Source organism: Microcoleus sp. Aus8_D2 (genome assembly GCF_036702665.1).
Taxonomy (GTDB): domain Bacteria; phylum Cyanobacteriota; class Cyanobacteriia; order Cyanobacteriales; family Microcoleaceae; genus Microcoleus.
The window spans coordinates 1-48,645 of record NZ_JAUBUN010000019.1 but is presented as its reverse complement, the minus strand read 5'-3'; the positions used below and the strand labels follow the sequence as shown (position 1 = coordinate 48,645).

The following is a 48,645-nucleotide window of genomic DNA, read 5'->3' as shown; positions in this document are numbered from 1 at the left end:
GGGTTTATGAATCCTGCGAAAAGATGACGGAAATTTCGGCGAACCCGCCCCTACAAAATCGCGGTAGATCGGTCGATCGCACATGATATCTCGGCTGGGGCGGGTTTACGAGATATCTCATTTTTATTACAGATCTTGGCGAACCCGACCCGACAACAATTACGCACGATCGATCGCACGATATCACATCTTCCGCTGAAATTCCTCAAGCACATCCATCAACTGAACTTGACACTGCATCGGAATCAAATCTGCCAGCGGCACTTCCCGTTTACCGCCGCCCAATTTAACTGAAATACCTTGCAAAACTTGTCCAACTTTGTCATCATCTACATTGCCATCTACCAGCATCGGGTAAAGTTGTTGGGCAACAACGGTATGCAGGTGGGCATCACGGAGATACAAATGCCACTTGGCAATGTCAATGTAGACATTTTCGCCGATTTCAGCGGCTAAGGATTCGATCGCCAGCGTAGTATTAGCCATATAAAAAAACAGAAAGTTATTTGTTATCAATCAAAAGAGTTAACAAATCGCCGACAACTCCCTTCAGCCAGAATCTTTGGTGAGGGGCGAATAATCGGCGATCGCAAAAATGAAAATCGCGTGGGCCAAAACTACTAGAGCCCATACACCCGTTACTGTAACTGCCCAAGGCCAATCAGCCTTTTGCAAATTTTGAACAAACCACAAACCAGAATTGGTAGCAGAAAAAAGACCGACGTGGATCGCAAAATTCATGCGGTCATCTAATTGACGGTACTCTGGGTCTTTGCGATCGGGTTTGCGGGGCCAACGAGGAGGCATAGTTTTTCACTTGATGTTAGTAGTTCTCTGCCTATTTTAATCATAAGTGCCACTTTTTGAATTCTGCCTCCCTCTCAAGACAGGAAATTTACGCCTCTAAATTTTCATAATCTCCTGACTTACCGCCGCTTTTGCTGACTAGGCGAATCGATTCAATGGCGATCGACTTTTCCAGGGCTTTCGCCATATCGTACAGAGTCAGCGCCGCCACCGAAACCGCCGTCAGCGCCTCCATTTCCACCCCAGTTTCCCCCTTAATTTTCACCGTCGCCCGAATTTGATACCCCGGCAACCCAGCATCCGGTATCACCTGCACTTCCACGCTGCTAATGGGCAGAGGATGACACAGAGGAATCAGATTAGCCGTCTGCTTGGCCGCCATAATTCCAGCCAGCCTTGCAGTGCCCAACACATCCCCTTTCGGTGCATTCCCCGCTTCAATCGCTGCAAACGTCTCCGGCAGCATCCGCACCCGCGCCTGGGCCACAGCTTGCCGCACAGTTGCCACTTTCGCCGAAACGTCCACCATTTGGGCTTCCCCGCTGTTGTCGAGGTGAGTTAGCTGCGCGCGATCGGGCAATTTAGAAAAAGTTTCGGAAAGCTCTTGCATTATTTTGAGAATGGTGTTAGTATTAGATTCTGTGCGGGACAGAGATTGTTCAATCTTAGATTAAATCTAAAATGATTAAATCTAAAATTTAAACTCTTAAGGTAACAGGAAAAACAACAGGGGCTTGTAGCTTAGTTGGATAGAGTGCATGGCTACGAACCATGAGGTCGGGGGTTCGAATCCCTCCAAGCCCATTATCAAAAACAACGCATCCTACAATATTTTGTAGGATGTGTTGTTGTTTAAAATTGCCAATCTTCTGGTGGGATGGGCATCTTGCCCGTCCCCAAAATCTGTTTTTCTGGTGGGATGGGCATCTTGCCCGTCCCCAAAATCGATTTTTCTGGTGGAATGGGCATCTTGCCCGTCTCCAAAATCTGTTTTTCTGGTGGGATGGGCATCTTGCCCGTCCCCAGACTCTTACTCATTCAAAGCATAAACATCTTTGCCGCGCCCGATCGCAAATTTCATCGAATGAGACAAACCCTTGCTAGACAAAGTAACAAAAATCAGCAAAGCCAAACCAGCGAGTCCAGCAGCCAAACCAAACATATTTCTGTAGCCGACTTGTTCCGCAACAAAACCTAAAGTCGGGCCAGCAATCGCAATTCCCAAATCAAACCCCCCAATACAAAGCGAAAACAATCTGCCCCTTTCTTGAGGTTCGCACCTATCCGACATCAGCGTTACCATCATCGGCAAAACAGTACCGCCTGCCGTACCTTCAAACAAAGCCGCGATCAAAAAAGCACCGCTGTTGTTAGCAAAATACAACAATAACATAGACACGGCGTAACAGATTAAGCCACCCGAAATAAACAAGCCGCGGCCGTATTTATCCGAAGCCCGTCCCGTAACCAACCGCAAACCGAAACTGGCGATCGCCGCCGTAGAATAAAACAATCCCGGATTCAAATCAACCTTAGTTTCTTGGATAAACAAAGGCATAAAAGTGCTCAAAGTTCCGAATACTAAACCAACCAGCAATAACACCAAAGCCGGAATCCGCACCCTGGGACTCCACAGCATTTGCCAGTATTTTTGACTATTTTTGTCCTCAGATAGCGAGTCAGACTTTGTTAACTCGGCAAAATTTGGGTCCGCAATTTTCCACGTAAAAAATAAAGCCATTGTGGCAAAAGCCGCCGACATCGCAAACAAAGCAGGATAACCAACTCCAGCTTGTACAAATCCGCCAATCGCCGGGCCAAATGCCAAACCGATAGGACTTACCAAACTCATGTAACCGATTAATTCGCCCCGCTTTCCTGGCGGCGACAAATCTGTGACCAAAGCACTGTAAGCTGTAGTAAAAGCGGCGATGCTAATGCCGTGAAAAGCGCGCAGAACTAACAGTAAGGGGATGGATTGAGCGCACAGGTAGCCGATAGGGGCAAGTACGGCCACTGACACCCCTAGCAGCAAAACTTGTTTTCGCCCCCGGCTGTCGGCTATTTTACCCAACTGCGGCCTCGATAGCAAAAGCCCGATCGCAAATGCACCCATCACAAAGCCAATTTGTTGCTTTGTACCGCCCACAGATTGAACGTACAGTGGCAAAGTTGGCAGCAGCGAAGCCAAACTACACCAGAATAACAGGCCTGCGGTAAATAAAATCAGCAAGCTGCGTTTAGGTTGGGGTTCGATGTCCCTAAAAATCTTCAAGATGCAAATTCCCTTTAAATTTTATGATTATCAATTACCAATTCCCAATTCCCCAATTCCCATTACCAATTACCAATTCACGAAGTTGAGAATTGCCACATTTGTTTCTGTAAAATGTCAACCCTTCGACAAACTCAGGACAAGCTATTAACTATCAACTATCAACTGCTTTCGGAGTCAACTGCTTTCGGAGTCAACTGCTTTCGGAGTCAACTGTCAACTGTCAACTGTCAACTGTCAACTGCTTTCCTGTCAGTCTCACCAATCAACCTCGGCCCTTTCCTCCACCACCCGCTGATAAACCCATTCAGTTTCCATCGCCAACTTCGGCCAACTAAATCGACGTTCCAAATCCTCATAAGCATTGTCAACCAACCACCGCCCGTAAGCCGGATTTTTCAACACCTCCAAAATCCCCCAGGCCAAAGAATCGCGATTATTTGCCTCAGTAACAACGCCAGTTTTCGTATGCTGCACTACCTCCGGTAAGCCGCCCGCATTCGACACCACCACAGGTACTCTTGCAGCAAAGCTTTCTAAGGCCACAATCCCAAAAGGTTCGTAAAGACTGGGGAAAACCGCGCAGTCAGCCACCGTCTGGAATTTGTCGAGATGTTCCTCAAACATGAAGCCAGTAAAATAACACTTATTCCAAATTCCTAAATTCCAAGCCAAATGTTTGAGATGGTCTGTATTGCCGCCGCCAACAATTACAATTTTCGCTTTTCCCCCCATTTCCCTAATGACTTGAGGTGCCGCATTGAGAAATACAGCAATGCCTTTTTCGTAGCTAATTCTGCCTACATAATAGACTATTTTTTCGTCATCTGCTGCAAATAGGCGGCGGAAATCCATCGCATCAAATTCGTCCCTGCGCGGCTTTTTTTCCGGTCTAATTCCGTTATAGATTACCTCTATTTTGTTCCACGGAGTCGATAGTACAAGTTCGGCTTCCCGCCGCATATAGTCGCTGCAAACAATGACGCGCCAAGCGTTATAAGCGAGGTCGTTTTCCTTGGCGTTAATGTAGCGCTGCCCGTCATTGTGGAGGCCGTTGAAGCGCCCGTATTCGGTGGCGTGGATGGTGGCAATTAGCGGTACTTTAAAGGTATGCTTGAGGGCGATCGCCGCATCTCCCACTAACCAATCGTGAGCGTGGATCAAATCAAAGGGGCCTTCTTCTAGCATCAGTTTGCCACCTTGGTGCCCCATGCTTTGGTTGAGGTTCGCCACCCAGTGAAAAAAGTCCTTGGCGTGCCCGACTACTACGCGATGCACCTCTATTCCTTCAACCACTTCGTACATCGGCGCGTGGCCGAACTCTACTGTAATTAAGTGAATCGAGTGGCCTAGCTTCACCAATTCTGGATACAGTTCCGATACGTGGCGGGCGATACCGCCGACTATTCTGGGAGGAAACTCCCAGGCCAATACCAAAATTTTCATCTTTCTCCCCTCCTAAGAATTTATATATCTTAATGTTTATTGTTGACTACTTTATTGTATAATGCACACCCTTAAATGTTGAGCGATCGCAAATCTATGCCCGAGGGCTGATTTTTGGCAGCAACAAGGACGGAAAATTATGCAGAAACCGGGTATTTGTAGCAATTGCTCTCTGGCCCGGTTTCTGGAATATTTGGGCTGCACCCACAATTTCGGGCGATCGCGCGTACCCGATTACCCTTGCTTCAAAATCGGTTCCAACTCGTGGCGAAAACGGGTCCAAGCCGCCGCCGATGCAGAGTTTGACACAGCACCTTTCCGCATCAAAATCGCGCCGTCTTCAAAGCCAACAATCCCGTACTCTCCAGACTTGGACATTCGATCGATCGCCGGCACGATTTCCTGCAACTGTCCCCGTTCCCGCCTAAACGCTGCCTGATACTGCTGCAACTGCCACATATCGGCAACTACATATTCCATCTTCACCGCTTGCCCCGCATCATTCCGCAGTTCAAACATTGGAAACCGGAGAATTTCCCGGCGGCTTGACAAAATCGGCACAATAGTATTCGTTGCAGCCACGCTAGCACTAGGAGGAATTTGAGCCAACAGCGGGCGCACTTGAGACACGTGCTGCCACTGTCTGACGAGAGGAACCTGCACCCAAGGAGCGATCGCATCAGGCAAAATAAACGAAAAAGTCCGATTTGGGTTAGACGTGAAGGTAAAAAATAGCGACAAGCAGATGCAAAAGCCCCAAAAGCGGCGAAACCGTGAAGACGAAGGGAAAGGAAATATCGCAGAAGGAAAACGCAAAATAGTTTGTTCTCCCCTCCTAATTCTATCTTCTTCCTGTTGACGGGCAGCCCACCACAGGATTGCCCCGTAAAACAGCCCCGGAACCACAGTCATCGCATAGCGAATATTAATCGCCAACACCGACTCTCCTTTAGCTAAAAATAGCTTCAGCAAGGGGAAGCCTGCGATCGTCCAAGATGCGGGCGCTACGGCAGGAACCAAGGCTAACGGCAACCACTGACCCAGTAGGTATCTAATCTTACCAAAAAGTGGCGTAAATAGCTCAGTTACCAACCGCCCGGGATTGCTAACCATTCCCCAAAGAATTTCCAGCGTCGAAGCTTCATCTCCATCGGCATATTGACCGAAGCGTTCCATCATAAACCGCTGGGAGATATCGGCAGAAAACAAAGGCATAATCAAATTAGTCAGGACGATCGTGTAACCAAAACTGAGAATGCAGACAGCCAAACCAGTCCGAGGGTAGCGCCGGCTCAAAATCATGTAAGCCCCCACCCCAAACAAAACAATTCCCGAATCTTCTCGCACGGCCAAAATTACAGTGGCGAGCATCCCAAACATCGGCCACCAGCGCTTCTCCATCGCCAGCAGCAAGCCGAAGACATAAAGCGGAATTTGACAAACATCGTGAAAATTGCCCAAAGTGGGGCCGATAACGGCGTTAGCTGCGTAATAGCTCACGACAATTGTCGCCGACAGTCGCGGTTCTAGATAGTGTCTGGCGAGAGCGTACAGAACTAAACCAGCCGCCGTAATTAAAGTCACCTGCAACACCGTCAAAGTGACAGGCGAGGGGAACAGCGAGTAAATTGGCAGCCACAGCATCAGCGCCGGGGTGAAATGCTGCCCCAACCGATAGTAAGATACAGATGGGAGCTGATTTTGGTGAACCACGTTAGTGGACAAAGCCGAAGACAGGGAACTCTCAAACAAGTGACCCCGAGTGCCGTTCCAAAAAAGTTGATTGAAAATGCCTTGGTCGTATGTAGCGTAAAAGCTGTAGTAGCGGTGCAGTGTCAGCAATAGGCACAGCACAAAAAAGGCGATCGCCACTTTCACCACCACCTGTAGCGACTCATTTTTCTTCCATCTCAAAAATGTCATGGGCCCGCCGTAATGAAATCATCGGACAATAGCATAAATCTAAAGTAAGTATTAAATTAAAGTAGAAGTGAAATAACTCGGCTCGACAATGGTCAATTATTTTCACCCGATCGAAAAGCTCAACAGCGTCCATCCAACATCCGGCACTAGCGACACCGACTGTTCTCCCGAACAGCCGGCAAATTCCGCACCGCTGTTACAGCTTTTGCTGTTCATAGACAAGCGTCCCTCTTCCAGGGAACAGAACAGACACATCCGCAAGTCCCTACAGGATTTGAAGGCAGAGTGCGACTTTGATCTTCAAGTCATCGACGTAGGAGAACAGCCAGATTTAGCCGAACACTTTAAACTTGTAGCCACTCCCTCCCTGCTCAAAATTCATCCCGAGCCCAGACAAACTCTCGCCGGCAGCAATTTGATCGCCCAACTCGAACACTCGTGGCCCCGCTGGCAGCGTTCTGTAGAAGAATACGCAGCTCAGCAACAGTCGCCCGCGGTTCTAACGGCAGCAGCTTTGGCAGACCCAAAACCGATCTATTCTGTTGCTTGCGCCACTGAACTGGTGCAACTTGCCGATGAAGTTTTTCGCCTCAAACAGGAAAAAGAACACCTGCAAGAGCAGTTGCAGTTGAAAGACAGGATTATTGCGATGCTGGCTCACGACTTACGCAATCCCTTGACAGCCGCATCTTTGGCTTTGGAGACTTTGGAGTCAAATCAAAAGGTGAAGGAGGGGCAAAAGTCCCGTTTGACACCGACTCTGGCGGCTCATTTGATGAAACAAGCCCGCCGCCAAATTAGAATTGTCGATCGGATGATTACAGATATCCTGCAAGCAGCCCGAGGTACAAACGCTCAACTCCACATTGAACCAAAAAAAATCGAACTGAGGGCGATTTGTCAAGATGTGATCCTGCAATTTCAAGACAAGTTTCAGGCTAAAAGTCTGAATTTAGAAACGGACATTCCCGCAGATTTGCCCTTGGTTTATGCCGATCCCGATCGCATCAAACAAGTCATAGTCAACCTGTTGGACAACGCCAGCAAGTACACGCCAGAGCAAGGAACTGTTAATCTTTCCATTCTCCACCGCACCGCTTACAAAGTTCAAGTCAGCATCTGCAACAGCGGCCCTGGAATTCCCGAAGAAAATTGCGCTCGTATTTTTGAAGACAGCTATCGCTTGCAGCGAGATAAATCTACCGACGGTTACGGCATTGGACTATCTCTGTGTCAAGGCATCATCCGCGCCCACTACGGTCAAATTTGGGTAGACTCTGTACCCGATCGAGGCAGTTGTTTTCACTTTACTCTGCCCGTCGGGCGGTGAAAAATCGATCTAAACTCTCGAAGAGCATAACTATTGATTAGACCGACTTGATTAACTTAAAGGGCGATCGGAGAATGTTGCGGGCGATCGAGTTTCACCTGTCAGGAAAAAATGTAACGTTGCCGATCGCCCGCCGCAGATAGTATTTGCATCATAACTGAGATGTTGCACCATTCTCAAGAACCGACCCGAACCCTTGATTTTCCGTTGATGCGATCGCCAAAAACCTAGCTGTTAGAGGCTTAATGACATTGGTGCAAGATATCAGCATAACCGATCGACTCTCGACGGTCGGTGTGCATGGGTGTTGTTATGCTGCCACTATGAAATTAAGTCAGTGAAAGTGGCATAAGGTTTGGCGCAAGCTCTGGGTTGGGTAAAGTAGGCAAAGGTTCTTGAGATATTGGCAGATCCAGATGTTGCGTGTAAATTACTTGGTAGAGTTGAGGTTCTGCTTTAATAACCAGTCCCTGAAGACGCTTTAGGTGGTCAGCAAACTCAGGGCTGTTTCGCATGGCAATATAATTTTCAACGGATACAAAATGAGCGTAGTTTGCAGCTCTGGTGCGATCGAGGCTAATGTGCAGATTGGCTGTATAGCTGCCGGGAAATTGACCGTTTAATCGCTTGTACTCGGCAACTTGTGTAGAAACAAACTGCTCGGCTTTGTCCGGGTCGAGTGTAAATATGTTGATCAGAACAATTCCATCACCGACTCGAATAGGATTAACCGGAAATCCGTTTTCTACTTGCAGGTTATTCATGAATCCACTCCTTTAATTTGAATTAGGTGATTTTTGGTCTTAGTGTCTTGGCGCAGAAGGATACAGCCATCGCTTAAATATTCGCGTTACTTGAGGCATGACGATCCAAGTCATCAACGGCATCATGATAGCAATACTCACGAGTGTCGCTAGCCAAGCTGGTAGTCCATTCGTGATTGGTTTCAACAGAATCGGCATCAGAGAAATGACTGGGTAGATACCGATCGCACTGACAATTGAAGTTTTCCATTTTGGGGGTGGCTGGGCATTCGGCACTTCAGGTAGAGCGAACCAAGCTTCTAAGCTATTGACCCGTAAAACTTTTGGATCGCCAACAGTCAGTGCATCTGCACGAGCAATCCAACCCTGGCAGATGGGAGATTCTTCCCATTCTTTCAAATGACCAAGAGTTTCAAAGCGCAGAATGAGTTGCCATTCACCACGCTGCGTCGTGGGATATAGAACTTCACCTCCTGCATAGCCCGGAAAGGTACTAGCAGCAAGAATAACACCTCGAACGGTTCCTTCAAATACAGCTTCATATCCTGGCTTAACATACCGAATAATTGACACAACTCCAGCGGGAACCTGCATAATTATCTCTTAAACATCCTCAATATTCTGATGAAAGCCATCACATAAAAGTCCACAGCTACACAAGTGATATGTTCCGCTTTATAGGGCGAGCGCCGTCGGTTTTTTGTCAACAAGTTTGGCTTGAGACATTGCGTTTTCTCCTAAATAAAATTGACTTACAGGATGCCACCATTTACTTGAATCGTTTGACCATTGACCCAGCGAGCGTCATCAGAGGACAGAAACGCTACGACATCTGCAATATCGGCGGGTTGTCCGAGACGACCGAGTGGAGTTGACTGAATCAAATGGTTTAAAGCGTCAACAGGCATAATTAACCCATCGGTTTCAGTCACTCCAGGTGCAACCAGATTCACAGTTATACCTCGGTGTCCCAGTTCTTTAGACAAAGCAAAACTAAACTGTTCGATTGCGGCTTTACTGGCAGCATACACCCCACCCATTGGAATGCTTTGCTTTGTTGCACCGCTGGATAAGCTAATGATGCGTCCGCCATCGCTGAGATGTTTGGCCGCTTCTTGCAGGGCGAAAAATGTTCCTTTAGCGTTGGTGTTGAAGACGCGATCGAAGTCAGATTCGGTCATATCAACTGTTGGTTTGTAAACAGACACGCCAACATTATTAACTACAATATCAAGCTGACCAAAGGTGTTGAGAACTTGTCCAAATAGATTGCGGGTCTCTTCAATATTGCTGATATCCGATTGAATTGCAATTGCCTGCACCCCTTTACTCTGAATGGTTGTGACTACTGCTTCTGCCTTATCTCGATTTCCTGCGTAGGTAATGGCAACAGTTACCCCATCACGCCCCAAGCGTTCGGCGATCGCTCGTCCAATTCCCCGCGATCCACCCGTAACTAGCGCTACTTTTCTTTTCAATGACGACATGATCTTGCTTTATTAGTTTAAAACGATCAACCTTGACCAACAACACTCTATACTGTGACTTACCTTTTGGGAATTACTTACTTTTTTGTAAGTATCTAGCAGAGCGCCGGGACTTGATTTTCATGCAATCAGAACCACCAACCGATGGTACACAGTTCGTAAAAGCTACTTTGAGAGTCTTAGGGGGCAAATGGAAACTCTTAATCCTATGGCATTTGAAGGATGCAGCAAAGCGATACAGCGAATTGAAGCGGTTAATTCCTGAAATTACCGAAAAAATGCTGATCCAGCAATTACGCGAACTAGAGCGTGAGGACATTGTTGGTCGCAAAATTCTCGCAGAGATGCCTCCAAAAGTTGAGTATGCTTTCACAGACTATGGCAGAACGCTTATACCCGTCTTTAAACCACTGTGTGAGTGGGGACAGGAACATCTGAAACGCACGAACACTGATGGAATAGATTGATTTCGTGGGAATTGTCGTAAAAGCGATAAGTAAAAACGCGACTTATATGGTTAAGATCGATTCTCAAGCAAGGTGGCAATAATCTGTTCGTTCGCCTTGGGAAAAGTAAATTGGTCAATTTCGTCCAGTGTCACCCAGCGAATTTCATCGCACTCGATCGTTTGCGGTTCCCCGCTGACGTGACGGCAGTGGTGCACGTAAAGCCTAACTGTAAATTTAGTATAGTCGTGGTCAATTGTCATCAGGCGATCGCCCACTTCTACAACAATCCCCAACTCCTCCATAATTTCCCGTTTTATGCAAGCTTCGATGGTTTCCCCAGGCTCTACTTTACCGCCAGGAAACTCCCAAAAACCGCCATGCAGTCCGTGTTGTCGGCGCTTGTCAATCAAAATTTGTTGTCTGTCGTTCCAGATCGCAGCAACACCGATAACTTTGTGGGTCACAGGAGTAAGAGACATATTAATGGGGAATTGGGAATGGGGCATCGGGCATCGGGCATCGGGCATCGGGCATGGAGCAGGGTAATTGGGAATGGGGGATTGGGGATTGGGGAATTGGGAATTGGTAATTGATAATTGGTCGCTCGTAGACCCACTGCAAATTTCGTATTTACCAAGTTTTTGTTGCACAACTGCCGGCTGTAACGAATTATTGTTTTGACAAACCTGGTGGATAGCCACCCGTGCGTTCCTATTTCCAATTAGTAATTAATAATTTAATCATGTTATCAATTTTTTCAGCAAACAACAAGTGACAACTAATACCATTTGATAAAAGTCTGGCTGCAAGCTTTCGTGTTGGGTTTCATGCCACCAATCTAAAATCTTCAATCTAATAAAATCTTCAATCCAAAATCTAAAATCTAAAGCCCCCATCTTCCGAAGGGGGCTTGACACTTGTACGACTTAAATGTTAATAATCAACTAATCTTCCGAGCCGTGTCTCTCACTAGCTTGGATGGACTTTTCAAAAGTCATTCGCTGTTCGGCATTTTTGAGAAAATAGCCGCTAATCATAGCCGAGGCTAGCAATCTACCCAAATGTTCGCGACTGGTAGTCACTGTCACCCCGAAATGTTCCGAAGGTAAATTCCCCAAAAGCCCGACAATATTTCGCTCCATTACTTGAAACACTTCGTGAGAAGTCGGCTTAGACAACTGAGAAACAGTGTCGGGAGCCATTGACTGCACGTATTGCCATAATAAATTAGCATTTTCTCCGTCTTCTTCAAAGAATTCAGGGGATTTGTTAGATGAGTTGCTCACGAGTACCTCCGTTTCAGAGACAGCTTTTTATTTTAGACGCGGGCGGTTAAATTAAATAACCCTTATCCGATCGCTGCTGATGTTTATTACTAAGTAATTACCAATGTAGCAGGACAGTCCTAGCAACCAAGTGGGCACAACCGAATTAAAGGCGGCGGTTTTTACGATTTTAGATTGGGGAATGGCGATCGGGTGTGTCCCGATCGCACAATCTCCAATTGGGCTAGCTGGCGAGATAATCGTTGATATCTTGCTTGCGCTTGCGGAGTTTGGTTAAAGCTTCCCGTTCAATTTGTCGCACCCGTTCCCGACTGATGTTGAGACGATCGCCTATTTTTGCCAAAGTTAAGGTTTGCCCGTCTTCTAAACCGAACCGCAAGGCGAGGACTTCTCGCTGTTGCTGAGTCAGTTCCGCCATCAGTTGGTCTAAGTCAGTCCGCAGGGAAGATTGCAAGGCAAAATCTTCCGGAGTAGTACCCGTATCTTCCAACAAATCGCCCAACTCAGTATCTTGATTGTCTCCCACGCGCAAGTCCAGGGAAAGTGGTAGGCGCGCGCGATCGAGATATTCGCGAATTTGCTTGGGAGTCAAATCTAACTCTGACGCCAACTCAGCAGCAGTAGCCGCGCGGCCGAGCTGTTGAGCTAGCTGGCGTTGAGCCTTTTTTATTTTGTTGAGTTTTTCGGTAATGTGGATCGGTAAACGGATGGTGCGGCCTTTTTCGGCGATCGCCCGGGTAATTGCCTGACGAATCCACCAATAAGCATAAGTTGAAAATCTGTAGCCCTTAGTCGGGTCAAATTTTTCTACTCCGCGCTGCATCCCGATCGTACCTTCCTGAATTAGGTCGAGTAAATCTACATTGCGCTTGATATATTTTTTAGCAACAGACACTACCAGGCGGAGGTTAGCTTCCACCATTTGGCGCTTTGCCCTTTCCCCGTGGTCGATCGTCCGCTGTAACTCAGCCTCAGACAGCCCGACTGTCTGTGCCCATTCAGCCGCTGTCGGGTCGCGGCCTAACTCTTCGGCTAAAATATTTTTTTCTTGGTGCAGTGCGGCTGAGCGCTGTACCTGTTTCCCGTAGAGTATTTCTTGCTCATGGGTCAACAGCGGAACGCGACCGATTTCCCGCAAGTAAGCGCGAACAGAATCTGTATCTGAGGACTTAAGAGTTTTCATGAGCTTTTCCCGCTGAGGATCTGTGCCTCTAAAGGTTTGCGGCGTAGCAAACCCCTAGCTTTAGCTGGGAAGGAAAGCGGGCGGGGACTTGCGCTTTCCTTCCATTTTAAAGAGGCTTAGTTTTATCGTAGCTAGCTGCTACTCCCAGTCAGCACCCTCTCAAGTTAGGTTTTGGTTGGGCCTGCACAATGCTAGTTATGTTAAGAATCTTAACATTTGTGAGAGCAGTTGGCTACATTTCTTCACATTTATTTCAGGGAAGCCTGCACTGTTGGTGCGAGAGTACCCGCTTTCCTAGCTTTGCAGTTGCATCATCCTAAACAAAATCGGCAAAATCTCAGAGGGGGAGATAGTCCGATGGGGATCGGGGGAGATGGGGATCGGGGGAGATGGGGAGTTTAAACCAGAGCGGTTTCTGGAACGGCAATTTTCCCATACCAGTATTTTCCCTTTGGTGGCGACAACCGGCGCTGTATTGGCATGGCATTTGCTCAGTGCTGTCACATTGGCAAATGGCTCTGGCTGATAGCAAACCAGTGCAGCTAGTCCGTCAGGGGGGGGAGCATCTCAGTTTTGCCCCGTCAGGTAAATCCATCTTTTAGATTTTAGATTTTAGATTTTCGATTGGGGAATTGGGGAATTGGGGGATATAGACGGGAGCACCGGCACAGGCGGGAACAGTTGAAGTGCACTCGCTTCAATAAAAAATGCTTTTTGCAACAATCAGATGCTACCGTCAGGGGTTGCTGCTGGCACCCGCAGATGGTGTGCAGATGGTGGCGACGGGAATAGTAAACACTAAACACTAAACACTAAACAGTAAACAGTAATCAGTAATCAGTGACAAATTTTCTGACTGTTTACCTAAAACAAAATGGGAGACTGAAAGCCGCTGTGATTGATCCAGCGGATGAAAGACGACTCAAGCGGTTTTAACCGTAGGCTACGCCCACAGTTCAGAGTTGGGTTAGTTCACTCTCAGAACGAATCTCAATCAAAAGCCTTGACTAATGCTGTTTTTAAGTCTTGTTTACCATAAATTTCGACAGATGCTATAGTTGATTCTTAAAATAAATAATTTTAAACGCCATCAAAAAAATGCCCCTATCTAATCAACTGCCTGAAGGTCCTCAAGCGTCACCATTAATACAGACATTCCAGTGGATGACTAAGCCCCTGGAATATATGGAAGCCTGTTCCCAAAGCTATGGGGATATTTTCACCCTCCGCATTGGTCCTGTTTTTACGCCTCAAGTATTCGTGAGCAACCCCCAGGCGATTCAGGAGATTTTTAGCACCGATCCCAAGCAATTAGACTCTGGGGAATCGGCGGGTATTAAATCGCCTTTGTTGGGACAGCAATCAATGCTTGCTCTTGCGGGAGAACCCCACCAACGCCAGCGCAAGCTGTTGACTCCTCCCTTGCATGGAGAACGGATGCGGGCTTATGGTGAGTTAATTGCTGACATCACTCAGCAAGTGACGGCGCAATGGGCGATCGGCGCACCTTTTTCAGTCCTTCCTTCCATGCAAGAAATCTCCTTTCAGGTGATTTTAAAAGCTGTATTTGGTCTGGAGGAAGGGCTACGTTATGAAAAACTCAAACAACTTCTGATCGAAATCCTGAATCCAAAGCAACCTTTTGTGATGGGATTAATGCTACTTTTCCCGTCATTACAAAAGGATTTAGGCGCGTGGAGTCCTTGGGGAAATTTCCTAGTGTTAAGGCAGCAAATTGACGCTCTAATCTATGCTGAAATTCAGGAACGCAAAACACAACCAGATCCCTCTCGCACTGATATTTTGTCTTTGATGATGGCGGCTCGTGATGAAGCTGGTGAAGCGATGACCAATGTGGAATTACGCGATGAGTTGATTACCCTCTTAGCTGCGGGTCACGAAACTACAGCGACTTCTTTGGCATGGGCATTATACTGGATTCACCATCTGCCAGAAGTCCGCGAAAAACTGCTCCAAGAATTGGATGCCCTCGGTGCAAACCCCGATCCTAACGCCATTTTAAAGCTGCCCTATTTGAATGCTGTTTGCCAAGAAACACAGCGTCTTTACCCGGTAGTAATGTTGGCATTAAATCGAGTTGTGAAATCACCTTTAAAAATCATGGGGTATTGTTTAGAACCTGGTACTTTGGTAATTCCTTGTATTTATCTCACCCATCATCGGGAAGATTTATATCCTGAGCCAAAACAGTTTAAACCTGAACGTTTTTTAGAGCGTCAATTTGCCACATCTGAGTATTTTCCCTTTGGCGGCGGCAATCGGCGCTGTATAGGCATGGCATTTGCCCAATTTGAAATGAAAGTGGTGCTGGCGAAAGTTTTGTCTAGTTGGCAGATGGAACTTGCAGATACTAAGCCTGTGCAGCCAGTTCGTGGGGGCTTCCTATTAAGACCGTCAGAAGGTGTTACAATGGTGGCCAAGGGGATGCGTTCTCAAAATCAAGAAATTCTTCAGACTAGCTCTATTTCAGATTGAATAGGAAGAGATTGTGCTGAGATGGCTTGTGGGGAGTTATGATCAATTAGTTGAGCGACAGGGCAATTACAGATTAAAAGCAAAAATCTGTACCTTGTAATGTTTCTAAATTACTATTATCCCCGAATTTCTTCTAAATTATTGATTCACACAGAGGCATTCAGAATGAAAGAGGTTGTAAGTAATGAAGTTACCATTTCCTTCAAGTCCTAAGCTGAAACGACTACTAGGATATGAGTTTAAATCAGATATTTTTAAAGATGTTAAAAGAATCCGTGAGGAATGGTGTAATTAGATTCAAAGGCTAATCAAGTTATTTTATGGTTTGATTCCGATATACAAGCTTTTTCAACAGTGTCTATAAAAAAATCTGCTAACAATTGTGCAGTCTTAGCACTTACTAAAGGGACTACATGGGCAAAACTACAAAATAGCTGTTCATGGAAAGTTACTACACCTAACCAAAAAGAACCACCAAGCCAATGCTGTCCTGTAGCAAAGTATAACTCTTTCAGTTTTAATTCCCCATATTTGTCTGCTAAATTAAATTGACCAAGATTTGATATCTCTATTGTATTTTTTCGTCCCATATTCTGATGAGAAAGTTGGATAATCATATCCTCATTTACATATTGCAAACTTTCATTACAAAAACGAGCTATCGGAATTCCTAGACTAATGGACTTACTGATTTTTGATTTACATTCCCTTGCCAAATCCCAAAAGGTAGTATTTTCTTCTAAGGTGTGAATTTCTTCCACGATAGAGATAAAGCAACCAATAGATTCAGGAGTTATTTCAGGCTGACAAGACTTTCTTAAACTTACATTTGAGCCGCAGGATAAACTCAGAGATGTATCCTTAAAAGCAATTTTTGCTGTTCCCAATAACATTGCTGCACATAAAGCACCATGTATGGTAGTTTGTTCTTGTTTACAACGTTCTTTCAGTCTTAGAGTCATCTCTTTACTGAAAATTCGAGTCACAAGATTTGTGCGTCGCTGACTTGGAGGTGCTTCGGTTTCAATAATTAACTGAGGTTTGGGAAATTCTTGAAGTGGTTTTTGTTCAGCTTCCTCAAGGTTATTTGGACTGATGAGATTCCTGTTTAGCATCTCTTCTAGTGGCGGTAGAAGTTTCATCGTAGGGATTTCAGATATATTTTCTGCCTCGGTAATTTTGTGAGAATAGGACAATAGTTCATTGAGGAAATTCATGCAAGACATACCATCAGTAATAGCGTGATGAAATGTGGCAATGATTTCACTGATATCGTTACTTTTAGCATTACGAAGAAATGTCACTCTACACAGAGGATTTGTGCCACAAGGGAATTTTTTGTGCAATTCTTCTTCAGCAATCTCAATCCATTGATTCTCAGATTGCTTATCTATAACCTGCAAAGGAATTTTCGGTGTTCCTTCCGATTGAAAATAATTGCCATCTTCTGCATTAACGATATGAACTTGCAACATCGGATGACGCTTCTGTATCAAATCGAGAGCATGTTGCAGGATATCAGGTGTAAGTTCACCTTCGATTATGGCAACATTTACATCGATCATTCCACCCAAATCGTGGATAATTTCAAATAGATTTTCGAGCAGACCAAGTTTTCTATTTAGGATGTTCATAGTAGTGGAATGGGAGAATGTCAAAGATTTTTTTTCAGGACTTACAGCGATCAAGCGCATAATACAAATGCCTGATGACTAAGGGTGAAAAATTCCTGTTTTTCTATTTTTGAGTTAAAACAGGTTTTCCTGTCGATATCACCTGTTCCACAATATCAGCGGCGCGACTCACTCCACCTGCCCCACGAATAGCTGCTTGTAACCTGGAAGCATTCTTTTTATAAGTATCTTCCATCAGCACCCGCTTAACAGCAGTTCGCAATCTAGAAACGTTCAACTTAGCAAGGGGAACAACCTCACCCGCACCCGCCCCAGCCACACGCGCTGCTATTCCTGGCTGGTCGTTAGCAATCGGAATTGCTACCATCGGTACACCATTAGTTAAAGATTCTAGGGTAGTATTCATGCCACAATGGGTAATAGTAAGCGTCGCTGTTTGGAGCAATTCCAATTGCGGTGCATATTCTACAACCAGTGGCGAACCAGGAAGATTTGGCAGAGATTCGGGAGTGGATGAACCGCCCAAAGAAATTACTAATTGAGCATCTAAACCTACACAAGCCTCAGCAATATTATAAAAAGTTCCCAATAGGCGATTTTGGATAGTCCCCATTGAAGCATAAATCAACGGTTGCCCAGTCAACTTTTCAAACGGGAAATCGGCAATTTGCCGACCTGTTGAGCTATGATAAGGACCTGTAAAATGAAACCACTGGGGCAAATGCTGGCGGGGAAATTCCAATTCAGCAGGCTGTTGAGTAATTTGAGCCAGTTGCGAATAACCTTGATTGGGGTGTGAGTGCAGAGGCAACTTCCACTGTCTGCGATATTCATCTATTACATCTTGAACTGGTTGTGCTATGCGATCGAAAAAAGAATAAGCTGCTCGATTCCGCAATATTGACCACAAAGCCGTACTATAGCCCCAAGTTGTGAAAAAGGGCGGAACTGTTTCTTCTTCATTCACAACTACGGCACTGCAAATGGTAATAAAGGGAATGCCCAGAAAATCTGCCACAGTTGCCGCGCCTGGTGAAACTTGATCGATCAGCAATCCCTCTACACCCGCTGCTTTCAATGCTGGTGGAAGTTCTCGCAGAAACAAAACCGCCGTCTTCTCTATCCAGCTCATGGTAGATCGCAATGCTGTCATGCCACTGAGTTTTCCTAGCTGGGTAAGCACTTGCGCTACTGCTCCAAGGGGATATTCAGATTCACCAATCGCCTGAAATTCCAATCCTGCGGCTAGTGTCTTGGCTTGAGCATCGAGTATCCCGAATAGGGTGACGCGATGACCTCGCCGTTGCAGTTCTTTCCCCAAGGGCAACATAGTGTTGAGATGACCAGTTGAGGACGGACAAATCAGACCAAAATGAGTCATAAAGAAATAGCGAGATGCCAGAAAATCAGTGGCTTTAGCCCTGAGAGGAAAGCAAATGAGCGGTTTTAACCGCAGTGAGTATTGATTTACTACAGGGGGGTTACTTTTTTCAGTGCGCTTTTATCATACACTTTCAACGGGACAATTACCGCGTTAAACATTTCGCCCTGTACGTATAGTATTTTTTTGGCTTCCGCCGCTCTTTTTGAGGGGAGTAATGTTAGCTTCGCCACTGTTTTTTGAGCTGGCGCCAGTCAGCCGCACTTGGTTAGTTCAATGTGCCAGATTCCTGACGGCGAGTAAATCTCACATCGACTGACTTCTTTGCCGTTGAGCTTCGTACAAGATCAGGGCTCCGGCGATCGACACATTTAATGATTCTACACCGCGACTGAGGGGGATTTGGATTTGTCGATCGGCTAAACTTCTCAATTCTGGCGACAATCCAGAACCTTCGTTGCCCAAAACGATCAGAGTCGGCACTCGCAAATCAACTTCCCAATAAGTTAAACTGGCGTCGGCGACGGTTGCTAATATTTGCATCCCGCGATTTTTATACCTGGAGACTTCGGCGGTTAAATCTGGAGTGACTGCTATTGGCAGCTTAAACCAAGCTCCTGCGGAGGCGCGCAGCACCTTGGGATGGTCTAAATCGGCGCTGTCGGCACTCAGCAGTAAACCGTCGGCATTAGCAGCCGCAGCCGTGCGGACGATCGCCCCTAAGTTGCCGGGATCTTGGATGGTTTCTAAGGCTATTCCTAAAGTTGAGATTTCTGCGGGGGCTGTGGCGGTGCGGGGTGCGGTGGCGATAATGCCGTCGGGTTGGACTGTGGTGGCGATCGACTCTAACACTTTTGCACTTACTAATTCTGTGCGATCGGCTAAACTACCAATTTGCTCCCACAATTTCCCGTGGCGCTCCAGCCATTCGGGAGTGCAGCAAACTGTTGCTAAGGGGTATTTGGCCGCGCAAGCTTCTTCGAGCAAATGCGTCCCTTCTAGTAAAAATAATTGTTGTTCCCTGCGTCCCTTCGAGCTGTGCAGCTTGCGGATTTCTTTGACTAGGGGGTTTTGAATACTTGTCAGCATTTTCTTAATTCAGCAGAGGGAATGGGGTTATTGCCTGTATCGGGTTAACCCCAAACTTTTTTCTGCCTTGGGAATGCGGAACCCGGGACTTGAACCCGGAAGGCTTGCACCACATGAACCTGAATCATGCGCGTCTACCAATTCCGCCAGTTCCGCATCGGTCACGAATTAATACTGTGCACTATCTCCGCGAATCTGTCAAGTGTTTTTTGCAATTAAATTTTAATTCGCCTCTCGCGCCCGGAATAATTTGCACAAATTACTCTACTTGCCTAATTTTAAAATTTGTATGAGTCAAACTTTTTTGCTAGCGTTACAAAACTTCAAAAAAGGCAGTTTATTGACTTTATTCTCAATTACTTGACGATTCTATTGGGTTTGGCTAATATCTTGCTATATGCTACTTTCGGCTTGTTATGACCATTTGAAATTTAGAGCCTGAAAGCCTAATATTGCCGTTACATCTGTTGCTATTTTTAGTCATTTTTTCGCAAAAAGCCATAATTGTTGATACTGCGAAAACAAATAAATTTACACAACTTAATGGCTTTTTAGGGGGTCTTGACAGAGGGGTCGATGTATGATATGTGACTGTAGGGGAGATGGGGAGAGGGGAATTCGGGGATTTGGGGATTTGGGGAGATGGGAATGGAAATATACAATTTAAATGTGGAAAAGCTTGCAGCTTATTAGCTCAATCCAAAATCTAAAATTTAAAATCTAAAATCGATTGGGTCTGGTGCGTCGGAAGAGCGTCCTACGATTAATCATCGAGAAACTACGAGCTGACGCACCCTACGAGATTTATGTTTAATCAGCCAAATCTGGGAAAACTTCGCGTACAGCCGGATGCACCAATTGGTGATTCTGCACGTTCAATCCCTTCGCCAAACTCGAATTCATTTCCAAAGCTTTAATTCCGTGATTGGCCAACTGCAAAACATAAGGTAAAGTGCTGTTATTCAAAGCTTGAGTCGCAGTCCAAGGCACGGCACCGGGCATATTTGGCACGCCGTAATGCACAACTCCTTCATCAACATAGGTAGGATGGGTGTGAGAAGTTACTCGCAAAGTTTCCACGCAGCCGCCTTGATCGACGGCTACGTCAACAATCACAGAACCGGGCTGCATTTTGGCAACAAATGCGCGAGAAACTAGCACCGGAGCTTTTTTGCCCAACACTAAAACTGCGCCAATTAACAAATCGGCATCCGGGATAACGGTTTCAATTTGCAAAGGACTGCTGTAGAGATATTCTACTCTGGAACCGAACAGAGTTTCTAGATAAGCGAGCCGATCGACATTTACGTCTAAAATCTGGACTCTAGCGCCCATTCCTACAGCAATGCGGGCTGCTTCTGTGCCGACGATTCCGCCGCCCAAAATCACAACTTTGCCCGGTCTTACCCCCGGTACGCCTCCCAAAAGCACACCTCTGCCGCCTTGCTGTCGTTCCAGAAACCGAGCACCGAATTGCACGGCCAAACGCCCCGCAATAATGCTCATGGGGGTTAGCAGCGGCAATTTCCTGTCGGGGAGTTCGACGGTTTCGTAGGCGATGGCTTGGACTCCGCTGCTGATTAAGTGCTCGGTTAATGTGCGATCGGCTGCCAAGTGCAAATATGTAAATAGCAACTGCTCTTTTTGAATCAGCGGATACTCAGCAGGTAAGGGTTCCTTGACTTTAACAATTAGTTGCCGGTTCCAGACATCTGAGGCCTTGGAGACAATCTTCGCCCCGGCTTCAATGTAGTCCTCATCGGTGAAACCAGCTCCAGCCCCAGCATTCGTTTCGACAAAAACTGCGTGGCCTTTGTCCGAACAAGCCCGGACACTGGTGGGACCCAGGCCGACTCGGAACTCCAAATCCTTGATTTCCTTGGGGACGCCTATTTCCATCTATACCTCTAATCTCAGGCTTATGTCGATCGAAATTTAACCTAAAAACCATCCCCGCTGGGATAATACCATTGTAGATTGTAGATTTGGGAATCAGACTCAGCTAGGCAAACAATTTTTTGATTTTCAGCCAGTGCGATCGCAATTTACCAAATTTGTCATTTTCCATAAAGTCGATCGATCTTTTAGCCTGCTCCAACTCTAACTCAAGCTGTTGCATCCGATCTGGCGAACTCTGCAATTCCGACTTAGCTTCCTGCAACTGAATGCGCACCTCCTTTTCCCCGGTATTTTTCTTGATCGCAATATCGTGATAGCCTAGAGAATGAAGCGCCAGAAATACTATTTCCCAGTTATTCGCAATACAAAACTCATTAACTGCTTTCGCCACACCGTAAGGCATGATCTCGCATACAGACCAATTCGTATAATCGTTAAAAACCATCATGCCGTCGGGTTTGACTTTGGTATAACCTTGCTGAATATCTTTGCATACACCTTCATAAGCGTGGTCTGCATCGATATAAATCCAGTCAAAATACTCGTCAGCAAAGCTCTTTAAACTTGTCGAATAATCCCCTTCGTGAAGCTCGATAGTTCCCTTTTATATCCCCTCTTGAAAGATATTTTTTATGTTTGACTTACCTCTTCTTTAAACAAGTCAAAACTATAATCTATGAGGTGCAGTTTTTTGGGTTTGGTAACAGAATAAATTTTCTCAGCAAAGCGCCCGTATTGAGTACCCACCTCAGCCACCACACTATCTTTAGGTAGATATTCCAGCAGTTTCGCCCGACTTTCAACTAAGCGACAATTCTTGACGTGACAATCTTGAAGAATTGGGGAAGAAATCACGAATGGATTATGATTCAGATTGCTCCATTTCTCGTTGTCCCAGCCCTCAGTAGCGTTTAAAAAATTTTGTTTGTGTCTGATAAAGTCAAACATATTTATCTGATAATAAGTGAACTCGGAGCATTGCCAAAAAAATAAAAACTGGTTTGATCGTTCGGACTTCAGTCCTTTCTTACCAACTCAGCAGCAAGGACTAAAGTCCTGACTACAAACTTTTGACAGTTTGGCAAACTTATCTGCTAACAAAATGGTAAAAATCTCAACAAACAGCCCGTAACCGTATAAAGTAGATTGTGGTTGAATAGATTTGGTTAAAAAAAAAGTAACTTATAGAGAGTCTGGTGTCAAGATATAGCCTTTCTCAAAAAGGTGAGGTATGTCGGGCATAGGGCTATGGGCATAGGGCATAGGGCATAGGGCATAGGGCATAGGGCATAGGGCATAGGGCATAGGGCATACCTCATGTTTTTGAGAACCGCTATATTTTATCTATCCCTTATAATTTAACAGGCATAACTCGCCCCCAATCTCAAAAAATGCCACGCATACCTACATTAACATTCGATCGCGGAACGCTCCTACTGCACCCGCCGCCCAGAGGCCGAGACTGGGCGGACTTTGCCACGTGGGACGATCGCGTGGAAAAATTCCGCATTCGAGCAATTCACTACCGCCCGCTGGTAGAATCTCTCCAAGCCGATTGTACTCACTTCACCGACGAAGCCCGGGCATACGAACTACTCGAACTCGTGCCCAGCGTCGAAATGCAGCCTTACCCGCATCAACAAGAAGCCCTAGCAGCTTGGCAAGAAGCAGGAAGCCAAGGAGTAGTAGTCCTCCCCACAGCTTCCGGCAAAACTTATCTGGCACAATTAGCGATGCAAGTCACGGGTCGCAGTACATTAGTAGTAGTACCAACTCTCGATTTAATGCACCAGTGGTACGCTAATTTGAAAGCAGCTTTTCCCGACATCGAAATTGGATTGTTGGGCGGAGGTTCGCGGGACAAAACGCCAATTTTAGTAGCAACCTACGACAGCGCCAGCATTCACGCCGAAACCTTGGGAAATAAATACGGCTTGCTGGTGTTTGACGAATGCCACCATTTACCAACGGACTTTTATCGAGTAATATCCGAATATGCGATCGCGCCTTTTCGACTCGGACTGACAGCAACACCCGATCGCACAGACGGCCGCCACAGCGACTTACACTTCCTCATCGGCCCGACAGTATATACCAAAAGACCCGAAGATTTAGCAGGCGATGCCTTAGCCGACCACAAAATAGTTCAAATCATGGTCAAACTGTCAAAAGAAGAAACCGAGCGCTATGCCGAATCCATGAACATTCGCAACGACTTCTTAAAACAGTCTAACATCAAAATATCCAGCCTCGAAGGATGGAAACAGTTTATCATGGCCAGCGCGCGATCGCCCTTAGGAAGACGCGCCATGATCGCCCACCGCCAAGCCAAAGAAATCGCCCTTTGTACAGAAGGGAAACTGCGAATCTTAGCCCAAATCCTAGCCGAACACTCTCCCCAGCGCACCTTAATCTTCACCGGAGATAACGCCACAGTCTACCGAATTTCCCAAGAATTTCTCATCCCCACAATTACCCACCAAACCCCAGTCAAAGAACGCCACGAAATCCTAGATAAATTTCGCAGCGGTGAATACAAAACCCTCGTCGCCTCCCACGTCCTCAACGAAGGAGTGGACGTACCCGATGCCAGAATTGCTATTATACTGTCAGGCACCGGCAGCGAACGCGAATACATCCAGCGATTGGGTAGAGTTCTCCGCAAAAGCAGCGATGTAAACAAGTTAGCGATTCTCTACGAAGTCGTCACCGAAAACACCAGCGAAGAAAGAACATCCCAGCGCCGCCGAGGCGGAATGCAGCCTCACAAACCCCAACCAAAAACACAAATAGAACCACCGCAGCCAGAATATCCGAAATTAGAAACAGTCCAACCAACACCCATTTATGGAGTCAACCGCCAGACGACCCAGCGCGCGGCTGAGTCGCATCAAAAATGGGGAGAAAATAATGATGAAGAAAATAAAGATTAAGTATTGCCTACTTATTGTACAGTTTAACAATACCACAGCCGGGTTCGTTACCTCCCCTTGATGAAGGAGGCGAAGGAGGCGGTTGAAACCTTTTGACCTCAAACCACACGAAGTCTGACGGAGTTTATCCTAGAACGTCGTCAAGGAGAGACAAGCGAGATCGAGAGGGTATTTCAGCCGCATTTGGGATAAACGACGAATTCCCAGCTCTAACTAATTCACAGCTATTGCTGGTTGGATTTTTCATGCTTTCGTACATTCATCTTTAAAAGTTCATACAGTAATGGCGTCCAATAACTTTTTTGATTTGACAAACGGTGTCGATATTTTTACGATCGATACCAAAGTTCCGGCCGGTTTTGGCATTCGAGCGCTTGCAGGAGCAGATTTCATTGTCGGCTCCGATCGCCCCGATTTGGTTTATGGGAACGACGGAGCGGACTCGATCGCCGGTGGACTCGGGAACGACAGCCTACAAGGCGGACGCGGTGCCGATCTGCTATTGGGCGATGCCGGAGATGATTATCTCCTTGGAGAACGCGGTAATGATGTTCTCTATGGCGGTCAAGATAACGACACATTAATGGGTCAAGAGGGAGACGATTTCCTAGCCGGAGGTGCTGGAGTTGATAGTCTCATTGGCGGCCAAGGTTCCGATGCTTTTGTCTTGAATGTTGCTGATGCTGTAACCAATCCGGCACTCGCCGATACGATCGCCGACTTCAGCAATGAACAGGGCGATGTCATTGCTCTGACGGATGGAGCAGGCGATGCCCTCACCGAAGCCGACGTAACGCTGGAAGCCAATGGCACCGATACATTCATTCGGCTGAAAGCCACTGGTGGGATCTTGGCGCGGGTGCAGGGAGTCAGTCCCGCTAGCCTGACAGGCTTATTCAGTACCGCCAAAGCGACACTGGACAATACGGAACCGGGAGCTACAGTGCTGGCTTCAATACCGGGGGGAGCTACCCTGCAGGGAGCAGTGGGTGATGACGATTACGCTGACTTTTTCCAATTCCAAGTAACGACAACGAGCATTGTTAACTTTGGCTTGAGCGGCTTGAGCGCAGATGCGGATCTGGCACTCTATAAGGATCTGAACAACGATGGGGAATTGGGGGGGGATGAAATTATCTCCGCCTCCGAGCGATCGGGCACTGCGAATGAAAGCATCGAGAACGTTACCTTAGATCCGGGTAAATATTTCCTATCGGTGGAGGCATATGAGGGGAACACCAACTATACTCTGAGCGTGTCTGGGGTTGCCGGGACTGTAGCCCGAGATTTGGCGGGCGATCGACCCAGCACGGCACGGGCACTGCCACCAGACGGTGAAGTGGAATTGCACGATTATGTCGGCGGGGCTGACGCAGTGGATACTTATCGTCTTGATGTGCTCAACGCGGGGTATCTGGATCTGTTCGCCGACAACCGGAAGGCGGATCTAAATGTAACCCTGTGGAGCGATCGCAATGGCAACAACCAGTTGGATGCGGATGAGATTGTTGCCCAAGGGACAAATGAAATCCAGCAGGATAACATCGACCCCGGTACTTATTACGTCAATGTGACTGCCCCTGGTGCTGCAACGCCCTACAAAATTTCTGCCGAATCCGACCTGGGTAGCCGGGTGGACATTGAAAGCTATGACCCGCTTTTCCCTGGCATCCCCACGACCGGCACCCTGACTCAAAACGATAACTTCGATCCCAACGATGAGGAAAACTACGCCGATCCCTATGTCCTGTCGGAACAGGGCGCTGGGTTAACGGTGACTGTGACTCAAGAATCACAGGATTTCGATGCTTATCTCAGGGTGGTGGATCTGCTCACCGGCGAAGTGGTGGCTGAAAACAATGACATTAACCGTCAGGGCGGAGACTTCAATGCTCGGGTGAGTTTCACCACACAGCCGGGAGTTCAATATGTGGTCTATGCCTCCAGTGTCGATGCTCCGGGCTTGGGTGACTATACTCTGAATACCACGGTGACGGGAACGCCGGTGCCAAACGCGGTACGCAGTGCGAGTGCTGACACTTTGTTGCCACCACCGAGCTTTACTTACAAGGGCACTACTAACAATTTTACCTACGCCCCTTTAACAGGCGGCCTAGCCAAGCCAATTAAAATCTCTGGGCTGAACCAAAATGGATTCGGCAACTGTGCCTTTATGGCAGCCCTAGGAGCCACATTCGGCACGATCGACAAAAACCTTACGGATGCTAACGTCAAGGAGAGTGAAATTCTCAAAGTCACTGAAAACGATGGTAACTACACCCTCACGTTCTACAGCTCCTCAACAGGCGCAGCGAAGGATGTCACCGTTGACAACCAGGTGGTGACCAAGACAAACGGTTACTTGTTCGGGGCGAAATGGCCGAGCCAGTTTGCCGTCAAGCCAGAACAAGCGAAGGATAAACCCATCTGGGGTTCCATTTTTGAACGCGCTTATGCCAAGTTCCGGGGTGAGGAGACCGGTAAAAATGGCTATGATGTGACAGGGAATGGCGATTGGCCGGGGGATGCCCTCAAACGGTTGACGGGCAAAGTGGTCACAACTACTTATTTGCAACCGAGCCAGGTTAAGCAGGGGAATAATTCTTCTACTCAGTCTCTCACTGATAAATCTAAGGATGTTTTTAATAGCATTAAAACTGCGTTAGACCAAAAACGCTACGTCGCTACATGGACAATCGGCGGCGGGAATGACACAAAGGCGTTGTATAACGGGGTACTATACCAAAGTCATGCCTACAGCATCCACAATGCCTATGAAGAAGATGGGCAAAAACTGATATTGCTGCGAAACCCCCACGGCGTCGATAATAGTAACAACGTGCAGGCAGAAGAAGATCCGAGTAACGATCTTAAGGATGGGTTTATAACCATCACATTTGATGCGTTTGTGAAGAACTTTTCTGGGGTGGCTATTTCCCAAGCCTAGTTTCTAGAGGATCGGTTAATTATCCGATCGGTTCTTCAAAACCTAACCGTTAAACTGGAACAGATATAGGTTGGGTCTCATTTCGTGAGACCCAATCTAGTAAATGGCTGTTCGGTTTCCTACCCTCAACCCCAACGAAATAGGTTCCAACTCGTACCGACACCCAATTTTTGGCTGCGCTGCGATTAGAGGTCTTTGAGTAATATCCTCTTCTCTGATTTGGGCTACAGTAAAATTAGAGGAAGCTCGAATAAAATCTCACAAACCCAAACCACAAACAATAACAACTATTGATAATTTTTCAAATATAGCACAAAGCAAGGGGCAGTCTCATAGCTGTTGAAACCATAAATATCATCAGTTATAATTAGGACTTACGCAAAACCTCTGTATGTAGGGTGCGCCGTGCGCGTTACCGCAAGACACTAACCACAGAAGTTGGATCTCGTTCGATCGTTTTTCAGGTATGGGACAAAGCAACTGGCATTCTGAGGGCTGTATAAACCATCAATCTCGTCAGTTGCAATCGGCGAATTCGGACTACCAAAACCTTGACAGAAGAGGGAAGAATCAGCGGAGTTATGGTGATTTTTGAACAAAAAATTGAGTAAAGATTTTCACTACTTATGCTACCAACCGACTTACTAAGCCACCGCCAAAATGGCGAATCAATTATTCCCCTACGCCTCAAGATAGATGCTAAAAACATAGAAGCAGCCACAGAAATGATAAACTGCTTCCAAGAGTCGATCGGCAAAACCCAAGGCGAACTAGACGGACGCTTGCTAGAATTAGAAGGCGACAGCCCCGACTATCGGCTGAAACGGGGATTAGCGCACCTGCTAAAAGGCGGTTTCTGCACCTTAGAAGTCGTCAGCCCCCTAGAACCATTGGAGTTGAGACAGCGGGTATTTGCCTTGTCAGCGCGATCCGTACCCAGCACTAATTCCACCCAATCAACCCTCGAACAACTAGCATTAGAACTAAGTCAAAACTTAAATAGAGAAGTTTTACCCAGCGAAATCAGTACAGGTTTATACGCAGATTTAAACGAAAACAAAATCTTCACCCAATTCGACGCACCCACACCAGAAGCACTATTGCATCGCTACAACCTTTCTCAAGTCCAAGGCATATTTTACCGCGCCAGTCAAGTGCAATTAAACGCCCACCGCAACGATCCGGGAGAATACAAACTCTTATTTCGCTATCTGAAACTATTTCAATTAATGACATACATAGAAGGCGATGCCGAACACGGTTTTACCCTCACCATCGACGGGCCGACAAGCTTGTTCAAACCCAGCACCCGCTACGGCTTAGCCCTAGCAAAAATGCTGCCCGCACTGCTGCACGTCACCAAATGGAGTATGCACTCGACACTGCAAACCAAAGATGCTTTTAGCGGCGTTTTGAAAACAGGTAAATTCAGCCTCAATTCCGATTGCGATTTAGTCAGCCACTATCCACCGGGGAAACCTTATGATAGTATGTTAGAAGCAGCATTTGCCGAGAGATGGAGTTCCACAAAAACCGAGTGGCAACTCGAACGAGAAGTCGATCTAATTCCGATTCCAGGAAGCGTCATGATTCCCGACTTTCGATTAGTGCATCCAGACGGGCGAGTGTTCTTATTAGAAATAGTCGGTTATTGGCGGCCAGAGTATTTGCAAAAGAAATTTGCCCAAGTGCACAAGTCAGATTGCGATCATCTGATTTTAGCTATTTCGGAACGGCTGAATTTAGAAAAAGCCGGAGTAAAGGTAAAAGACGTACCCGCAAAAGTCATCTGGTTTAAAGATAAATTGTTGCCAAAATCAGTCCTGGAAGTCCTCGAATAATATGCCCATCCGCTTCTTTCTTTCTCTCTCTGCGCCCTCTGCGCCCTCTGCGGTAAAAAAAAATCCTCTTATCTAAATGACATTATCCTCAAAAAACATCGCACATTCCACGCTATACTAAAATCAGCCCGATCGCCAAATCCCCTCTCACCCTAAAACCGATCGCACAATGGCAGATACAAGCATCGTCGAGAAAATCAAAAAGCTGCTAGCCCTCGCCACTTCATCCAATGAAAACGAATCGACTGCGGCGGCCGAAAAAGCTTCACTTTTGCTAGCACAGTACAACCTCAGCCTCGCCGACTTAGGCCCCAACCAACAGGAAGAAATTAGCGAAAGCGGCGTCGAAACTACCCCCCGCTACGTCAATTGGAAGATGATTTTGCTGTCGGGAATTGGTGAAGCTAACGGTTGCAATGCGATGCGCAACACTTATACTGGTACGATGTTTTTGGTGGGAACTTCTACCAACTTGATTGTGTGCACGCATCTTTACGAGTATTTGAGTTCTGCGATCGAAAAAAGAGCCAAATACCGCAAAGGAAGCGGCAGGGGACTGGCTTATCTTAATGCTTTTCGGGTTGGCTGCGCGACGAGGTTGAGACAGAGATTGCTGGAACAAAAACAGGAGATGGAAGAGTCGGGGATTCCGGGTACGGCTGATACGGCGGCTACTCCTGCTATTGTAGTGCGATCGATGTTTGAGAAGAGCCAACGGGCGATCGCCGATTATTTAGAGAATTTAGGTGCTAAAGTTAAAACCAGAACCGGTTCTCAAATCAGCAGTGAAGCTGGTTTTAATTCCGGGTATGAAGTGGGCGACAAAATTAGTTTGCACAAGCAAGTACAGTCGCAAGGGGAGTTTAAACAACTCAATGAGTCTTTGTAGTTTTAGTATAGTTAGTATTAAAAGGGAATTTCTTCCTCAAGCTCGGGAAATTTGGCCGCCAGTTTATCCCAGGCTTCACTTGTCGCTTGTTTTACCCAATAATCGCTATCCCGCAAAGCATCAATTAGAGAGTCTACTGCTTTTAAATCTCCGATTTCTCCTAATGGCCAAACAGCCATCTGTCGAACTTCATCCTTGTTATCTTGTAAAGCTTCAATGAGAGGGTAAGTTGCTTGTTCATCTTTGAGCTGACCCAGAGCCTTTGCTGCGCTGACTTTAGTTTGGTAATCCCAATTATTATGACAATCGTCTTTGAGAGCGGCAATTAGAACAGGCACAGCTCTAGTATCGCCTAACTCTCCCAAAATTCTGGCTACCTCTTCTTTGGGCTCGTAATAGAGAAATGGATCGTTATTCTGCTGGTTCAATCGCTCTACATTCTGATGATTGAGTAATTCCAACCCTTGGATTAGAGGCTCCACAGTTCTTGGGTCTTTAAATTCGATTAGGTCGTTGGAGAAATATGTAAAAAACCGACCACACAAAGAGCCTTGCTGAATAGCTTGTAGAGCAAATTCTATAATCTGGAAATTATATTTACGCCAAATTTGATATTCTTTTTCAGGGTGGCGATAAATATAATCCCCTATGAAGTAAGCTCCTGCTTCATAACATTCTGCGATGGTTAGCATCATACTGGTTAAACTTGTATACTTTTCAAGTAAAGTTAACTCTCCTTCTTCAAGTCGCTGAAAAATTATCGGACACAAATTTAGTATGTTATTAATTAACACGCACCCATTATCTTCCCATAAAATCTGATAAAAAATATTTAAATAATTACAATTTTTCCAATAATGTTTAATTATATCTACATCGGCTATGTTATCTGTTTGGATAGTTTGATGTGTGAAGATATCCCGGTGCAGCCCTGCAACGACCTCTTGTAGAGGTCTAAAAGTCCAACTATGAAATATCCAAGCTGTTTCCTTCCACTCATCTCCTTCTACTGCACCATTTCTCCACTGATAGAGTTCATAGAGTTCAGGAGGAAATTCGATTGGTAAATCTCTTACTAAGTCATCTATCTCATCCTTTGATAAGCCAGAGTATAGATACTCAGTCCACGAGGGCTCGTGTCGCTCTATCCAGCTTAAGATTCGGTTTAAGGCGTCGGTTAATTCTGAAGTCATAACTTTCTTTAAAATGGAACCCACCGCCGCGAGTTAAAGTTTTCCCGCTGTCACGCACCCTACGACGGATATCTTGCATTGAATTTAATCAATCAACTCTGCTTCTTCAAAAATCTGTCGAGTTGTCAACTCCAAACCGGGCAGCAACTCATCTATAATTAATGTATTATCCGTATAAATTTGACTAGAACCATCGGTCAAAAAGCTTCTAATTAAAATAGCCTCTGGATCGATTACCCAAACTCGCGTCACACCCGCAGCCAAATAATCTTTCGCCTTCTCTTCAAATTCCTGCATCGTTTGATCCGGCGATATAATCTCAATCACCAATTCAGGAATTGCCGGACAAGCTTCATTCCGCCGCCAATTTTTCGGCAGACGCCCATAAGAAATGTATGTTAAATCGGGAACAGGTGCCCAATCTTTACCCTGACGCTTTAACAAAATTGCCCATTCTGGAAGCACTCGCCCGCTTCCTTTACACCATCCACGAATCAGGCGACACAAAGCAAACTGTAAAGTCGAATGAAAAAACTTGGGAGACACTTTAGGAACTGCTTGACCATCTACAAACTCATAATATACGTCTCCGTCGGGCAAAGCTAGAAATTCTGCTAAAGTGAGTTTGGTTCCGATACCTACCATGACTCCCAGCCCTCTCGCTCATTAGTTCAAATATCAATTATACAAAATTTCCCAACATTCCTAAAAAAAAGACCCGGCGGTTGAAACCGCGGCTATACAAACAAAACCCACTCCAAGCGGGTTGAAGAATAGGCGGTGAAAATTACTTTTTACATTATTCTCTTGAGTCCGCGTCGGCGGACTATGTTTGTGTAGACGCGGTTTCAACCGCCGTCCGATCTCTCCAAAAATTCGTCAACCCTTCACTTCACCCAAGCCGGATGAGCCATCAAAGCCGCAAACGGCTGCACACCTCGCAACTGATTCGACAGCGGCAAATGACCCCTCGGCGCGCTTAAATCCCAAATAAACTCTTGCGGATACCGCGTCCAATTATTCCCCTTCTTCCAGCCAATTAACGGCCACAACTTATCCCAATTCTTGCCCGAACTCAGCCAAATTTCCCGCTGTACCGAAAAGCCAAATTTGCCTTCGGAATGAACTTTCCACAGCGTATTAATTGTTTGTAAATCTGCCACAGGCAAACTTTCAACTTCTGTAAAATACAGCCACTTTCTCGCCGAAGCTGTCTCGCCCGCCAACCCACAAAGTTTGTTTAAAGTCAATAGATCGGCTTCTTGAAATTCCTGTAACGCCAATAATTGTTGCAGCGGAGTGTAGTCAATGTTAGAGTCCGATCGCAGCGGCACAACTCCAGTCGGAAAATTCGCCTGCAAAAACTCCCTCGCTCTGGCAGAATCGGCACTATAAAGAATTTGGTAAGCCTTACCCATTACCGCCGTCGGTTCCTCCGACTTGCGCTCTAATAAAAATTCCATCAATACGTCCCAGCCTGCATCTGCTATGTGTTGTTGCAGCAGTTGCAGTTGAGTTTTCTCTGAACCAGACCTCAACTGTGAGCGGAGTTCGGCTGTATCGGCGGCCGAGTCTAATGGAGAAGTAGAAATCGAGTCAGTCATGGGAAACTATCAGCTATCAGCTATCAGCTATCAGCAATTAGCTGAAGCCCTGGTTTTCCCCCATTGTACAATGCTACTGACTCCGATTTACTTCTGTGTACCCCGATGGTTGTGCGCTGCACGACGAGCTAACCGGGCAGATCGCACATTCCTCGTCAATGGGAGCGATCGCCAATAGCTTTACCCTCAGATTTTGGCGATCGCTCCCATGTAAAAGAGTTATTTTTGAATCTAGTCGTCCACGATGGAAACCCATGCAGAGAACGAAGGCGGAAAAAAGTTGATGTCATATTCCGAGTCTTCCCACTCTTTCACCCACAGCGGTACAACGCCCGGGCGAGGAGTTTCCGCAAAGATCCGTTGCTTGGACTCGATCGTATGAAATAGCTGTTTCAAAGTATCTCCCCGATCCAAAGCGGAGCTGAGGATGTCATCTAAGTCAGGATCGACCCGTTTGACGCGGTTTTTGTCCTCGTCGAGCCACAGAAGTTTCAAAGACTTCAGATCCCTCGGACTGAGAATGCTCTTGTAGTAGACACGCTTGAGGGTCGCTACGGGCTCCAACGAGCGTTCGATCCGGCGAATTTGCTGAACTCGCAGGTAGTGCCATTCGGCTAAACGCTTGCGTTCCGAAGGCGCGAGAGTTTCCTTTCCCGCTGCGTGTTTGTAGTCATAGTTAATCAAACTGCAAGCCATATTGGCCAGCAGGTGAATTAACTGTTTTTCTTTGGGTGTCGCCTGACGCCGTTCCTGGGTTCTTGTCAATACGCGCTGTCTGCGGGTAGTTTCGAGAGTATTTTCCATTGGGTTTTTACGAGATGAAATACGATTGTGCCAGATCCGAATCCCGAACATCAGAAGATAAGGCAGTTGATAGGCGGGGAAACTCCACCGACAGACTCGCCTTACCTATTTATTTTCCCATTCACCGTTCTGACTTCAACCCCTCGGACTAGGTAGACTGAATGTTCCGAGCGAGTTTTCACCCCCTTGAGCCAAGGTGGTGGCGACAACAAACACACCACAACCACAAATACAATCACCACCGCAGCGCCGGCGAACCACTGAGAGATCCAATTATTTCTTGCCTTTGCCTGTTTTTACTTCTTCTTGCTCACCATCTTCATTCGTTCCAGTGTAGTTAAAGTCAGGACGGCTCTCCCAAGCCGTCAAACTGCTGGCGGATGAAGATTGTGGGACGATCGCAGAAGCGCTGGCTTTGCCTGTATGAAAAAGGCCGATGCCACCGGAGGCAATTACTGCTAATACTAAGATGCTGTTTTTCATGTTCGATGACCCTGATTTAACGTAGATAGACACCTTTTGGCTAACCCGATCTGTCAGAAGTGGGTTGATGCAATAGCCCACTTGTCTTCTGATAAATCTGCCTGCCATAATCAATTCAGACAGGCACACCCGCTTGCGATCGGAAACGCCGGAAGTGACGTGTTACTTTATGTCCACGATCATCCACCAACCAGATTTTTTTGGGTAGTGGGGCTAAAGCCATCAGGGCGTCGATCCATCAGGGAGTTATGCCATCAGGGTGCTCATCTATCGGGTAGTTAATTCATCAGGGCGCATCTTCTACAATTAGCCACAAACTTAACTTTAATCGTTGAGCCAGTGGCTAGCAGCGCACTGACAGCGCTTTTAAGAATTAAACTTTTTGTGGATTAATCCCGAAAAGTTTGTCCTTAATCATCCCCGCGCTTGCGGAAGTCCGGGGATTGTCAGCAGCATGGAATTCCATGCAATCTAAGTCAACTAAAAAAAACGCAGATTAACGATATCTCCCACTCAAGCAGTCCTCAGCAAAACGCTGGGGTTTTTTATTGGCAGCCATTGCTGGGCCTTGACAGGACGGCATTCGGTAGCCGGCTCTGAAGGCACAAGGTTGACGGCGCTGCGGTTATGAGTTTCCCTGGCAACATCATACCACCGGGTCAATTTTAAAGTATTATTGTAAAAAAATGTGAACCAACTGGGGTTTTGGCGTTCTCCATCCGGTTGAGTGAAAATTCTGATGATTATGTGAACGAGTATAAATAAAAAGGTGCCGGGGTACGATCGCCCTCCTCGCATGATTGAGGGTTGGTTGCAAAGATACGGTAAAGATTCACATGGAGAAAGGTGAGTTAGTAGACAATAGAGAAAGAGGCACAAAAATTTTCCACCAGAGCAAGCAGGCAATAATAATAATTGCAATTTGTAACCTTTCGATCGCACAGCACAGGGGCGCAGCATCTTGATGAATTCGCAGATGACAGCATACGTCAACTCAACCAATCAATATCAAGTCGGAGGATATTTGCCTGCCGGTGCGCCCACCTATGTCAGGCGATCGGCAGACAGCGAACTCTACGAAGGACTAAAAGCCGGACACTTCTGCTACGTGTTGAGTTCGCCACAAATGGGAAAGTCCAGCCTGCTAGTGCAAACGGCCAAAAGGTTGCAAGCAGAAGGTACAGCTTTTGTAGCCATCAACTTGAGAAGCATTAGCAGCCCAGAAATTTCCCTCGAAAAATGGTACGGCGCGATCGTCTACCGCATCGCCAGCAGCTTGCGCCTCACAAACAGGTTTGATGCCCTCAAGTGGTGGAACGATCGCGAAGTGCTATCGCCGGTGCAGCGGTTGGAGATATTTATCGAAAAAGTTTTGCTCAAGTCTCTTCGGCAAAATTTAGTCATTTTGATAGATGACATTGACAGCACCAACAGCCTAAATTTCAGTACCAGCGATTTTTTTGCCTCGATCCGAGGTTGTTATTCCAAGCGAGCAGAACAACCAGAATACGATCGCCTGAATTTTGCGGTTTTCGGAGTAGCAGCCCCGTCACAATTGATCCGAGATCCAAGCTGCAACCCTTTTAATATTGGGCGGCCGATTAATTTAACTCGATTCCAACTGCACGAAAGTTTGCCCCTAGCAAAAGGATTGGCACTCAAAGCTTTTCGCCCGCAAAAAGTACTCCAAGAAATATTAGCTTGGACGGGCGGCCAACCATTTTTGACTCAAAAGCTTTGCCACTTGGTACTTGAATGCGGGTCTTTTATTGGCAGAAATTCCGAAGCCCAGGAAGTGGAAAAACTGCTCAACCACAGACTTATTAAAAATTGGGAAGAATGGGACGAGCCCCAACATTTGACAGTAATTCGCGATCGCCTTGAACACAGCCGCTGCGACATCACCAAGCTGTTAACGCTGTACCAGCAAATTTTGCAACCGCCCGATCCCAAAAAACCGGAGGAAGCGCCGGGAGTTGCTGCCAATTATTCTCCCGAACAAATCGAATTGCAACTGTCAGGATTGGTGGTTAAATCCCAGGGTAAATTAATAACTGCCAACCTAATTTATCAATCTGTTTTCAATCAGTTCTGGGTGGAAAAAGAACTGGGAAATCTGGCTCCGTACCGCGAAGCGCTAGCAGCATGGCTGGCTTCGGATCGCGAAGATGACTCGCAGTTATTGACGGGGGAAAGTTTGCAGTCAGCTTTGGATTGGGCAGCAAACAAACAATTAAGCCAAGAACACTATTGGTTCTTGAATCCTGGAATTGTTCAGAAAAAACCGACAGTCGCTGTCGCACAAGTTGTAGAAAGCAGTCCAGACACCGATACAGAGAGGATTCTCACCCCGCCCTCAGATACTCTTCTATCGGGCAGCAACGAACAGATATTGTACGATCACATCGTCTCCTGCGTGGAAAGAGAATCCCCCGCACAGATAATCGATCGGTTCCGCAAACTATTTATCGACGGTATGGGCTATCCCGATCGCGAAATTGAAGCAACTTTGTACAATATAATCTCCGTCAAGCGATCGGATCGGGAGTTTAAGTATATTATCCACCGCTGCTGTTACATCCCGATCAACCGCTGGCAATTGCACTCACAGAATAAATTGAGTATTGCAAATCTGGTTGCTTTATTTAAACAGACTTCTCCCCGATTTGGGATGGAATTTTACATAGTCAAGCGCTTGCAAGAACAAATAGAATTTTTTACTAAAAGTGAAGAATTCCAGACCTTGGAGCGCTTAGTAAAAGCAGTAGAGCAAGAGCCACAACTGCATAAAGAAGATAGTCATGCTCCCTTGGGCGAATTGATTTGTCGGTATCCTTATTTGTACGGGCATTCTTTGCTGAGCAAGGACAGCATTGAGGAAGACCAGCGAACCATCAAAAAGCTGGAAATACAAAGACAGCGACAATTTGAAAAAAACTTGTCTCAATATTTGAATTATTTGGTTGAGCCGAGGAATACAGAAATAGGAATTGTGCAGCCTGCGCCAAATCCCACACTGTTGAATGATGCGGAACTCCACTTGGCTGTTAGGGAATTTGCCGGGAAAGTAGCAGACGATCGCAGTCACAAAGAATCGGCTCAATTTTTTTTGAGAGATGCCAGGAAAACCCCATCTTACAAATCATTTAAAGTCGATCTATATGAATATTTGATATCATCTGTAGAGCCAGAATATGGTGGTCGTCAATTTAATGACAAGTTGTACAAGTACATTAAAAATACATTCCCAGAAAACGACTCGGCGAAATTAAATAATATATTGTTAGCTCGGACTTGCAACCAATTGTTCAACTTTTTAGTAGTGGAAAATTCCCAACATCCCAGCCACTACGTTTTTTATGACTTGGTATACAACCTCGGCCCCAGCCGGACAATGGGTTTGTTGCTGAAAATATTACTGCTTTCTGGCAAAGTTAAGCCTGAGTTGGAAAAGCGATTTTCTATTTTGTTCAATCACTATGAAGGTAAAAATTCTGATGAAATTATGTGGTTTATAAAATCATTGGAAAATTTGAATGTGGCCTTAGTGGTAAATTTTGGGAAGACGGATTTGTCTTTTGTCAAACAGCATCTGATTTTAAATTGAAAAATCAGCAGAGCGATACAGAAGTATAGTAATATGCAGTAGACCTCTTGCACTCGCAAGTTTGTCTATCTTCAAATTATCTGCGTTAATCTGCGTCGATCTGCCTGACATCTGCGGTCGATCGATCTATTTAATCTAAAGTTTATGCAATAAGTCTAGTCAAAAACAATATGATCGGCTATCTCAAAGGCACAGTCGCCAATATCACCAAAGGCAGCAACCGGGTTATCCTGACTCTCGAAGTTAATGGAATTGGCTATGAAATCCAAATTTTACCGCGGGTGACTGGTCAATTACCAGCATCCGGCGAAGTCGCCCAAATTTTTACTCACCAGCAAGTTAAGGAAGACCAAGTTGTATTGTACGGTTTTGGCAGCACGGCGGAACGAGATTTGTTTCGACAGTTGACGAGTGTTAGCGGTGTGGGTGCTCAACTGGCGATCGCCCTTTTGGACACTTTAGGAATGCAAGATTTAGTTCAGGCGATCGTCGGCGGTAACACCCGCATCCTCGCCAAAACCCCCGGCGTGGGCACAAAAACCGCCGAACGCCTCGCCCTGGAACTCAAAAGCAAACTCTCGGAATGGAGACAGGAAGCAGGTTTGACAACTTCAGTCGCCGCCGGAGTCCCCGCAGCTATTCAAGAAGAAGTCGAGATGATCCTGCTGGCGATGGGATACACTGGGGCGGAAGTCTTGCAAGCGCTGCAAACCCTCAGTCAAGACAGCAACTTGTCAAACAAAGGTAACGCCGATGATTGGATACGCGAGGCGATCGGCTATTTGAGCCGATAGCAACTCTGGAGACGGCAATGCCGTTTCCCTACTTGAAACAAGCTTCTGTTGATGTATAGAGACTTTGAGTCGATCGCAAGTCGCAATTCACTTTTCCCCGCAAGGGGATTGAAACTATTTTTAAATTATTGAATTTTAAAAACGGACTAAGACTGTCGCAATTCACTTTTCCCCGCAAGGGAATTGAAACATGAAAATACAAGTAGTCTTTGACTTACATCTAGAGTCGCCATTCACTTTTTCCCGCAAGGGGATTGAAACTCTTTAATAGAAGTGAAGGAAGGGGGCGTGGCTGATTATTGCGCGGGGCGCTTAAAGCTCACGACAAAACTTCTCCCTCCGCTCTTGTCTTTGCCTCTTGGCAGTACGCAGTGTTGCCAACTCCAGCGGATTGGACCAGCGATTAAATAGGCGTCTCCTGCATGTTGTTCGAGTTCAAAGACGGGGCTATTGGCATCTTTGCGAAAGCCAATGACGCGGTTGTTGGAGAGGCTGATGGCGATGATTCTCTCTCCGTGTCGGTGGTTGTCGATGTGCCATTTGAACTGGGCACTGAGGCTGCCGAACCAATCCGTGACGCGGTATTGATTGGGCATCTCATCGAAGAACCCACGGTCTTGTAAGGTCTTCCCCCAAGCGAGCATCCAGGGGCTTGGTGGCGGGGTCTCTTTGCCGGGGGCTCCGCGACGGATGGGCGCGTCGGCCTTTGGGGGTGTGGTTGGCTCGGGGGTGTTGTGTCCGAAGTCTCCGTAGTAGCGAAAGAGTACATCGCCTGGGTTCTTGGTGTACTCGTCATTTGCCACAATGAGGTCTACCTCTTTTTGAGACAGTAACTTGGGGAAGGTCTTTAGACCGGGTGGCTTTGGCATTTTGTTCCGGGGTTTTTCTTATGGTGCGTTTGCTGTGTCGATCGAGCAAGCGGCCACCCACCACAGCGGCCAGAATTTTATTACGTTTGGTGGGTGCCATAAAAAGCATTTATGCAGGGCACTGGGCTTTTATTCACCAACCATCATAGAAATAGCTTTCGACATTATTACATTATTAGAGCGGTCATCGCAACTCTCGGGGTTGTTTGCGGGGGCCAGACATAGAGAGTGCGCGCCGTTGCTGGCGCTAAAGAATGTGGTACTGTTGGCGCTCGCTGGTTTCAATGTCGCAATTTACTCTTCCCCGCAAGGGGATTGAAACTCTCAGTAATATCTTTAGGGCAATTAATCAGCTTTAAGAATTGTCGCAATTCACTTTTCCCCGCAAGGGATTAAAACTCGCCATGCGAACTCTTGCAGCAAAAATTTCATCTCGCACCCTCCACCCTTGTTCATTGGCTGTGGTATAATTGCAGATCGTGACATCGTACAAAAAAAACTAAACTCAATTCATGGCTCTTACACAACAGCGCAAACAAGAAATCATGGGCGATTTTCAAACCCATGAAACCGACACAGGTTCAGCAGATGTCCAAATCGCCATGCTGAGCGATCGCATCAGCAAACTTAGCGCCCACCTGAAAATCAACCAAAAAGACTTCGCCTCCCGGCGCGGTTTGATGATGATGATCAGCCGCCGCAAGCGCCTGCTGGCCTACCTGCAAAAGGAAAATGTCGATCGCTACAAAGCATTAATTGCCCGTTTAGGCATTCGCGGCTAAACAGCAAAGCGAAAATTTGCGACAATATTCAAGAATCTTGGACAAACGCCAGCAGGATTTACGCACTGATAACCGATCCATGTCATACCGTTGATTAACCATCAGAGTTGCGTAAACCCTCGCCAAGATTTATTGAATAATTGTTCGAGATTTCAGGTTAAACAAAAAATATGTCCTCCGAACCACCCACCCAGCGCTTACCCTTTGAACCGGCCTCTAATCGGAAAAAAACAGCTAAAAAGCCCCCAGAAACCGAAGCAAACCCAGTCACAGAAGAAGCAAAACCAGACAAGCAGCCCAAAGCCACAAAAAAAACTGGCCCCCAGGCGCAATCCATCCCAGAAGCAGTTAGCAAACGCATGATCTCCCGCATCGCGGTATTTTGTGGCGCACCAACTCTCCTGGGAATTTCCACATTTTTTATCAGTTATTTGATAGTCAGCAAAGGCTGGTTTGACTTACCCAACACAGCAGTATTGTTGGTAAGCATGGGCTGTTTTGGTCTAGGCGTACTGGGATTAAGCTACGGAGTTCTCTCGGCTTCTTGGGATGAAGACAATTCAGGAAGCACTCTGGGATGGGAAGAATTTAATACCAATTTTGGACGGATGCGAGAAGCGTGGCGCGCCGCTAAACCAAAAAGTTAGAAGTCATTAGTCATCAGTCATTGGTCATTAGTCAATAGTCATTAGTCATTAGTCATTAGTCATTAGTCATTAGTCAGCAGTCAGCAGTCAGCAGTCAGCAGTCAGCAGTCAGCAGTCAGCAGTCAGCAGTCAGCAGTCAGCAGTCAGCAGTCATTAGTGAATTGCTAGACGCACCGAGGACTAAAGAAACCGGGTTTTTTACCGAATATAGTGGCTGCGACGCAGAGTTTTCGTGAAAAAACCCGGTTTCTAACCACGCTTACGTTCAAGACTATAAATAGATGGACGATCGCACGCCATCTATTTTTCTCACTACATCCATGTCATAATGCGTGTCTTAGCGCAACAGACCAAGGGAAAAAAATATGATTATTGTCATGAAAGCCGGCACTCCAGCAGCCGAGATCGATCGACTAGACGAAGAACTCCGCACTAGCTGGGGTTTGACACCAGAAAAAATCGTCGGGCGTTACAAAGTCGTCATGGGTTTAGTAGGCGATACCGTCGAGCTCGAACCGATGCAACTGCGCGAAATGAGCACCTGGATTGAGGAAGTCCTGCGCGTTGAAAAACCCTACAAACGCGCTTCTCTGGAATACCGCCAAGGTGAACCCACCGAAGTACCGGTAGCTACTCCATTAGGAACTGTGACGATTGGTCTAAATCATCCGATCGCAGTCGTAGCAGGCCCTTGCTCGGTCGAAAACGAAGAAATGATTGTTGAAACCGCAATGCGTGTCAAAGCTGCTGGCGCTCAATTTTTGCGCGGTGGAGCCTACAAACCGAGAACCTCTCCCTACGCTTTCCAAGGACACGGCGAGAGTGCTTTGGGACTGTTGGCGGCGGCGCGGGAAGCTAGCGGTTTGGGAATTATTACCGAAGTTATGGATGCGGCGGACTTAAGTGCGATCGTAGAAGTAGCCGACGTAATCCAAGTCGGAGCGCGAAATATGCAGAATTTCTCGCTGTTGAAAAAAGTCGGAGCTCAAGACAAACCGATTTTGCTGAAGCGCGGCATTTCCGCCACCATTGAAGAATGGTTGATGGCAGCCGAGTATATCATGGCTGCGGGCAATCCCAACGTGATTTTGTGCGAGCGGGGAATTCGCGGCTATGACAGGCAGTATACGCGGAATACGCTCGATTTGTCGGCGGTTCCAGTGCTGCGCACTCTGACTCACTTACCAATTATGGTTGACCCCAGTCACGGGACTGGTTGGGCGCAGTTTGTACCTTCAATGGCCTTTGCGTCGATCGCCTCCGGTACAGATTCGCTGATGATAGAAGTGCACCCGAATCCGAAAAAAGCCTTGTCTGACGGGCCGCAATCGTTAACACCGGATCAGTTCGACAAGTTGATGGAAGAATTGGCAGTAATTGGTAAAGTCATGAAACGTTGGCCGCAACCAGTGCCAGTTTTGGTGTAGAAACACCAGTAAGTAGGCGATACTCCAAAAAACCGTAGTATCTACAAAATACTACGGTTTTTTGTGCTTACCATTTACTCATTGAGTTATATCCTGTTCGTAGTGCGGACTTCAGTCCGCTCCCTCTTGCGGACTGAAGTCCGCACTACGAACGAACCGTTTTTATTACGAGTAATCGACAGGATATGATATTAGCGATCGCTTCGATCTAAGATTGTTTCAATTTGACTCTGTACTTGTTCAAGTTCCCGGCGTTTGTCAGCCAGCCAAACCTTTTCGGCTTCGCATTCTGCTTGATTTTGCCGATCGCGCATTTCCTGCTGTTCTAACAAATTCTCCCACAGGGCGATCGCTTTTGACATCACATCGCTATTCGCGTTAGTGCGATCGTCAAATACTGCAATAACTCTTTCTTGTACCTTCTCAAAAATAGACTCTGCCGATTCGTCAAATTTCTCAAAGCCTAATTCACAAACTTTTTCCTTAATCTGAGCTTTAACAGCATCGCCATCTAAAAAACTCCAGCCCAAACCGCCACCAGCACCAGCCGCTAAGCCACCCAAAATAACTCCTATAAAACCAAGTCCTGTAAAAAATAGCAACGCAGCACCAACTGCTGCACCAATTCCCAAACCCCCAAAAAATCCACCATCCTCAATCTCGCCAATTGATGAAGCTATTCTGCTTCCACTGCTGCCAATTCCACCTAAGCTACCTGCTGTTGCTAAGTTATTGAATTGAGCGACAAGGCTAGTGCTGAGTTGCTGGTCAAACTGTTGAAATTCTTGCCGTATTGCATAAATATCTTCACCGATTTTGCTGTCTAGCACTCCCATATTTTGTTTTAAAATAGACTGTACTTTTTGATTGCCCCAGTCATCAATTTCTTTGGTGATGTCTCGTACAAATTGGTCGGCATAATCTTTAGTCAACTTGTCTTGACTCATGATGTGTCCGTGTTCGGAAGTCCAGCGATGACTTTTTGCCATCAGGCGTTGTCCCAATCCTTCCACCCATTCATTCCAAGATTCAAGAGCTTCTTCTAAAGACTGCTCCATCAATTCATTAGCTAAAAGTCTAATCTTAACATCGCGGCCGCTTACTTCCGCTATTTGTTCAAAAATCTTCGCCTTATCTCCTTCAGAAACTGTCAACTTTCCTTCTAGCATTTCCCTATATTGAGTCAATTCATCGCAGCCAGTATTAATAATTTGCTTAATTGCCGCTGCTGATTGCCGAAGTGCGATCGCCCCCCGTTCAACTGTCAGAAACTTCTCAACAGAATCAGTAAAACCCTGAAAAGCTTTTAGATAATCATCATTTTCATTCCCTGCTAAAATCGCATCCAATGCAGATTGAGCAGAAATAAAATGAATCCGGTTTTCACCAGCAATCAAATTTTGATCCTTAACAATCCTTTCCACCCTTTTTCGTACCTGCTGGCGACTCTCTTCGCGCCGCAGCAAATCGAAAAAATTAACTACCATAAAAATATTACTCGCGCCTTCGTTATTACCATAATTTAGTTCTTTTTTCAAGTACAAAAGCAGTTCCCGCTCATTCTCCGTTAAAGCATTTTGAGCATGAGTTAAGAAAATAACCGCATCAGTTGTTTTGAGAACTTGTTGGGTGACTAACGTGCGTTCGGCTTGTTCGTTCAATCCGGGAGAATCAATAATTTCTACCCCATTGCGACACAACTCTAATTCTGGATGTTCAAAAACAATTTCGGCAACTTCCGACTTGGCAATTTCATCGGCATAAGAACCATAAGCCGCTTCTTCCGAAATCGAAGCTTTCTCTTGATATTGTGCAGGTGAAATTTCTTCTTCTCGTCCATTTTTGTAGCGACAAATAACCCGGCGCTGCGAACCATATTTCAAAATCGTCACATTTCCGCTACAGGGAATATCGCGCACTGGTTGGATTTCTTCGCCGAGTAAAGCATTGAGTAAAGTTGATTTGCCTTTACTAAACTCACCGACAACAGCAACGCGAAAACATGGAGATTGCAATCTCTGAGATACTTTGGTTATTTCTTCTGCTAAAGTAGGAGATAGCACGTTGCGATCGCTTCCATCTTGCAGAGTTAAACCTAATTTTCCACAAACAGCATTCAGTTGTTGCCGGTACTCCTGAAACTTTTTCAACTCCTGATAGGACGAAACTGATTTGTTTTGAGTTGTTTTGTGTTTCGGTTTTGCTGGTAAATGTCCGATAATGTGACTGGCAGCACGAACAAACATAGAATCGAGAGATTGAAATTGTGCTGGATCGAGTAAAGCGTGCACTTCTGCTAAAGCTGCTGTATCTGCGATCGCCCTACTGCTAAAACTCGCCTCCAAAACACTTAAATATCGCGCATCAACTCCGAGTCGATCGGCAATAAGTTTCAAATACTGTTTTTCGCGATCGTCCATCGATCCATCTGCGGCCGACATCTGATAGCCAAAACTAATTAGCAGCAGTCTTTCCTCCTCAGAAAAACAGGCTGTCAGCGCCAGCAACACCGGCAATTTACTGTAAATTTTATGTTTGTGCACATTATTAGCCACCGGCATTGCTAATTGTCGCAAACTGTTGTCAGCGGGGATAAGTTCCCTCAAAGTTGCAGCAAGTCGCTGCTTTTCCTCAACACTCACCGTACCGTCGGCATAACTGACTCCCACCAACACCGTTATCAGCCCCGCCAGAAACAGGATCGGGGGACTAATATCCTCCCTACGAAGTCTTTGCCCTGTCAGCAGCGAAACAAGCTCAACCGTCTGCGAACTAATTAGCGAAGTGTTCATTTGTCGCGCCTATTGATAGTTTTTTTTTATTTAAACTATCATAATAGATAAGTTATTCTTGGGTATGGTACTGGGGTAAAAAGTAATGATGAACTTTGTATTTCCCGCAGCGGTACAGGCTGCGATCGAGGCTGGCAAGTACGCACCAGTGTTTACATCAGCCGGAGTGCCGATCGGCATCGCGAGGGATGCAGCGACGGGACAGTTTGTTGCTCATGCCGTTGGCGCGGTTGTCAATAACAGCCCGCTATCGCCCTTAGTCTCTCCCGTGCAGCTTGCGATGGGCGGCTTGCAGATGTACCAAAACCAGATGGGTTTTCAAGCTGTCCAAGCCAGTTTGGGGGTGCTGCAAGCGACTACAGCCGTCATTGGTGTGGGAGTTGCGGCTGGGGTAGCTTTGTCAGCGGTAAATTTGCACCAGACTTTGAAACTAAAAAAAGCAGTAGAAAAGCTGGAAGTTAAAGTAGAAAATGGTTTCATCAACTTAGAACAACTTGTGAAAGGCCAAGGCGCGGAAATTAAGCAATTAATTGCCGAAGTTGTTGCCGATCTAAAATTTGAGAACCACCGTTTAGTTTTAGTGCAGGCTTACGGGTTATTTAACCAAGCAATTCAACGAATGCGATCGGCCTTGCAATTGCAAGATATCAACCGCCGCAATGCTGAAATTGACGCGGCGCGGGGGATGTTGTTTGAAGCTTTAGCTGATTACAGGAATCCGCAGTTATTGTCAGAAACTTGTGCGGCGGGACAGTTGCGGCGGTTAGAGTGCAGTTGGGCGATCGAGCAAAGTATTATTGGCACGTATCAGGTGCAGAATGAATTTGGTGCTGCGGGCGATCGGCTTTCTCAGCTTCAGCAACAAATCCGTCAAGATAGCCTCGCGATCGTACAATGCTGTGACTCCGACGAAGAACTTGACTTTCTCTTTCCTGAAATCACGCGAATTCACAATCACGATCTAGCCGCCTTAGACATTTGGCTGAATCAGATTGAATGGACTAAAGCTTTGCCGCCAAGTGAGTTAAAGCAGTTGCAGAGTGCTGATTTTGGCCAATCCAACTTGGCTGTTGTTGAGGATAAAAAATCATCAGCCACAGCTTTAGCAATACCAGATGAACAATTAGTTTATGAGAATTTGAGGCCGAAGTCTCATTTTTATGCGCTTCGCACTCAACTGGAATTGATGCTCGATCCGCAGCGACGTGAAAATTACGAAGATTATATCATTGAGCAAGGGCACATAGCGGGTCATAAAAGTTTAGTATCGTCGAATTTGGAAAAAGCATCTGATTTTGCCGTTGCTAATCTCTTTTACTACTTCAGAGTCCGAGATAAATCGGAAGAATCTGAAGAATCAGAATTAGTTAACACCTGAAGTTGAATCGGCAAATTTCCGGCTCTGATTTTCAATTTCTCAATCTCTAAACTATGGATGTATCGCAAAATGGATGAATTTGTTAGAAAAGCAGCAGCACTAGGATTACCCGCAATTATGCTGGTAATTGTGATGGCAACTACAGGTTTAGCAGGTGCGGCTGCAATTACAACAGCTTTAGCAGCGTTAGGTGGCCCCGCAGGTATGTTAGGCGGAATTGCACTGCTTGGAATTATCGGTTTAGCTACAGAAACATTGTCTAAGTATGGTCTTGAAGCAGTGCTAATTGGGATTTACAGACAGCGGCTTCAAAACGGAGACTCAAAATCTAGCCTTTGCAAAGAAATTCGTAATTTACCTATCTCTAAGGAGCTAAAACGTACACTTGAGGAAGAGTTGGGCTGTTAAGACATAACTACAATTAGACTTCGTAAGCCTTCTCTTTCTAAACACGAACAGGACTTACGCGCCAGCTCTATTTGTAGGTAGGTGAGCATTGCCCACCTTAACGTTACAGGACGAAGTTAGAAAAGTGCGATCGCTAAACAAAATCAGGAGAAACCATTGATTAAGTTTATTGGGCAAGTCGAACTGCGTAACAGTCGCCGAGTCTACTACCTAGAGGATTTTTACCGAGTAGAGCAAGTCAATCCAAATAGAGAACAAGTAACCTACTCTTACGATATTCCTGACAAAGCTGTGGAGTATTTATACAACCAACTCAAGGGTCGTAAAGTCAGAACAAAAGATGCTTCTACCGTTCTCAAGCCAGTCGCCAACGAATTGAATCTACCCTATAGCGACAGTCATCAACTCGACTACTACGCTCAGGAAGTATTAGTGGTACTGGTGGCATTAGGTAAAGCAAGTTTAAGCAAAGAAGGTCGAGGCTACTTCTACACCATTGCCTAATTGTTGATGCCAAATACTTGTAGGATAATATTTTTGAATGAGACAAAAGGAAGCAACATCTCAAACAAATACTGTAGAACCCATGTCATTCTTAGTCCAACAATAATCAAATAAAATGAAGTCTAAATCAGTAGCACAAATCAGCGGTCTTCCCGGTAAATTAGTCGGTTCAGTTCCACTCCGAACCAGCGGTACAGGAACCATTAAAATAGTTGGGGACACCTTGCAAGGAAATTTTACTTCATTTTTTGGCTTAGAAATCCAAGAAATTGTCATTCCGATTCAAAATGTCCAAGCAGTAGAAATTGGGGAAGGCTGTACTTGGTGGCTACTCGGACTCGGAATTTTGACCCTGGGGATCTTCTTTATTGGTATTATTTTTATTGTGTTGGCTTTTGTTGTCAAACAGCGTTATATAGTCATTTACACGAGGAGCAATAATTTAATTCTGTTTTGTACAAAAAGTGATAAAATTAACCAGTTTCGGGACGAAATAATAGAAGCTGGTCGTCCTAAACCTACCTATATTCCCCGACCTTCTCAGTCTCCACCCGCACCACCTTCTTTGCCAAAGCCATCAACGACGCTTAGCTAAGTTTACCAGGGCGATCGGTATTTGTGCGAAAGTGCGATCGAATGTAATGTTGTGCGATCGTTACTTTGATTTAGGAAAGCACAAAGCGCGGTTGGAACAAAAAAGTTAGGGACATACAGTTTAAGGAGTAAACATCAAATGCCACTAATTTTGGCAGAATTTTGTGGACGCTGGGGCTGTTCTTGGTGGGAGAACATTATCACCATCATCTTGGTTAGTCTGAAGGGTAAGGGTGCTGTACTATTGCTGGATTTCTTGCTGATACCAATATTTTTGGTTGTTCTAATATTGCTACTAGGCATGATACCAGCTTTTGAATTTATTGCTAGTTTTGGGAGAGACAAACAAGAACTCCAAAACCCAAACAATTCTCAGGAACAAGACCAAAGCATTTTATCAGCAGGAGCTAAGTTTGTCGGTCGTAGAGGAACTAAATATTTGGGTCGTAAATTGAGACAAGTAAACAAACATAAAGATGTGAACAATCTAGATTAGTCTCAGCAAAATAAACATAACAACAACCCAACTCGGTATCCTTTCTCTATTTTTTGTTTAATCTTATCAAAAAACGAAAGCCCTAATCTGGTATTCAGAAAAGAGCTTTGTTTTTTTTAAGAGAATCCCAGGCATCGAGCTATTTTCTCAGGCAGTGACCCGCCAAATATCTTCGCCACCGCAGCGTTTAACAACCGAGTTCGG

Annotated in this window: 45 protein-coding genes, 2 tRNA genes and 1 pseudogene; 19 read left to right on the top strand and 29 right to left on the bottom strand. The window is 46.0% G+C overall.

Annotation, left to right across the window (positions count from 1 at the left end):
- Positions 1-183: 183 nt before the first annotated feature.
- From QUB64_RS16745 to moaC, 3 genes are all read right to left on the bottom strand, one after another.
- Complete coding sequence (locus tag QUB64_RS16745) at positions 184-486, bottom strand: DUF3181 family protein (protein WP_333269733.1); 303 nt, start codon at positions 484-486, stop codon at positions 184-186.
- A 63-nt stretch (positions 487-549) separates the two neighbouring features.
- Positions 550-807, bottom strand: coding sequence for a 2TM domain-containing protein (locus QUB64_RS16740; protein ID WP_333269730.1), 258 nt, complete (start codon positions 805-807; stop codon positions 550-552).
- An 88-nt stretch (positions 808-895) separates the two neighbouring features.
- The gene (gene moaC, locus QUB64_RS16735) at positions 896-1,417 is read right to left on the bottom strand and encodes a cyclic pyranopterin monophosphate synthase MoaC (protein ID WP_333269728.1); all 522 of its coding nucleotides are present in this window, start codon (positions 1,415-1,417) and stop codon (positions 896-898) included.
- Positions 1,418-1,537: 120 nt separating this feature from the next.
- On the opposite strand from moaC, the gene QUB64_RS16730 reads away from it, so the two are divergent.
- Positions 1,538-1,611 (top strand) — tRNA-Arg (locus QUB64_RS16730).
- Between the two features lie 48 nt (positions 1,612-1,659).
- Here the strand turns inward: QUB64_RS16730 and QUB64_RS16725 are convergent.
- From QUB64_RS16725 to QUB64_RS16710, 4 genes are all read right to left on the bottom strand, one after another.
- Positions 1,660-1,818: a hypothetical protein gene (locus QUB64_RS16725; protein ID WP_333343416.1), complete on the bottom strand. Its 159-nt coding sequence runs from the start codon at positions 1,816-1,818 to the stop codon at positions 1,660-1,662.
- Between the two features lie 19 nt (positions 1,819-1,837).
- Positions 1,838-3,082 carry an MFS transporter gene (locus tag QUB64_RS16720; RefSeq protein ID WP_333269722.1) on the bottom strand — a complete coding sequence of 415 codons (1,245 nt, stop codon included), beginning with the start codon at positions 3,080-3,082 and terminating at the stop codon, positions 1,838-1,840.
- Positions 3,083-3,340: 258 nt separating this feature from the next.
- The gene (locus tag QUB64_RS16715) at positions 3,341-4,528 is read right to left on the bottom strand and encodes a glycosyltransferase family 4 protein (RefSeq protein WP_333269718.1); all 1,188 of its coding nucleotides are present in this window, start codon (positions 4,526-4,528) and stop codon (positions 3,341-3,343) included.
- A gap of 234 nt (positions 4,529-4,762) precedes the next feature.
- On the bottom strand, positions 4,763-6,451 hold the full coding sequence (locus QUB64_RS16710; RefSeq protein ID WP_333269716.1) for a DUF2079 domain-containing protein: 1,689 nt from the start codon (positions 6,449-6,451) through the stop codon (positions 4,763-4,765).
- A gap of 88 nt (positions 6,452-6,539) precedes the next feature.
- Here QUB64_RS16710 and QUB64_RS16705 point away from each other — a divergent pair, with 88 nt between their 5' ends.
- Positions 6,540-7,781, top strand: a complete 1,242-nt coding sequence (locus tag QUB64_RS16705) for a histidine kinase (RefSeq protein WP_333269713.1) — start codon at positions 6,540-6,542, stop codon at positions 7,779-7,781.
- Positions 7,782-7,832: 51 nt separating this feature from the next.
- Here QUB64_RS16705 and QUB64_RS16700 read toward each other — a convergent pair whose 3' ends face one another.
- The 4 genes from QUB64_RS16700 to QUB64_RS16685 form a co-directional block, all read right to left on the bottom strand.
- Entirely contained in the window at positions 7,833-7,955 is a 123-nt protein-coding gene (locus QUB64_RS16700; RefSeq protein ID WP_333269711.1) for a hypothetical protein, read from the bottom strand.
- Positions 7,956-8,110: 155 nt separating this feature from the next.
- A complete protein-coding gene (locus QUB64_RS16695) occupies positions 8,111-8,545 on the bottom strand; it encodes a putative quinol monooxygenase (RefSeq protein WP_333269709.1) in 435 nt (144 codons plus the stop codon).
- Between the two features lie 39 nt (positions 8,546-8,584).
- Positions 8,585-9,139: an antibiotic biosynthesis monooxygenase gene (locus QUB64_RS16690; RefSeq protein ID WP_333269707.1), complete on the bottom strand. Its 555-nt coding sequence runs from the start codon at positions 9,137-9,139 to the stop codon at positions 8,585-8,587.
- Positions 9,140-9,297: 158 nt separating this feature from the next.
- Positions 9,298-10,032 carry an SDR family oxidoreductase gene (locus tag QUB64_RS16685; protein WP_333269704.1) on the bottom strand — a complete coding sequence of 245 codons (735 nt, stop codon included), beginning with the start codon at positions 10,030-10,032 and terminating at the stop codon, positions 9,298-9,300.
- A gap of 122 nt (positions 10,033-10,154) precedes the next feature.
- On the opposite strand from QUB64_RS16685, the gene QUB64_RS16680 reads away from it, so the two are divergent.
- On the top strand, positions 10,155-10,499 hold the full coding sequence (locus QUB64_RS16680; protein WP_333269702.1) for a winged helix-turn-helix transcriptional regulator: 345 nt from the start codon (positions 10,155-10,157) through the stop codon (positions 10,497-10,499).
- 50 nt (positions 10,500-10,549) lie between these two features.
- Here the strand turns inward: QUB64_RS16680 and mutT are convergent, their stop codons facing one another.
- The 3 genes from mutT to QUB64_RS16665 form a co-directional block, all read right to left on the bottom strand.
- Complete coding sequence (gene mutT / locus QUB64_RS16675; RefSeq protein ID WP_333269699.1) at positions 10,550-10,960, bottom strand: 8-oxo-dGTP diphosphatase MutT; 411 nt, start codon at positions 10,958-10,960, stop codon at positions 10,550-10,552.
- Positions 10,961-11,425: 465 nt separating this feature from the next.
- Positions 11,426-11,767 carry a DUF760 domain-containing protein gene (locus QUB64_RS16670; RefSeq protein WP_194009546.1) on the bottom strand — a complete coding sequence of 114 codons (342 nt, stop codon included), beginning with the start codon at positions 11,765-11,767 and terminating at the stop codon, positions 11,426-11,428.
- Positions 11,768-11,990: 223 nt separating this feature from the next.
- Positions 11,991-12,950 carry an RNA polymerase sigma factor, RpoD/SigA family gene (locus QUB64_RS16665; RefSeq protein WP_333269696.1) on the bottom strand — a complete coding sequence of 320 codons (960 nt, stop codon included), beginning with the start codon at positions 12,948-12,950 and terminating at the stop codon, positions 11,991-11,993.
- Between the two features lie 373 nt (positions 12,951-13,323).
- Between QUB64_RS16665 and QUB64_RS16660 the strand changes: the two genes are divergently transcribed.
- On the top strand, positions 13,324-13,476 hold the full coding sequence (locus QUB64_RS16660) for a hypothetical protein (RefSeq protein ID WP_333269693.1): 153 nt from the start codon (positions 13,324-13,326) through the stop codon (positions 13,474-13,476).
- Positions 13,477-14,048: 572 nt separating this feature from the next.
- A complete protein-coding gene (locus QUB64_RS16655; protein ID WP_333269690.1) occupies positions 14,049-15,446 on the top strand; it encodes a cytochrome P450 in 1,398 nt (465 codons plus the stop codon).
- A 308-nt stretch (positions 15,447-15,754) separates the two neighbouring features.
- Here QUB64_RS16655 and QUB64_RS16650 read toward each other — a convergent pair whose 3' ends face one another.
- From QUB64_RS16650 to QUB64_RS16615, 8 genes and pseudogenes are all read right to left on the bottom strand, one after another.
- A complete protein-coding gene (locus QUB64_RS16650) occupies positions 15,755-17,140 on the bottom strand; it encodes a condensation domain-containing protein (RefSeq protein ID WP_333269687.1) in 1,386 nt (461 codons plus the stop codon).
- Between the two features lie 43 nt (positions 17,141-17,183).
- A complete protein-coding gene (locus tag QUB64_RS16645; RefSeq protein WP_333269684.1) occupies positions 17,184-18,461 on the bottom strand; it encodes a glycosyltransferase in 1,278 nt (425 codons plus the stop codon).
- 306 nt (positions 18,462-18,767) lie between these two features.
- Positions 18,768-19,550 carry a TrmH family RNA methyltransferase gene (locus QUB64_RS16640; RefSeq protein ID WP_333269679.1) on the bottom strand — a complete coding sequence of 261 codons (783 nt, stop codon included), beginning with the start codon at positions 19,548-19,550 and terminating at the stop codon, positions 18,768-18,770.
- Positions 19,551-19,624: 74 nt separating this feature from the next.
- Positions 19,625-19,706 (bottom strand) — tRNA-Leu (locus tag QUB64_RS16635).
- 654 nt (positions 19,707-20,360) lie between these two features.
- Positions 20,361-21,449 (bottom strand): alanine dehydrogenase, encoded by a 1,089-nt coding sequence (ald, locus tag QUB64_RS16630; RefSeq protein WP_333269677.1) that lies wholly within the window; start codon positions 21,447-21,449, stop codon positions 20,361-20,363.
- Between the two features lie 103 nt (positions 21,450-21,552).
- Complete coding sequence (locus QUB64_RS16625; protein WP_333269675.1) at positions 21,553-21,897, bottom strand: hypothetical protein; 345 nt, start codon at positions 21,895-21,897, stop codon at positions 21,553-21,555.
- A 39-nt stretch (positions 21,898-21,936) separates the two neighbouring features.
- A pseudogene (locus QUB64_RS16620) lies at positions 21,937-22,044 on the bottom strand (class I SAM-dependent methyltransferase); the annotation flags it as partial.
- Between the two features lie 35 nt (positions 22,045-22,079).
- Positions 22,080-22,397 (bottom strand): hypothetical protein, encoded by a 318-nt coding sequence (locus tag QUB64_RS16615; protein WP_333269672.1) that lies wholly within the window; start codon positions 22,395-22,397, stop codon positions 22,080-22,082.
- A gap of 443 nt (positions 22,398-22,840) precedes the next feature.
- Here QUB64_RS16615 and QUB64_RS16610 point away from each other — a divergent pair, with 443 nt between their 5' ends.
- From QUB64_RS16610 to QUB64_RS16595, 4 genes are all read left to right on the top strand, one after another.
- A complete protein-coding gene (locus QUB64_RS16610; protein WP_333269670.1) occupies positions 22,841-24,382 on the top strand; it encodes a DEAD/DEAH box helicase in 1,542 nt (513 codons plus the stop codon).
- A 283-nt stretch (positions 24,383-24,665) separates the two neighbouring features.
- Positions 24,666-27,329 carry a C2 family cysteine protease gene (locus tag QUB64_RS16605; RefSeq protein WP_333269669.1) on the top strand — a complete coding sequence of 888 codons (2,664 nt, stop codon included), beginning with the start codon at positions 24,666-24,668 and terminating at the stop codon, positions 27,327-27,329.
- Between the two features lie 626 nt (positions 27,330-27,955).
- Positions 27,956-29,170, top strand: coding sequence for a DUF790 family protein (locus QUB64_RS16600; protein ID WP_333269667.1), 1,215 nt, complete (start codon positions 27,956-27,958; stop codon positions 29,168-29,170).
- A 169-nt stretch (positions 29,171-29,339) separates the two neighbouring features.
- Complete coding sequence (locus QUB64_RS16595) at positions 29,340-30,059, top strand: DUF2786 domain-containing protein (RefSeq protein ID WP_333269664.1); 720 nt, start codon at positions 29,340-29,342, stop codon at positions 30,057-30,059.
- A gap of 17 nt (positions 30,060-30,076) precedes the next feature.
- Here QUB64_RS16595 and QUB64_RS16590 read toward each other — a convergent pair whose 3' ends face one another.
- The 5 genes from QUB64_RS16590 to QUB64_RS16570 form a co-directional block, all read right to left on the bottom strand.
- Positions 30,077-31,252 carry a HEAT repeat domain-containing protein gene (locus tag QUB64_RS16590; protein ID WP_333269662.1) on the bottom strand — a complete coding sequence of 392 codons (1,176 nt, stop codon included), beginning with the start codon at positions 31,250-31,252 and terminating at the stop codon, positions 30,077-30,079.
- 84 nt (positions 31,253-31,336) lie between these two features.
- Entirely contained in the window at positions 31,337-31,897 is a 561-nt protein-coding gene (locus tag QUB64_RS16585; protein ID WP_333269660.1) for a Uma2 family endonuclease, read from the bottom strand.
- Between the two features lie 242 nt (positions 31,898-32,139).
- Positions 32,140-32,856 carry a GUN4 domain-containing protein gene (locus QUB64_RS16580; RefSeq protein WP_293350416.1) on the bottom strand — a complete coding sequence of 239 codons (717 nt, stop codon included), beginning with the start codon at positions 32,854-32,856 and terminating at the stop codon, positions 32,140-32,142.
- Between the two features lie 231 nt (positions 32,857-33,087).
- Positions 33,088-33,660, bottom strand: a complete 573-nt coding sequence (locus tag QUB64_RS16575) for a hypothetical protein (RefSeq protein WP_333269657.1) — start codon at positions 33,658-33,660, stop codon at positions 33,088-33,090.
- A gap of 273 nt (positions 33,661-33,933) precedes the next feature.
- Complete coding sequence (locus tag QUB64_RS16570) at positions 33,934-34,143, bottom strand: hypothetical protein (RefSeq protein ID WP_333269655.1); 210 nt, start codon at positions 34,141-34,143, stop codon at positions 33,934-33,936.
- 976 nt (positions 34,144-35,119) lie between these two features.
- On the opposite strand from QUB64_RS16570, the gene QUB64_RS16565 reads away from it, so the two are divergent.
- Both QUB64_RS16565 and ruvA read left to right on the top strand, forming a co-directional pair.
- Positions 35,120-37,750: an AAA-like domain-containing protein gene (locus QUB64_RS16565; protein WP_333269654.1), complete on the top strand. Its 2,631-nt coding sequence runs from the start codon at positions 35,120-35,122 to the stop codon at positions 37,748-37,750.
- A gap of 170 nt (positions 37,751-37,920) precedes the next feature.
- Positions 37,921-38,544 carry a Holliday junction branch migration protein RuvA gene (ruvA, locus tag QUB64_RS16560; protein WP_333269653.1) on the top strand — a complete coding sequence of 208 codons (624 nt, stop codon included), beginning with the start codon at positions 37,921-37,923 and terminating at the stop codon, positions 38,542-38,544.
- A gap of 296 nt (positions 38,545-38,840) precedes the next feature.
- Here ruvA and QUB64_RS16555 read toward each other — a convergent pair whose 3' ends face one another.
- Entirely contained in the window at positions 38,841-39,413 is a 573-nt protein-coding gene (locus QUB64_RS16555) for a hypothetical protein (protein WP_333269651.1), read from the bottom strand.
- A gap of 512 nt (positions 39,414-39,925) precedes the next feature.
- On the opposite strand from QUB64_RS16555, the gene rpsO reads away from it, so the two are divergent.
- The 3 genes from rpsO to aroF all read left to right on the top strand — a co-directional run bounded on the left by rpsO (position 39,926) and on the right by aroF (position 42,269).
- Positions 39,926-40,195 (top strand): 30S ribosomal protein S15, encoded by a 270-nt coding sequence (gene rpsO / locus QUB64_RS16550; protein ID WP_293134126.1) that lies wholly within the window; start codon positions 39,926-39,928, stop codon positions 40,193-40,195.
- A 170-nt stretch (positions 40,196-40,365) separates the two neighbouring features.
- Positions 40,366-40,842, top strand: a complete 477-nt coding sequence (locus QUB64_RS16545) for a PAM68 family protein (protein ID WP_333269648.1) — start codon at positions 40,366-40,368, stop codon at positions 40,840-40,842.
- Between the two features lie 365 nt (positions 40,843-41,207).
- A complete protein-coding gene (gene aroF / locus QUB64_RS16540; protein ID WP_333269647.1) occupies positions 41,208-42,269 on the top strand; it encodes a 3-deoxy-7-phosphoheptulonate synthase in 1,062 nt (353 codons plus the stop codon).
- Positions 42,270-42,460: 191 nt separating this feature from the next.
- On the opposite strand, the gene QUB64_RS16535 is transcribed toward aroF, so the two are convergent.
- Positions 42,461-45,061: a dynamin family protein gene (locus QUB64_RS16535; protein WP_333269645.1), complete on the bottom strand. Its 2,601-nt coding sequence runs from the start codon at positions 45,059-45,061 to the stop codon at positions 42,461-42,463.
- A gap of 85 nt (positions 45,062-45,146) precedes the next feature.
- On the opposite strand from QUB64_RS16535, the gene QUB64_RS16530 reads away from it, so the two are divergent.
- From QUB64_RS16530 to QUB64_RS16510, 5 genes are all read left to right on the top strand, one after another.
- Positions 45,147-46,439 carry a hypothetical protein gene (locus QUB64_RS16530; RefSeq protein ID WP_333269643.1) on the top strand — a complete coding sequence of 431 codons (1,293 nt, stop codon included), beginning with the start codon at positions 45,147-45,149 and terminating at the stop codon, positions 46,437-46,439.
- Between the two features lie 69 nt (positions 46,440-46,508).
- Positions 46,509-46,847, top strand: coding sequence for a hypothetical protein (locus QUB64_RS16525; RefSeq protein ID WP_333269641.1), 339 nt, complete (start codon positions 46,509-46,511; stop codon positions 46,845-46,847).
- A 156-nt stretch (positions 46,848-47,003) separates the two neighbouring features.
- Positions 47,004-47,351, top strand: coding sequence for a hypothetical protein (locus QUB64_RS16520; protein ID WP_333269639.1), 348 nt, complete (start codon positions 47,004-47,006; stop codon positions 47,349-47,351).
- A 115-nt stretch (positions 47,352-47,466) separates the two neighbouring features.
- Entirely contained in the window at positions 47,467-47,946 is a 480-nt protein-coding gene (locus tag QUB64_RS16515) for a hypothetical protein (RefSeq protein ID WP_333269637.1), read from the top strand.
- 138 nt (positions 47,947-48,084) lie between these two features.
- Positions 48,085-48,441 carry a hypothetical protein gene (locus QUB64_RS16510; RefSeq protein WP_333269636.1) on the top strand — a complete coding sequence of 119 codons (357 nt, stop codon included), beginning with the start codon at positions 48,085-48,087 and terminating at the stop codon, positions 48,439-48,441.
- The last annotated feature ends 204 nt before the right edge of the window (positions 48,442-48,645 follow it).

Bases quoted from the DNA above. Each gene is read 5' to 3' on its own strand.
- ald (WP_333269677.1), bottom strand. From the start codon at position 21,449: ATGGAAATAGGCGTCCCCAAGGAAATCAAGGATTTGGAGTTCCGAGTC.
- QUB64_RS16580 (WP_293350416.1), bottom strand. From the start codon at position 32,856: ATGACTGACTCGATTTCTACTTCTCCATTAGACTCGGCCGCCGATACA.
- QUB64_RS16695 (WP_333269709.1), bottom strand. From the start codon at position 8,545: ATGAATAACCTGCAAGTAGAAAACGGATTTCCGGTTAATCCTATTCGA.
- QUB64_RS16740 (WP_333269730.1), bottom strand. From the start codon at position 807: ATGCCTCCTCGTTGGCCCCGCAAACCCGATCGCAAAGACCCAGAGTAC.
- QUB64_RS16510 (WP_333269636.1), top strand. From the start codon at position 48,085: ATGCCACTAATTTTGGCAGAATTTTGTGGACGCTGGGGCTGTTCTTGG.
- QUB64_RS16600 (WP_333269667.1), top strand. From the start codon at position 27,956: ATGCTACCAACCGACTTACTAAGCCACCGCCAAAATGGCGAATCAATT.
- QUB64_RS16680 (WP_333269702.1), top strand. From the start codon at position 10,155: ATGCAATCAGAACCACCAACCGATGGTACACAGTTCGTAAAAGCTACT.
- QUB64_RS16650 (WP_333269687.1), bottom strand. From the start codon at position 17,140: ATGCGCTTGATCGCTGTAAGTCCTGAAAAAAAATCTTTGACATTCTCC.
- QUB64_RS16725 (WP_333343416.1), bottom strand. From the start codon at position 1,818: ATGCCCATCCCACCAGAAAAACAGATTTTGGAGACGGGCAAGATGCCC.
- QUB64_RS16640 (WP_333269679.1), bottom strand. From the start codon at position 19,550: ATGCTGACAAGTATTCAAAACCCCCTAGTCAAAGAAATCCGCAAGCTG.
- QUB64_RS16595 (WP_333269664.1), top strand. From the start codon at position 29,340: ATGGCAGATACAAGCATCGTCGAGAAAATCAAAAAGCTGCTAGCCCTC.
- QUB64_RS16660 (WP_333269693.1), top strand. From the start codon at position 13,324: ATGGGGATCGGGGGAGATGGGGAGTTTAAACCAGAGCGGTTTCTGGAA.
- QUB64_RS16645 (WP_333269684.1), bottom strand. From the start codon at position 18,461: ATGACTCATTTTGGTCTGATTTGTCCGTCCTCAACTGGTCATCTCAAC.
- QUB64_RS16605 (WP_333269669.1), top strand. From the start codon at position 24,666: ATGGCGTCCAATAACTTTTTTGATTTGACAAACGGTGTCGATATTTTT.
- QUB64_RS16665 (WP_333269696.1), bottom strand. From the start codon at position 12,950: ATGAAAACTCTTAAGTCCTCAGATACAGATTCTGTTCGCGCTTACTTG.
- QUB64_RS16555 (WP_333269651.1), bottom strand. From the start codon at position 39,413: ATGCCAAAGCCACCCGGTCTAAAGACCTTCCCCAAGTTACTGTCTCAA.
- QUB64_RS16625 (WP_333269675.1), bottom strand. From the start codon at position 21,897: ATGATGGTTTTTAACGATTATACGAATTGGTCTGTATGCGAGATCATG.
- QUB64_RS16570 (WP_333269655.1), bottom strand. From the start codon at position 34,143: ATGAAAAACAGCATCTTAGTATTAGCAGTAATTGCCTCCGGTGGCATC.
- QUB64_RS16705 (WP_333269713.1), top strand. From the start codon at position 6,540: ATGGTCAATTATTTTCACCCGATCGAAAAGCTCAACAGCGTCCATCCA.
- QUB64_RS16590 (WP_333269662.1), bottom strand. From the start codon at position 31,252: ATGACTTCAGAATTAACCGACGCCTTAAACCGAATCTTAAGCTGGATA.
- QUB64_RS16530 (WP_333269643.1), top strand. From the start codon at position 45,147: ATGATGAACTTTGTATTTCCCGCAGCGGTACAGGCTGCGATCGAGGCT.
- moaC (WP_333269728.1), bottom strand. From the start codon at position 1,417: ATGCAAGAGCTTTCCGAAACTTTTTCTAAATTGCCCGATCGCGCGCAG.
- QUB64_RS16710 (WP_333269716.1), bottom strand. From the start codon at position 6,451: ATGACATTTTTGAGATGGAAGAAAAATGAGTCGCTACAGGTGGTGGTG.
- mutT (WP_333269699.1), bottom strand. From the start codon at position 10,960: ATGTCTCTTACTCCTGTGACCCACAAAGTTATCGGTGTTGCTGCGATC.
- QUB64_RS16610 (WP_333269670.1), top strand. From the start codon at position 22,841: ATGCCACGCATACCTACATTAACATTCGATCGCGGAACGCTCCTACTG.
- QUB64_RS16690 (WP_333269707.1), bottom strand. From the start codon at position 9,139: ATGCAGGTTCCCGCTGGAGTTGTGTCAATTATTCGGTATGTTAAGCCA.
- rpsO (WP_293134126.1), top strand. From the start codon at position 39,926: ATGGCTCTTACACAACAGCGCAAACAAGAAATCATGGGCGATTTTCAA.
- ruvA (WP_333269653.1), top strand. From the start codon at position 37,921: ATGATCGGCTATCTCAAAGGCACAGTCGCCAATATCACCAAAGGCAGC.
- QUB64_RS16545 (WP_333269648.1), top strand. From the start codon at position 40,366: ATGTCCTCCGAACCACCCACCCAGCGCTTACCCTTTGAACCGGCCTCT.
- QUB64_RS16565 (WP_333269654.1), top strand. From the start codon at position 35,120: ATGACAGCATACGTCAACTCAACCAATCAATATCAAGTCGGAGGATAT.
- QUB64_RS16515 (WP_333269637.1), top strand. From the start codon at position 47,467: ATGAAGTCTAAATCAGTAGCACAAATCAGCGGTCTTCCCGGTAAATTA.
- QUB64_RS16715 (WP_333269718.1), bottom strand. From the start codon at position 4,528: ATGAAAATTTTGGTATTGGCCTGGGAGTTTCCTCCCAGAATAGTCGGC.
- QUB64_RS16655 (WP_333269690.1), top strand. From the start codon at position 14,049: ATGCCCCTATCTAATCAACTGCCTGAAGGTCCTCAAGCGTCACCATTA.
- QUB64_RS16535 (WP_333269645.1), bottom strand. From the start codon at position 45,061: ATGAACACTTCGCTAATTAGTTCGCAGACGGTTGAGCTTGTTTCGCTG.
- QUB64_RS16685 (WP_333269704.1), bottom strand. From the start codon at position 10,032: ATGTCGTCATTGAAAAGAAAAGTAGCGCTAGTTACGGGTGGATCGCGG.
- QUB64_RS16585 (WP_333269660.1), bottom strand. From the start codon at position 31,897: ATGGTAGGTATCGGAACCAAACTCACTTTAGCAGAATTTCTAGCTTTG.
- aroF (WP_333269647.1), top strand. From the start codon at position 41,208: ATGATTATTGTCATGAAAGCCGGCACTCCAGCAGCCGAGATCGATCGA.
- QUB64_RS16700 (WP_333269711.1), bottom strand. From the start codon at position 7,955: ATGGTGCAACATCTCAGTTATGATGCAAATACTATCTGCGGCGGGCGA.
- QUB64_RS16575 (WP_333269657.1), bottom strand. From the start codon at position 33,660: ATGGAAAATACTCTCGAAACTACCCGCAGACAGCGCGTATTGACAAGA.
- QUB64_RS16525 (WP_333269641.1), top strand. From the start codon at position 46,509: ATGGATGAATTTGTTAGAAAAGCAGCAGCACTAGGATTACCCGCAATT.
- QUB64_RS16615 (WP_333269672.1), bottom strand. From the start codon at position 22,397: ATGTTTGACTTTATCAGACACAAACAAAATTTTTTAAACGCTACTGAG.
- QUB64_RS16745 (WP_333269733.1), bottom strand. From the start codon at position 486: ATGGCTAATACTACGCTGGCGATCGAATCCTTAGCCGCTGAAATCGGC.